Below are 42,867 nucleotides of genomic sequence, written 5' to 3'. Positions count from 1 at the left end.
TGGTCTTATCGCCGGTGGAGGGGCTCACGGTCGTTTTGTCGACGGACCCGCTGACGAAAATTGGACCCGTGATATCCGCGCTGACTTTCGCGGCTGACGCGCTTTTCGCAGGTGCGGGGGATGGAATGGGTGTCGGCGTCACGAACGAAGCCGTGGGCTGCGGGGCTGCCGAAGGGGTGGACTGGAGCGGCAAGACCGCCGCAGCCTCCGAGGGACTGAAGGTTGGTGTTGCCCAAGCCGTGCCCGCTCCTCCACCAATAGTCACGACCCCGAGAGTGATCGCCACTGTAATGAGCGCGCGCAGGCGCAGCGAAAGTCTGTTCACGTTTCCCCCCGGGGGCGTGGCATCCATGCACACGCTCCAGGCTGAACGTAGCAGTGCTCAGGCAGGACCGAAGACACAAGAAGAAGGACACGTGGGCGTCCCCAGGGGCTCTGAAGCGAGGCCGTTGCGACGGAGAGTAGTGCGATAGGCGACTCTTGTGGGCGAGACGCTGTGCCACCGCCCGGACAAGATCGTGATCGTAACCAGCACCGATTATGGGACAGTCCCTAGCGCCGTGCGAGATCGCGTGAAGCCCAGCGAAGCCGGGGAGGACTCCTACCGACTCGACGGGGCCTTTCGTGAACTGAGTGGATTGTCCTGACACGTAGGACTGAGGGTCCGAGTAGATGAGAGTGGCCCTCGCGAAGTCGCACCTTCGGAGCATGAGCGGCAGGGTGACTAGGTGGGGGGGCGTCATGCCCGTTATATCGATCGCGATATCGAGGCTCCGGTCGAGGCCTAGTTCTTTGAAGCATCGCTCCCACGCATCGATCGCCCCCTCGCTTGCATCCATCGACGTTCGTGCCCTCGTGAGCGCATAGATCTCGGCCCGTCGGCGAGGTCGTCGCTTGGAGTCCTGCGAGTTCTGGTCCCGCGGACGGATGCCTCGGAGCCGTTGGGTGTCTATTGGGCCATCGTCGATGACCTCGTAGCGAGCTCACGGGCGGAAACAGCCGGGGCGGGCATATGTGAACCGCACGGAGCGTTCACGGGCCCATGCTCCATGCGGAGGGCGTCTCGTTTCGCCGCGCTCGCCAGATGAACGAGAGCTTCGCTCAGTGGTCGGCAAGAGTAGGTCTAGGGGCGACGCGAAAACTGCCTCTCGCCGGGCAAGGCAAAACCCCCGCGGATAGAAGCTCCGCGAGGGTTTCTGGGATGACGTAATGATCATCCGTGTGGCTCCGACGGGCGTCGATCCCGTGACCTCACGATTTTCAGTCGTGCGCTCTACCAACTGAGCTACAGAGCCGAGCGGCATGTCTGCCGCTTCCGAGACGAAAGGCCTTCTCGAAAGAAGGCCCGTCGCTGTGGAGCGACCCTGACGGGACTTGAACCCGCGACCTCCGCCGTGACAGGGCGGCACGCTAACCAACTGCGCTACAGGGCCATGCGTATTAAGTTATTCCACCGGAAAGTGACCCCAACGGGATTCGAACCCGTGCTGCCGCCGTGAAAGGGCGGTGTCCTAGGCCGCTAAACGATGGGGCCGGATGAGCCTGAAACCTTGCGATTTCATCCTCGCTTGCCGACGACCGAGCCTACTTCACAATCTCGGAGATTGCCAATCGAGGGCGTGGCGTCCGCGCCGACGGCGTGTCGTGGGCCCAGGATGGGGCGCGACAGCGGGAACTCGCCCTGTTGTACGTGTGACTCGTGTTGCTACTGTTGGCCGAGTTGCGAACCGGTGAGATGAGGTATTCCCGTGACGCTCGAGCGCCCCGACGAATCAGATGACTGCGGCTGCGCGCCCACTGCGAAGGAGCAGCGGCGCCTCTGGCCGTCGTTCGACCGACGCAGCGCGCTGAAGCTCGGAGCTTTCGGGGCTGTCGCCTTCGGCGCCTTCGGGGCTGCGGCGTCGAGCTTCGGTTCCCCCGCCTTCGCCGCCGACTACCCCTCGTGGGCCGATGTCGAGGCTGCCCGCGCGAACGAGTCGGCCAAGGCGGGTGAGATCTCGCGTATTCAGGGCCTCATCCAGGGTCTGCAGTCCGAGGTGGCGCGCACGCAGGCCGAGGTCATCGCGCGTTCCGACGAGTACTACGCGGCGCAGCAGGCGTACCTCGACGCCGACTACCGCGCTCAGCAGATCCAGTCGCAGGCCGACGCGAAGGCCGCTGAGGCCGTCGACGCCGCGAACAAGGCCGGCAAGGTCGCCGCGCAGCTGTACCGCTCGGGCGGTGACGACACCTCGCTCGACCTGTTCTTCTCGGGCTCGGCCGCGACGGCCGACGATCTGCTGGCCAAGCTCGGCACGATGGACAAGCTCCTCGACCGCAACCGTTCGGTGTACGCCGCGGCCATCACGGCGCGCGACTCCGCGCAGCAGTTGAGCAATCAGGCCGGCGACGCCCGCACCGAGCGCGACCGTCTGCAGAAGATCGCCGAAGAGAAGATGGTCGCCGCTCAGCAGGCCGCCGAAGCGGCTCAGGCCGCGCTCGCCGAGCAGCAGTCGAACCAGGTCGTGCTCGAAGCCCAGCTCGCCGCCCTGCAGGACACCACGGCCAAGACCGTCGCCGACTACCAGGCCGGTGTCGAGGCCGAGCGCAAGGCGCGCGAAGAGCGAGAGCGCCGTGCCCGCGAAGAGGCCGAGGCGCGCGACCGCGCCGAGCGCGAGCGTCGCGAGCAGGAAGAGCGCGACCGCCAGAACAACAACAACAACAGCGGCGGTGGCGGCGGCGGCAGTAGCGGAGGCGGAGGCGGCGGCGGAGGTGGCGGCGGCGGCGGCGATGTCGGCGGCTCCGGGTGGGCGCGTCCCTCGTCGGCGGGCACCACATCGGGCTACGGCCCCCGCTCCAGCCAGTGCAACGGCAGCTACTGCGCCAGCTCGTGGCACCTGGGGCTCGACTTCGGCGCGGGATGCTACTCGCCGATCTACGCGGCTGCCGACGGGCGCGTCACGTACGCGGGCTACAACGGTGGCTACGGCAACTACATCCGCATCCAGCACGGCGACGGCTCGTCGACCGGTTACGCCCACATCGTCGACGGCGGCATCTACGTCTCGTACGGACAGAGCGTGGGCGCGGGTCAGCAGATCGCCGCCACCGGTCAGACGGGCAACTCGTTCGGCTGCCACCTGCACTTCGAGGTCTACCCGCCGTGGGGCGGCACGACCGACCCGGCGGGCTGGCTGCGCGATCGCGGCATCTACACCTGATCCGGTCCACCTCATCCGGTGAACGAGAAAACCCCCGGTCGATGACCGGGGGTTTTCTGCGTCAGACCGAGGTCAGAGGGTGTTGGGCGCTTCGCCCGAGCCCTGCGTCTTGGTCTGGGCGTCGTGCTCCTCGAAGCGCGTGAACGCCTCGCCCACCAGGCGCTCGGCCTCGGCGGCATCCGCCCAGTCGTCGACCTTGACCCACTTGTTGGGCTCGAGGTCCTTGTAGTGCTCGAAGAAGTGCGTGATCTCCTTCTTGGTCCAGTCGTCGATGTCGCCGACGTCCTGGATGTGGTCCCAGCGCGGGTCCTTCGCGAGCACGGCCACGACCTTGTCGTCGCCACCGGCCTCGTCGCTCATCTTGAGCACGCCCACCGGACGGACCTTGGCGAGGATGCCCGGGTGCAGGTCGCGGTCGAGCAGCAGCAGCACGTCGAGCGGGTCGCCGTCTTCGCCGAGGGTGTTCTCGAAGAAGCCGTAGTTGGCCGGGTAGCCGAACACCGTGTAGAGGATGCGGTCGAGGTACACACGGCCGGTGCCGTGGTCGACCTCGTACTTCACGCGGCTGCCGCGGGGGATCTCGATGACGGCGTCGTACGCGCCCATACTCGTGCTCCTTAGATCTGTGGATTTCCGCGCCCAGCCTATCCGGCACGCACCTCGCCGCACGGGCGTGCACGACTCCGGCGTAACGCGCGCTCTCGCGACCGGTGACGCGGCCGCGCGCGCGGGCCCGCTCGTGCGCGCGACACCGCGCGACCGCCGAGCCCGCCGCTACCGTGGAGGCATGGACCACCGCCCCGGGCTCGACCCGTCCGTCGCCGAGGTGCGCCGCGCCGTGCGTGCGGCGCTCGACACGACCGACGGCGCCGTCGTCGTCGCCCTCTCGGGTGGCGCGGACTCGCTGGCTCTCGCGGCGGCGACCGCGTTCGAGGCCGGGCGTCGTGGCATCCGGGCCGAGGCGGTCGTCATCGACCACACCCTGCAAGCGGGATCGGATGCCGTGGCGGCTCGCGCCGCCGAGGCCGCGCGCGGGCTGGGCATCGGCGCGCGCGTCGTCGCCGTCGAGGTCGCGACGGAGGGCGAGGGGCCCGAGGCCGCGGCCCGCGCGGTACGCTACGCGGCCCTCGCCCGCGCGGCGGAGCAGATCGGCGCCGACACCGTCCTGCTCGGTCACACGCTCGACGACCAGGCCGAGACGGTGCTGCTGGGGCTCGCGCGGGGCTCGGGCAGCCTGAGCCTCGCCGGCATGCCGGCGGAGCGACGCGACTCCACGGGCCCGCTGTGGGTTCGGCCTCTGCTGGGCGTGCGTCGGGGTACGACCGTCGCCGCGTGCGCCGCCGAGGGCCTCGAGCCGTGGGCGGACCCGCACAACGTCGACTCGGCGTACGCCCGCGTGCGCGTGCGGGAGCGCGTGCTGCCCGTTCTCGAAGCGGAGCTCGGCCCGGGGATCGCCGAGGCCCTGGCCCGCACCGCGGAGCAGCTGCGCGAAGACGCCGCGGCCTTCCAGGACATGATCGACGAGACGATCGAAGACATCGTCGAGCACGCCGAGGCCGGGATCTCGGTCTCGGTCGCCGCCCTCGCCGCGAACCCCGCGGCGCTGCGCAACCGCATCGTGCGCTACGTCGTCGAGAGCGAGTTCGGGGTGTCGCTGTCTCGGGCCCAGACGCTCGAGGTGGCCCGGCTGGCGACCGACTGGCGCGGGCAGGGGCCGATCGATCTGCCCGCGTGTCTCGCCCGACGCGTGGGTGCCCGCATCGAGATCGTCGCGCGGGCGGCATCCTGATTCCCCCGACGTAGACTTTCGGAATGCGCGCGGCCGACATCTCCGACGACATCAGCGAAGTCCTCCTCACCGAGGAGCAGATCCACGGCAAGCTCGCCGAGTTGGCGACGCAGGTCGCCCGCGACTACGAGGGCCGCGACGTGGTGCTGGTGGGGGTGCTCAAGGGTGCGGTCATGGTCATGGCCGACTTCGCCCGGCACCTGCCGATCCACGTCTCGATGGACTGGATGGCCGTGTCGTCGTACGGCGCCAGCACGCGCTCGAGCGGCGTCGTGCAGATCCGCAAAGACCTCGACACCGACATCACCGGCAAGCACGTGCTGATCGTCGAGGACATCATCGACTCCGGCCTCACCCTCAGCTGGCTGCTCGAGAACTTCGCTTCGCGCGGTGCCGAGTCGGTCGAGGTGCTGGCGCTGCTGCGCAAGCCCGACGCCATGAAGGTGCAGGTCGACTGCCGGTACGTGGGCTTCGACATCCCCAACGACTTCGTCATCGGGTACGGCCTCGACTACGCCGAGCGCTACCGCAACCTCCGCGACGTCGCGGTGCTCGCGCCCCACGTCTACTCCTGACCGCGTCGAGAGCGGGCGTGTACGCCCATGACGAACGCACAGGCCCGGCATAGTTCGCGGGCGTTAGCCTAATTCGACCGCATTCTGCGGAGGATCACGAAAGGGCTGGGCTCGCCCACCATGAATTTCAAGAAGATCACGCGTAATCCGATCATCTACGTTCTGCTGGTCGGTCTGCTTCTGGTCATCGGCTTCTCGCTCATCTCCAACCTCAGCGGTGCGCGTCAGGTCTCCACCCAGGAGGGTCTGCAGCTGCTCAAGGGCGGGACGGTCACCCAGGTGGTGACCAACGACCCCGATCAGCGCGTCGATCTCACGCTGTCGCAGCCCTTCGAGGGCGCCAATGACGTGCAGTTCTACTACGGGCAGGCCCGCGCGAGCGAGGTCGCCACCGCGATCGATTCCGCCGCCCCCTCCGACGGCTTCAACGACGTCGTGCCCAAGGCCAGCTGGTTCGACGGCCTGCTGGGCCTCATGCTCCCGCTCATCCTCCTCGGCCTGCTGTTCTGGTGGCTGCTCTCGAGCGCCCAGGGCGGGGGGAGCAAGGTCATGCAGTTCGGCAAGTCGCGCGCCAAGCTCGTGACCAAAGAGACGCCCACGGTCACGTTCCAAGACGTCGCCGGGTCCGACGAGGCCATCGAAGAGCTCGAAGAGATCAAAGAGTTCCTGAAGGACCCGAAGAAGTTCGAAGAGGTCGGCGCCCGCATCCCGAAGGGCGTGCTGCTGTACGGCCCTCCCGGAACCGGCAAGACCCTGCTCGCCCGCGCCGTCGCCGGTGAAGCCGGTGTGCCGTTCTACGCGATCTCGGGGTCGGACTTCGTCGAGATGTTCGTCGGTGTCGGCGCGAGCCGCGTGCGCGACCTCTTCAACCAGGCGAAAGAGAGCTCGCCCGCCATCATCTTCATCGACGAGATCGATGCCGTCGGTCGCCACCGCGGCGCCGGCATGGGCGGCGGTCACGACGAGCGCGAGCAGACGCTGAACCAGATGCTCGTCGAGATGGACGGCTTCGACCCCAAGGTCAACGTCATCGTGATCGCGGCGACCAACCGCCCCGACATCCTCGACCCCGCTCTTCTGCGTCCGGGCCGTTTCGACCGCCAGATCGGCGTCGACGCCCCCGACCTCAAGGGTCGCCAGCGCATCCTCGAGGTGCACGGCCGCGGCAAGCCGCTGTCGGACTCGGTCGACCTCGAGGTCGTCGCCCGCAAGACGCCGGGCTTCACCGGCGCCGACCTGGCGAACGTGCTCAACGAGGCCGCGCTGCTCACCGCCCGCTCCAACGCGCAGCTCATCGACAACCGCGCGCTCGACGAGGCCATCGACCGCGTCATCGCCGGTCCCCAGCGCCGCACCCGCGTCATGCGCGACAAGGAGCGGCTCATCACGGCGTACCACGAGGGCGGACACGCCCTCGCGGCGGCGGCGATGAACCACACCGACCCGGTCACGAAGGTCACGATCCTTCCCCGCGGCAAGGCGCTCGGCTACACGATGGTGCTGCCCCTCGACGACAAGTACTCCATCACCCGCAACGAGCTGCAGGACCAGCTGACGTACGCGATGGGCGGCCGCGTCGCCGAAGAGATCGTCTTCCACGACCCCACCACCGGCGCCTCGAACGACATCGAGAAGGCGACGAGCATCGCCCGCAAGATGGTCACCGAGTACGGCATGACGAACGAGGTGGGTCCGGTCAAGCTCGGCTCGTCGTCGGGCGAGGTGTTCATGGGCCGCGACATGGGTCACGGCCGTGACTTCTCGGAGCGCATCGCCGAACGCATCGACGCCCAGGTGCGGGCCCTCATCGAGCAGGCGCACAACGAGGCCTACCAGGTGATCAACGACAACCGTGCCGTGCTCGACCGCCTCGCCCTCGCTCTGCTCGAGAAAGAGACGCTCGACCACATCGAGCTCGCCGAGATCTTCACCGACGTCAAGCGACTGACGCCGCGCCCGCAGTGGCTGTCGTCGGGCGATCGTCCGGTCTCGACCCAGCCGCCGGTCGACGTGCCGCGTCGCGCGCAGCCCGCCGGTATCGCAGCCTCCACCGAGGCGCAGTCCCAGACGCAGGCTGCGACGCAGCCCCGTCCGAGCGGACAGACGCGACCGGCCACCGCCTGAGGCGCCGTGGCCGTCGATCGGGAGCGCGTCGCCGCATTAGTACGCGAGTTGCTGGAGGCGATCGGGGAAGACCCCGATCGCCCCGGCCTGCGTCAGACGCCCGCGCGAGTCGCGGAGTCGTGGGCGGAGTTCTTCGCGGGCGTGGATCAGGATGCCGGCGTCCCCCTGCAGCACACCATCTCGGTGTCGCGCGGACCGGCGCCCGACACCCTTCCCTCGGGCGCCGTCATGCTGCGCGACATCTCGTTCCGCTCGATGTGCGAACACCACCTGCTGCCCTTCCGCGGGCGCGCACACGTCGCCTACCTGCCCGGTGAAGAGGTCGTGGGCCTGGGCGCACTGCCGCGGGTCATCGACATCCTCGCGGCGCGACCGCAGGTGCAGGAGCGCCTGGGCGAGCAGGTCGCCGACGCGATCGCCCACGCGCTCGACGCGCGCGGAGTGCTCGTCGTGCTCGACGCGACGCACGAGTGCGTGACCATGCGCGGGGGACGCCAGACCGAGGCCTCGACGGTGACGATCGCCGCCCGCGGCGCCTACACCGAGCCCGCGGCCCGCGCGGAGCTGGTCGCGCTCATCGGAGCGCGAGCGTGACGCTCATCATGGGCATCGTCAACGTGACGCCCGACTCGTTCAGCGACGGCGGCCGCTACCTCGACCCCGACGCGGCCATCGCGCACGCGCGGTTCCTGCGCGACCAGGGCGCCGACCTGCTCGACGTGGGCGGGGAGTCCACGCGCCCCGGTGCCCAGCGGGTCGCGCCGCGCGTCGAGCAGCAGCGCGTGCTCCCGGTGGTGGAGGCCCTGGCATCCGAGGGCGCGTTCGTGAGCATCGACACGATGAACGCCGTCACGGCGGTCGCCGCCGTGCGCGCGGGCGCTCGGCTCGTCAACGACGTGTCGGGGGGACTCGCCGACCCCGACATGCTGGCGGCGGTCGCCGAGACCGACGCCGAGGTGGCGCTCGGACACTGGCGTGGCCCGTCGAGAGAGATGTACGCCCGTGCCGACTACGCCGACGTCGGACGCGAGGTGGCCGCCGAACTGGCCGCGCGCGTCGAGGCGGCCCTGGCCGCGGGCATCGCGCCCACGCGCATCGTGGTCGATCCGGGCATCGGCTTCGGCAAGCGCGGGGCGCAGAACTGGCAGACGCTGCGGGCTCTGCCCGAGATCGCCGGCCTCGGACACCGCGTGCTCATCGGGACCAGCCGCAAACGGTTCCTCGCCGAGGTGCTCGGCGACGAGGCCGACCTCGGCCGGCGCGACCTCGCCACGGCCGTCACCAGCGCGCTCGCGGCCCGCGACGGCGCCTGGGCCGTGCGCGTACACGATGTGCCGACCACGCGCGACGCGCTCGCCGTCGCGCGCGCGTTCACCGATGCAGGGGAGTCCTGATGGATGCCGCCGACGAGATCACACTGACGGGGGTACGCGCCTTCGGGTACCACGGCGTTTACGCCGACGAGAAGCGCGACGGTCAGGAGTTCGTCGTCGATGCGGCGCTGGCCATCCCGCTGCGGCGGGCGGCCGAGACCGATGACGTCGCCGACACGGTGCACTACGGCGAACTCGCCGAGCGCATCGTCGCCCTCGTCGAGGGCGAGCCGGTCGACCTGCTCGAGACCCTCGCCCAGCGCATCGCCGACGACGTACTCACCGACGAGCGGGTGGCATCCGTGCGCATCACGGTGCACAAGCCGCAGGCGCCGATCCCCGTGCCGTTCGGCGACGTCGCCGTGACCGTGCGGCGGAGCCGCGCGTGAACGTCCGACTGGCCCACGGCCTCGACGCCGCCCCGCGCGCGACCCCGGTCACCGCCGTCGTCGCCCTCGGCGCCAACCTGGGCGCGCGCGCCGACACGCTCGCCGCCGCCGTCGACGAGCTGCGCACCCTTGCGCTGACGGGCGAGGTGCGCGTCTCGGCGACGCTCGAGACGGTGGCGGTCACGCTCACCGGAGAAGACGCCGACGCCCCCCGGTACCTGAACGCCGTCGCCCTCGTGCAGACGCGTCTCGCCCCGACCGAGCTGCTGGCCGCGCTGCACCGCATCGAGGCGCGGCACGGACGGGTGCGCCGCGAGCGGTGGGGCGACCGCACGCTCGATCTCGACCTCATCGCGTACGGCGACGAGACGATCGACCGCGACGACCTCACCGTGCCGCACCCCCGCGCCCACGAGCGCGAGTTCGTGCTGGCGCCCTGGCTGGAGGTGGATCCGGATGCCGAGATCCCCGGCCGCGGCCGGATCGACGCTCTGCTGTCGGGGCTGCGGGGCAGCGCGTGAAGCGCACGGGGGCGGGCATCCTCGTCATCGCCGCGGTCATCGGGGCCGTCGTCGGATTCGTGACCGACACTCTGCTCACCGCGACGGGGCGTGCCACGTTCTCGCCCGCGGCGAGCCTGCCCACCATCCTGGCCCTGCTCGGCGTCGTCATCGTCGTTCTGGCCGTGCCGGTGTATCGCGCGACGCGCCGGCGCGGCGCCCGCCGGATCGACCCGTTCCGCGCGCTGCGCATCGCCATGCTGGCCAAGGCGTCGTCGCTCGTGGGGGCGGCGGCCACCGGGTTCGGTATCGGACTTCTGGCGTTCCTGCTGAGCCGTCCGGTGACGCCGTCGATAGGCTCGATGGGATCGATCATCGCGACGATCGTGTGCGGAGTCGTCCTCGTCGTGGCGGGGCTCGTGGCCGAGCAGCTCTGCACCATCCGGAAGGACGACGATGACGATACCCCCGGAGACACCCCCGCCGGTCCCGTCGGAGCCTGAGCACCCGCTCGCGGCGCCGGCGCCCGCGGAGCCGCATGAGGCGCCGGTCACCGCGACCGAGGCCGGGACCGACGTGCTCGACGAGCGCACGTACCCCCGCATTCTCGAGCCGCGCGCGGCGGGCCGACTCCCGCTCGGCGACGGCACGTGGCACCAACTGGCGCGGGCGTACGTGCGCGTGCAACTCATCTCGCAAGCAGCGGTGATCGTCGTCGTCGCGGCCGTCGCCATCGGCATCCAGGTGTTCACGCAGGTGCCGTGGCAGTGGATCCCCGCGGGGGTGATCCTGATCGTGACGACGATCGGCCTGATCATCACGCCGCGGCAAGCGCGTTCGGTCGGCTACCAGCTGCGCCGCGACGATCTGGTCTTCCGCCGCGGCATCCTGTGGCAGCGGGTCGTGGCCGTGCCCTACGGGCGCATGCAGCTCGTCGACATCACCCACGGGCCGCTCGACCGCGGCTTCGGCATCGCGCAGCTCAAACTCGTCACCGCCGCGGCCTCGACCGGTGTGACCATCCCCGGACTCACGCAAGAGGCGGCCGAGCAGCTGCGCGACACGCTCATCGCCGTCGCCGAGACCCGCCGGACGGGACTGTGAGCGACGACCGTTCCGCGGGTTCCGCGGAGTCCCCGGGCGAGCCGGAGCCCGCCGATGACGCGACGGGACCGGATGCCGAGGGTTCCGCCGCCGCGACTCCCGCCGCCGCATCGGGTGTCCCGGAGGGCGCCGCGGCCCCCGCCGGGCCGCTGCGGCGACCGGTCGTGCGCTCGCCGTACAGCGACGGCGAATGGCATCGACTTCACCCGCTGACGCCCGTGCTGCGCGGCGGACTGTCGCTGGTCGTGATCATCGGTCTGCTCGTGGCCAACCTGCGGGAGCGACTGATCGAGTGGTTCTTCCCCGCCTTCACCGACCTGCCCCCGGGGGCGCTGCCGCCCGACCCGGTCGACTTCCTGTTCGCGAACAACCTCCTGCTGATCGCCGGCGGAATCGCCCTCGTGGTGGTGCTGGTCCTGCTGGGGATCTTCCGGCTGTCGTGGCGGTTCCACACCCTGCGCATCGGCGACGACGACGTCGAGGTGCGCTCGGGCGTGCTGTTCCGCACGCACCGACGGGCGCCCCTCGACCGGGTGCAGGGCGTCAACCTCACCCGGCCGATGGTCGCGCGTCTGCTCGGCCTCGCGAAGCTCGAGGTCGTGGGAGCGGGCCTCGATGCCAACGTGAAGCTCGAGTACCTCTCGGGCAAAGACGCCGAGGCGATCCGCGGTGACATCCTGCGTCTCGCTTCCGGTCGACGCCTCGCCGAGGCGGGGGCACGCACCGCCGGGAGGTCGTCGGTGGCCCGCCAGGCCGCCGAGGCCGTGGGAGCGGGCCTGCAGGGACTCGTCGACGGAGAAGACCTTTCGGATGCCGAGCCCGAGAGCATCGTGCGGATCCCAATCGGGCGGCTCGTGGCATCCCGCGTCCTGAGCGGGTCGACGCTGGTGCTCATCGCCCTCGTCGTGGGCATCGTGGTGGCGGCCTCGGTGTCGACGCTCTGGGTGCTGTTCACCGTCGTGCCCATGTTCCTCGCCTTCGGCGCGTACTACGTGCGCTCGATCGCGCGGGGGCTGCGGTACTCGATCGCCCCCACGTCCGACGGTGTGCGCGTCACCTTCGGCCTGTTCACCACGGTGTCCGAGATCGTCCCGCCGGGCCGCGTGCACGCGATCGAGGTGCGTCAGCCCCTGCTGTGGCGCCCGTTCGGCTGGTGGAGCGTGTCGCTGAACCGGTTGTCGGGACGCGCGTCGAGCGACACCACCAGCGACCAGTTCGCCGCGGTACTGCCGATCGGAACCCGCGCCGACGTGGAGCGCGTGCTGCGCATCCTCGCCCCGAGCCTGTCGAGCGCCGAATGGACACTCGTGTTCCGCGACGGCATCCTGGGTCCGGTGGACGACGACCCCTACGTGACGACCCCCGCTCGCGCGCGGCTGCTGCGGCCCCTGTCGTGGCGCCGCAACGGCGTGCGGCTGACCGACGACGCGCTGCTGCTCCGCCGCGGCTTCGTGTGGCGCTCCCTGACCGTGATCCCGTTGGCGCGACTGCAGTCGATCGGTCTGCACCAGGGTCCGCTCGCCCGAGCGCTTCGGACGGCCACCGTGACGGGACACGTCATCGCCGGGACCGCGCAGACCGCGATCGGAGCGATCGACCGCGACGACGCCGTGCGCCTGTTCGAGCAGACCGCCCTGACGACCGTGGCGGCGGCGGCGGGCGACCGCAGTCACCGGTGGGCCGGATGAGCGCCGGGCGCGACGGTCGTCTCGGCGTCGGCATCATCGGCGCGGGCCGGGTCGGCCCCGTCATCGGCGCGGCGCTCGCCGGTGCCGGTCACGCGCTGACGGCGATCACCTCGGGATCCGACGACGACCGCGTCGAGGCCATCCTGCCGGGGCTGCCCGTGCTGAGCGCCGACGAAGTGGTGCGCCGCAGCGAGCTGGTCGTCATCGCGGTTCCGCACGAGCAGCTGCCGGGCCTGGTCGCGGGCCTCGCCGATGTCGGCGCGTGGCAACCGGGCCAGCTCGTGCTGCACACCGACCCGGCCTACGGCGCCCGGGTGCTCGACCCCGCCGCCCAGCGCGGCGCGATCCCGCTCGCCATCCACCCGGCGATCGTCTTCACCGGGGCCTCGTCGATCGATCTGCGCCAGCTCGCCCAGGCCTACGCGGCGGTCACGGCACCGGGCCCCGTTCTGCCGATCGCCCAGGCGCTGGCCGTCGAGCTCGGGTGCGAGCCGGTGGTGGTGGCCGAGGAAGACCGCACGGTCTACGCCGAGGCGATCGCGACGGCGACCGAGTTCTCGCGTTCGATCGTGCGCCAGTCGTCCGACCTGCTGACGCGCGTGGGCGTGGACAACCCCGGGGGGTACCTTTCGGCGCTCGTGCGCTCCAGCGTCGACCAGGCTCTGATCGAGGGCGCGGGACTTCGAGGGCTCGACGGCGACGATACGATCGACGGATGATCCGCACCCTTCAGGATCTGCGCACCCGACTCGGAGAAATCCGAGGCGCAGATCGACCGGCGGGCGGCCCGCGCGTCGCCCTCGTCTCGACCCTCGGCGCTCTGCACGATGGTCACGTCGATCTCATCCACGAGGCGCGCTCGAACGCCGATGTCGTCGTCGTGTCGACGTTCGTGAACCCCCTGCGCTTCCGCACCGCGGAAGAGACGGCGAGCTACCCCCGTTCCCCGGACGCCGACGCGCGCGTCCTGGCCGAGCTCGGGGTCGACGTCGTGTTCGCGCCGACCGCCGAGGAGTTCCTGCCGCGGGGCACGGCCACCACACGCGTCTCGGCGGGCGATGTCGGCCTGCGGTACGAGGGGCGCGTGCGTCCGTTCTACTTCGACGGCGTCCTGACCGTCGAGGCGAAGCTCTTCCACCTGGTCGCCCCCGACGTGGCCGTCTACGGCGAACGCGACGCGCAGCGGGTGTTCCTGGTGCGTCGCATGATCCGCGATCTGGACTTCGCGATCGACGTGGCCACCGTGCCGACGGTGCGGACCCCCGACGGGCTGCCCGTGTCGAGCCGCGTCGCGCTGCTCGACGACGCCGAGCGCCGCGCGGCCTCTCTTCTGCCGCGCGCCCTCGAAGCAGCCGCCTCGAACGCCGATCTCGGCGTGGACTCCTGCATCGCCGCGGCCCAGTCGTCGCTGATGGGCGAGCAGCGCATCACCCTCGAGTACCTCAACGTGGTCGACCCGGCCACCTTCCTGCCCGTCGACGAAGGCCACACGGGGCGCGCCCTCGCCCTCATCGCGGCGTCGGTCGCGGGACACCGCTTCATCGACAACACCGAGATCTCGCTGCGCTGACGCGGAGGCGGTGGCCGCGCGGGTCGGTTGCGCTGTCGTCGCTGGGCGACGTCTGGGCCGCGCCGCCGCGCATCGGTGCCGGGCGCTCGCCGACGTGTCTGTCGCAGGACACCGGGCGCGGGGCGCTGCGCGCCGGGCGTGGGGCGCCGTGCGCCCGTCGCTGCGCGCCGGTCGCTGCGCGCCGCGCGCCGCGCACCTACCGGCCGCCACGGCGCCGGTGATCCCGGCGAATAGACTGGAAGCGACCCCGAGGAGCATCCCTGATGACCGACGCGCCCGCGAACGACACCGCCGAACCGACCGAAGACGAGGTCTTCGAGCAGAAGGCGGTCCGCCTCGCCAAGCGCGAGCGCCTGCTCGCCGAGCGCGCCGACGCCGCCGGTGGGCCGTACCCCGTCGCGGTGCCCGTCACCACGACGATCTCGGCGTTGCGTGCACGGTTCGGCGATCTCGAGGCGGGTGCCGAGACCGGCGAGGTCGCGGGCGTCGCCGGACGTGTGGTGTTCAGCCGCAACACCGGCAAGCTCTGCTTCGCCTCGCTGCAGGCCGGAGACGGCAGCCGGATCCAGGCGATGGTCTCGCTCGCGAACGTCGGCGAGGAGTCCCTGCAGGCGTGGAAAGAGCTCATCGACCTGGGCGATCACGTGTTCGTCTCGGGTGAGGTCATCTCGAGCCGACGCGGTGAGCTGTCGATCATGGTGTCGGAGTGGACCATCGCGGCGAAGGCCGTGCTGCCGCTGCCCAACCTGCACTCCGAGCTGAACGAAGAGAGCCGCGTGCGCAGCCGGTTCCTCGATCTGATCGTCCGCGATCGGGCACGCGAGACCGTGCTCGCCCGGGCGAAGGTGAATGCGAGCCTGCGCCGCACGTTCACCGAACGCGATTTCGTCGAGGTCGAGACGCCCATGCTGCAGGTGCAGCACGGCGGCGCGAGCGCGCGTCCGTTCATCACGACCTCCAACGCCTTCGACACCGAGCTCTACCTGCGCATCGCGCCGGAGCTGTTCCTCAAGCGCGCCGTCGTGGGCGGCATCGACCGCGTGTACGAGATCAACCGCAACTTCCGCAACGAGGGCGCCGATTCCACGCACAGCCCGGAGTTCGCGATGCTCGAGGCCTACCAGGCCTACACCGACTACAACGGCATCGCCGATCTGACGCAGACCCTCATTCAGGATGCCGCCGTCGCGGTGGCCGGTTCGACCACGGTGACGTGGGCCGACGGCACCGAGTACGACCTGGGCGGAGAGTGGGACCGCATCTCGATGTACGACTCGCTGTCGCAGGCCGCCGGTCGGACCATCACCCCCCAGGCGTCGCTCGACGAACTTCGCGCCCTCGGAGCCGAGGCCGGCGTCGACGCCCCGCCGCACGAGACCCACGGCAAGTGGGTCGAGGAACTGTGGGAGCACTTCGTCAAGGGCGGGCTCACGCGCCCGACCTTCGTCATGGACTTCCCCGTCGACACGAGCCCCCTGGTGCGCGAGCACCGCTCGATCGCGGGCGTCGTGGAGAAGTGGGACCTGTACGTTCGCGGCTTCGAGCTGGCGACCGGGTACTCCGAGCTCGTCGACCCCGTGATCCAGCGGCAGCGTTTCGTCGAGCAGGCGAAGCTCGCCGCGCGCGGTGACGACGAGGCCATGCCGATCGACGAGGAGTTCCTGCGCGCGCTCGAGCACGGGATGCCCCCCACCGGCGGCATGGGCATGGGCATCGACCGCCTGCTCATGGCCATCACCGGACTCGGGATCCGCGAGACGATTCTTTTCCCGCTGGTGAAGTAGGTCGCTCGAAGATCCACTCCGGCAGGCGTCCGGCGTCGAGCATGGTCAGCACGATCGCGCTGAGGCCGTGCGCACTGTCGATCTCGACGGCGGCCTGAGCGTAGGTGCCCGCGTGCGACGAACGACCGGTGGCCCAGGCCAGCCAGGCGCAGGCCGATAACGCACCGGGACGCCGCTCGCGCGGAACCACCGACGCCACCCGTCGGCAGAGCTCCAGCGCGTGGCGGAGTCTGTCGGCGTCGGGAGCGGGACCTTCGCCCCACATCGGCCGCGCCAGGTCGACCGGGAAGGGTTCGCCGTCGCCGAAGGTCGTCTGCGCGTCGAACACGGCGTCGCCGACCGTGATGTCGCCCGCCCACTGCATGAGGGCGACGTCGCGCAGTGCGGGGCGCTCGAGGCAGAATGCGAGCGCGGCCAGCCGCGCGGGGGTGACCTCGTCGGGGCGGGTTCGGGCGGCGTCCTCGAGCAGCGCGGGAGGGTCGGCCAGGGTGGTGACGATGTCGTCGGCCGCCCCCTGGCGTGCGGCGCTGAGTCGCGCTCGGTCGCGGGGCCGGGCGAGCACCCGGTCGACGTCGTCGAGAAGGCGCGCGACCGCGCGGGCCAGTGCGGGGTCGGGGTCGGGAAGTTCCGCCGCGGAGAACTGGTCGGGCGCGACCAGCGTGTCGGGGGCGTCGGTCAGGGCGGATCCGATCTCGGCGAGGGGACGCCCGGCCGGCATCGACGGGTCGAGGTAGCTGTTCCAGGCGTTCGCGCCCACGACGAGGGCGTCGACGACCCTGAGCCCGCAGATGTCGGCGCGGGCGAGCACGGCGTCGACGAAGGTGCGGTGGGGGAGAGGGGCGCCCCCGTTCAGCGTCTCGTCGGCGTAGACGGCGAGGGCGATGGCGTCGGTGCGGGCGACCTTGCAGGCGGTGCCGATGACGGTGGAGGCGATGCTGTCGAGCTCTACCTGCCCGCGCCCGTGGGGCAGGTCGACGCGCAGAGCGCCGAGGGAGCGGCCGTGGGCGAAGGGCACCAGCACGAGACTGCGGTGGGGCGTGCACTCCAGCAGGCGGGGGACGAGCGCGAGGAAGGACGATGAGGACGAGGCTCGGACGACGGTGGTGGTCATGGGTCGAGAGTGCCGCGGAGGGAGCGGTCCGCGCGGGCCGAAATGGCTCGACGGTGGACAGTTCCCCAGGGTGCAGGGGTGGGGAGGACGGGTGCGGCGACCGTTGATCCCGGCTGCCCGGGTATTCTGGAGGCATGGATGCCACCTGGGTCGCGATGCTGTGGGCGATCCTGCCGACCCTGGTCGTGTCGGTGGTGTTCTTCTTCATCCTCCGCAACGTCATCCGCATGGATCGCACGGAGCGCAAGGTGTACGCCCGCATCGAGGCGCAGGAGCGCGCGAAGCGCGGACTCCCGCCGGTCGCCGCGAGCAGCGAGGGTTCCGCGAACTGACGGACGCGCGGTCGATGTCGGACGCCGTCGCTACGCTGGGTCCACAACCCGTCCAGGAGGACCCGTGATCAACGCCGCGTTCGAAACGAGCTGGCTCGTCATCACGCTCTTCGTGGTCGACCTGGTGGTGCGCATCGCCGCGATCATCATCGTGCCGCGCAACCGGCGCCCCACGGCCGCCATGGCCTGGCTGCTCGCGATCTACTTCATCCCTTTCGTCGGCGTCTTCCTCTTCCTGCTGATCGGCAATCCGCGGTTACCGCGAAAGCGCCGACGCAAACAGGCCGCGATCAACGAATACATCCACGACACCAGCGCCTCGCTCGAGTTCGGCACGCTCCAGCCGAACGCACCCGACTGGTTCCGCGCGCTCGTGCGGTTGAACCGCAACCTGGGTGCCATGCCTCTCGCGGGCGACAATGCCGCGACGCTCATCGCCGACTACCAGAGCAGCCTCGACGCCATGGCCGACGCCATCCGCCAGGCCCGGCGCTACGTGCACGTCGAGTTCTACATCCTGCAGTCCGACGACTCGACCGACAATTTCTTCCGCGCCCTCGAAGAGGCCGCTGCGCGCGGCGTGGTCGTGCGCGTGCTGCTCGACCACTGGGCGAACCGGGGCAAGCCGTTCTACAAGCAGACTCTGCGACGGCTCGATGCGATGGGGGCGCACTGGCACCTCATGCTGCCGGTGCAGCCGCTGCGGGGCCGCTACCAGCGTCCCGACCTGCGCAACCACCGCAAGCTGCTCGTGATCGACGGCGACGTGGCGTACATGGGGTCGCAGAACGTCACCGACTCCTCGTACAACCTGCGCAAGAACATCCGCCGCGGCCTGCACTGGGTCGACCTCATGGTGCGCGTCGAGGGACCGGTCGTGGCGAGCATCAACGCGGTGTTCCTGTCGGACTGGTACAGCGAGACCGACGAGACCCTGAGCGACGAGATCGACCTGTTCAGCGTCACCTCGGGTCCGGGCGAACTCGACTGCCAGATCGTGCCCTCGGGCCCGGGCTTCGACTTCCAGAACAACCTCAAGCTGTTCCTGGGGCTCCTCTTCGCCGCCCGCGAACGCATCATCATCGTGAGTCCCTACTTCGTGCCCGACGAGGCCCTGCTGCTCGCCATCACCACGGCCTGCCAGCGCGGGGTGCACGTCGAGCTCTTCGTCTCCGAAGAAGGCGACCAGGCGATGGTCTATCACGCGCAACGCAGCTACTACGAGGCGCTGCTGCGCGCCGGCGTCACGATCTGGATGTACCGCAAGCCGTACATCCTGCACAGCAAGAGCGTGACCATCGACGACGAGGTGGCCGTCATCGGCTCCAGCAACATGGACATGCGCTCGTTCGGTTTGAACCTCGAGGTGTCGCTCCTGGTGCGCGGCGAGGGTTTCGTGCACGACATGCGCGAGGTCGAGGGGCGGTACCGCGAACTGAGCCGTCAACTGACGATCGAGGAGTGGCGCACCCAGCCCCTGCGCTCCACGATCCTCGACAACCTCGCCCGCCTCACCTCCGCTCTGCAGTGACGCGATCGCGGCATTCGCCGCTGGCATCCAGGATCTTCGGCCATCATGAGCCGGAACGTCCCCCCGTTGGAGGTTCCATGTCTCGTCGCTCGCTGTCCCTCGCCGGAGTCATCGGTGCCGCTCTTCTCGCCGCGGGAGCGCTCACCGGCTGCGCGACCGGTGTCGCATCGTCGGCCGCGTCGGCCGATCCCTCAGTCTCGACCCCGGATGCCACGGCCACGGCGCCCACCGGCGAGATCGGTGCCGCGTGGCTCGAGGGAGGCCGCTCGATTGCGCTGGTCACCCAGGGGAGCTCGTCGTGCCCGCCCGTGGTGAGCGGTGAACCGTCGGTGGCGGACGGCACGGTGTCCGTGACGCTCGAGGAGTCGGGCCGCGACTCCTGCACGCGCGACATGGCGCCGCGCGCGACGCTGGTGGGACTGCCCGAGGGGACCGACGTCACCCGCGCGTGGACCGTCTCGGTCGACGGTGTCGCGCAGGGCGAGGTGTCGCTCAATGGGCTGCCGTCGGCGGCCCCCGCGGGCCTGACCGACTTCGCTCCCAGTGCCGGATGGGTCGACGACTCGCTCGTCGCGATCCTCACCTACGGCAGCTCGGGGTGCCCGCCCACGGTCGAGTCCGTCACCACGTCGGCGAGTGACATCGCCGTGCAGTTCGCCACGCCCCCGAGCGATCAGATCTGCACGATGGACATCGCTCCCCGCGTCACGCTCGCCGATGTGGGCGGCAACGTCCCCTCGGGCGATGCGTCCGTCGTGCTGTCGGGGGGAAATGTCGAGACGACGGGCGCGATCGCGGTCATCGGCACCCGCTGACGGCGGGGGTCACCGCTCCACTACCAGCAGGTCGCCGACCTCGCACTCGAGCACCCGGCAGATGGCCGAGAGCGTCGAATAGCGAATGGCGCGAGCGCGGTCGTTCTTCAGGACCGAGAGGTTCACGACCGAGACCCCGACGAGTTCGCTCAGACGGGTGAGCGTCATGCCGCGTGCCTCCAGGAGCTCGTCGAGGCGGCAGTGGATGCCGGTGGGGCCCTCGTCGCTCGCCGCGGGACTCATACCAGCCCCTCCGTGTCGCGCTGGAGGCGGATGCCGCGCGAGAAGACGAGCGACAGCGCCAGCACGCCGAGCCCCACGAGAGCCCACACCAGGTCGAATGACGTGCCGACCACGAAGACTTCCCCCGCCGCCGGGTTGAGTTCATCCGCGGCCATCATGCGCCCGAGTCCGGACAGGCCCGCCGAGAGGATCCCACCCACCAGCAGAGCGCAGCCGGCGACCTGCGTGGCCAGGACGAGTGCACGGTGGAACGGCCGCCGCCACAGCAGCAGCAGGAAGAAGAGCACGACGGCGCCCACCGTGATCAGCACCGTGAGGGCGCCGAACGAGGCGCCCAGCACCAACAGGGTGCGCGCACCCGTGCTGAGCCCCGTGGCCACGACCCAGGCGGACTCGTACCGCGCGGACGCGATGCCCGCACCGCCCGCGGCGGCGGAGTGCTCGACCTCGGCATCGGTGAGAAGACTGAACCCGCCGTCGCCCGTCGCGATGCCGATCGCCGCCCGAACGCCCGGAAGCGCCAGGGTGAGGCCCATCACGGCGCCCGCCGCGACGAAGAGCCAGACGATGCCGCGCTCCATGCGCGGGGAGACCCAGGAGGGATTCGACATCAGACCAGCCCCTCGGTGTCGCGCTGTAGGCGGTCGCCCACGGCGAAGACCGTGCCGACGAGGGCCACGACGAAAGCGACCCCGATGAAGCTCGGTAGATCGATCTGCGACACGGTGCCGCGGTCGTAGGTGCGCTCCGAGAGCCAGGCGACGGCGCCGTTGGCGACCATGTTGTGGAAGAACGGCACACCGGCCACGCCGGTGAGGGCGACGATGCCCGCGGTCGACACGAGGACCGTCTGCCGCCGGCTGAAGATCCGCCCGCGCAGCACCGAGGTGGTGACGAGCAGCAGCAGCGTCACCACCGTGACCACCACCACGGCGAACAGGCCCTCGGCGAGGAAGAGCGCCCACAGGGAGGGGGCGGGGAGGGACGGGGCGGTGACCACGCCGCCGGTCAGTTCGATCGGCACGGGGGCACCGGCGGGGCCGATGGGTGCCTGGGCGGCGGTGTCCACGAAGGGCATCGGCACGCGGACGTTGCGGTTGGGGATGGCCGCGACGATGTTCGCGACGCTGCGGACGACGGCCCACACGGCGATCGCGACGCCCACGACGATGAAGAAGACGTAGCCGGCGGTGTCGCTGGGGGAGAGGACACGGGAGGTCGGACGGGGGGAGGTCATGACAACTCCTTATCGATGATCGTTGTTATCGGTTGTCGATAAGGTAACGACTATCGATGTGTTGCGCAAGACCGGCCGTCGTCTCGGTATGCCCACGGCGAACATGGGTCCCCGGCATCCGGCCGCTGGTTACTCTCGATGTACGGCGCGCGGAGGCGTGCCTGTCAGCCCATTTTTGGAGGGACTGAGGATGTTCGAACGATTCACCGATCGTGCTCGTCGTGTAGTGGTGCTCGCCCAAGAAGAGGCGAAGATGCTGAACCACAACTACATCGGCACCGAGCACATCCTTCTGGGCCTCATCCACGAGGGTGAGGGCGTGGCTGCCAAGGCGCTGGAGTCGCTGGGCATTTCGCTCGACGCCGTCCGTGAGCAGGTGCAGGACATCATCGGCCAGGGGCAGCAGCAGCCGACCGGCCACATCCCCTTCACGCCGCGTGCGAAGAAGGTCCTCGAGCTGTCTCTGCGCGAAGCGCTGCAGCTCGGCCACAACTACATCGGGACCGAGCACATCCTGCTCGGTCTCATCCGCGAGGGCGAGGGTGTCGCAGCCCAGGTGCTCGTCAAGCTCGGCGCCGACCTGAACAAGGTGCGCCAGCAGGTCATCCAGCTGCTCTCGGGCTACCAGGGCAAGGAGCCCGCGGGCGTCGCCTCGGGTGCCGGCGAGCAGACCTCGACCGGCACGCAGGGCGGCTCGGCCGTGCTCGATCAGTTCGGTCGCAACCTCACGCAGGCCGCGCGCGACAACAAGCTCGACCCCGTCATCGGGCGCGAGAAAGAGATCGAGCGCGTGATGCAGATCCTGTCGCGTCGCTCGAAGAACAACCCCGTCCTCATCGGTGAGCCCGGTGTGGGTAAGACGGCGGTCGTCGAGGGCCTCGCGCAGGCCATCGTCAAGGGCGACGTGCCCGAGACGCTCAAGGACAAGCAGGTCTACTCGCTCGACCTCGGTTCGCTCATCGCCGGGTCCCGCTACCGCGGCGACTTCGAAGAGCGCCTGAAGAAGGTCACGAAAGAGATCCGCACGCGCGGCGACATCATCGTCTTCATCGACGAGATCCACACCCTCGTGGGTGCGGGTGCCGCCGAGGGCGCGATCGACGCCGCGTCGATCCTCAAGCCCCTCCTCGCCCGCGGCGAGCTCCAGACCATCGGTGCCACCACGCTCGACGAGTACCGCAAGCACTTCGAGAAGGACGCCGCTCTCGAGCGCCGCTTCCAGCCGATCCAGGTGGCCGAGCCGAGCCTGCCCCACTCGATCAACATCCTGAAGGGGCTGCGCGACCGGTACGAGGCGCACCACAAGGTGCAGATCACCGACGGCGCGATCGTCGCGGCGGCCAACCTCGCCGACCGCTACATCAGCGACCGCTTCCTGCCCGACAAGGCCATCGACCTGATCGACGAGGCCGGCGCCCGCCTGCGTCTGTCGATCCTGTCGTCGCCGCCCGAGCTGCGCGAGTTCGACGAGAAGATCGCCAAGGTCCGCGAGCAGAAGGAGCTGGCCTCCGAGGAGCAGGACTTCGAGAAGGCCGCGTCGCTGCGTGATGAGGAGAAGTCCCTCCTCGCCGAGCGCCTGCGCCTCGAGAAGCAGTGGCGCTCCGGCGACGTCGCCTCGCACGCGGTGGTCGACGAGGGTCTGATCGCCGAGGTGCTCGCCCAGGCGACCGGCATCCCGGTGTTCAAGCTCACCGAAGAAGAGTCCAGCCGGCTCATGTTCATGGAGAAGGCGTTGCACCAGCGCGTCGTCGGCCAGGAAGAGGCGATCGCGGCCCTGTCGCGCACGATCCGACGTCAGCGCGCGGGCCTCAAGGACCCCAAGCGTCCCTCGGGCTCGTTCATCTTCGCCGGCCCCACGGGTGTCGGAAAGACCGAGCTCGCCAAGGCGCTCGCCGAGTTCCTCTTCGACGACGAGGGCGCGTTGATCTCGCTCGACATGAGCGAGTTCGGTGAGAAGCACACCGTCTCGCGTCTATTCGGTGCCCCTCCCGGGTTCGTCGGATTCGAAGAGGGCGGCCAGCTCACCGAGAAGGTGCGCCGCAAGCCGTTCTCGGTCGTGCTCTTCGACGAGATCGAGAAGGCCCACCCCGACATCTTCAACTCGCTGCTGCAGATCCTCGAAGAGGGTCGCCTGACCGATGGTCAGGGTCGCGTCATCGACTTCAAGAACACCGTGATCATCATGACGACGAACCTCGGTTCGTCGGCGATCGCCGGAGGCCCGGTCGGCTTCCAGGTCGAGGGCAACGCCCAGACGTCGTACGAACGGATGAAGGGCAAGGTCGACGAAGAGCTCAAGCGCCACTTCAAGCCCGAGTTCCTCAACCGTGTCGACGACGTCATCGTCTTCCCGCAGCTGAGCAAGCCCGAGCTTCGCCAGATCGTCGGCCTGTTCGTCAAGCGCCTGGCCGACCGTCTGCTCGACCGCGACATGACGGTGGAGCTGTCGGACGACGCGAAGGACAAGCTCATCGAGATCGGCTTCGACCCGACCCTCGGTGCGCGACCGCTCCGTCGCGCCATGCAGCGCGAGGTCGAGGACCGTCTCAGCGAGAAGATCCTGCACGGCGAGCTCGAGGCGGGAGACCACGTCAAGGTCACCGTCGAGAACGGTCAGTTCGCGTTCGAGACCGCCCCCCGCGGCNATCGCATAAAAGACGAGGGCCCGGATGCCATGGCACCCGGGCCCTTCGTCGTCGCGGCGTACGCTGGGTCGATGACCTCTTCCGCGCCGTTCGTCGTCCGCCCCGCCGGTACCGCCGACGTGCGACGCATCCACGAACTGCTCGAGCCGTTCGTGCAGAAGCGCATCCTGCTCGGCAAAGACCTCGTGGTGCTCTACGGGTCGGTGCAGCAGTTCGTCGTGGCCGAGGCCGATGGCGTCGTCATCGGCTGCGGCGCCCTGCACGTCATGTGGGAAGACCTGGGTGAGGTGCGCACCCTCATCGTTCACGACGAGTGGCTGCATCACGGTGTGGGGCGGGCCATCGTCGAGATGCTCGAGGAGCGGGCGCGCGAGCTGGGCGTCAGCCGCCTGTTCTGCCTGACCTTCGAGGTCGACTTCTTCACGCGTCGGGGGTTCGCCGAGATCGGCGAGCAGGTGGTCGACCCCGACGTGTACTCGCAGCTCGTGCGCAGTCCCGACGAGGGCGTCGCGGAGTTCCTCGACCTCGCGCACGTCAAGCCCAACACCCTGGGCAACACGCGCATGCTCAAGCAGCTCTGAGCGCGCCGTGGGCGGGGACTCAGCCGTGACGCCTACCCTGGAACCATGACCGATGCCCCCCGAAGGCGGAGGCAGTCCCCGGCGGTCTATCGTCGACGTCGTCTCGCGGCAGGGCTCTTCGCCCTGATCGTGATCGGCCTCGTCGTGTGGCTCGTCGCGGCTCCGCCCTGGCGCGCCGCCCCGACGGCCGAAGAGACGCCTGCCACCGCCGAGAGTTCCCCCGACCCCGCCGTCTCGTCGGCTGCTCCGCCGGGCGCGGCGGCTCCGAGTTCCACCCCGACGCAGAGCGTGTCGTCGGGGCCGGTCGAGTGCACCGCGGCCGACATCTCGGTCGAAGCGCTGTCGGACAAGGCCGAGTACGCGCAGGGTGAGAACCCGCAGCTCTCGATCCGCCTCACCAACTCGTCGGCGAACGCCTGCACCATGAACGTCGGAACGAGCGCGCAGTCGTTCACCGTGACGAGCGGCTCCGACGTGTGGTGGCGCTCCACCGACTGCCAGTCCGAGCCGAGCGATCTCGAGGTCACCCTCGCCGCCGGCCAGACCGTCACGAGCTCGGCGCCCCTCACCTGGGACCGCACGCGTTCCTCGGTCAGCTCGTGCGAGAGCGAGCGGCCGTACGCGCCGGGCAGCGGAGCCACCTACCACCTGAGCGTGTCGATCGGCGGCATCCCGTCGGCCGGGACGGCGTCGTTCGTCCTGCAGTGACGCGCACAGCGACGAACGGAGGGGTGGATGCCATGGCATCCACCCCTCCGTCATCACCGGGTCAGCTGCGCGGGGAATCCTTGCCGAACACCTCGCCCTGCAGGGCGTCGTAGCCCTCCTTCTGCGGGTCGCCGTGCAGACCGCCGGAGAGGGCGTACTCCTCCTCGGGCGAGAGCACGAGGCGGTGACGGCCGTAGACGGCGAAGGCGACGAAGATCACCGCGTAGACCACGATGATCGCGACGATCGCCAGCAGGTAGGCCGAGTTCAGCAGTAGGCCGAAGAAGACGACGGCGGCGATGATCGCCGCGGAGTAGGCCCCGAACAGGCCCCACGGGCTCTTGTACGGACGCACCGCGTTCGGGAACTTCTTGCGGAGCACGATGAACGAGACCATCTGCAGGAAGTACGCGAGCACCGCGCCCCAGACGGCGATGTTCAGCACGATCGCGCCGGCGGGGCTGGCGTCTCCTCCCGCGGCCTGCACGATCACCAGGGCGAAGAAGCCCAGCACCGCGCCGAACACGAGGGCCACCCACGGGGTCTTGCGAGCACCGGTGAGAGAGAGCCAGCGCGGGTAGTAACCGGCGCGCGAGAGCGAGTACATGTTGCGGCCGTAGGCGAACATGATGCCCATCAGCGACGCGAGGAGCCCGACGAGGGCGAGCAGCGACAGGAGCGCCGCGGCCTGGTCGCCGACCATCGCGCGGAAGCCGTCGAGCAGGGGTTCGACGGAGGTCCCGGTCTCTTCGGCTCCGAGCACCCCGGTGTTGAGGAACAGCACGATGAGACCCGTGACGATGAGCGTCCCTCGGGCCCAGAGGCCGGCCCGCGGGATGTCGCGAGCGGGGTCGTGCGACTCTTCGGCGGCCAGCGGCAGCTCCTCGATGCCGAGGAAGAACCACATGGCGAAGGGGAGGGCCAGCAGGATCGCCCCGACGCCGTGGGGGAGGAACTCGGTCTGCCCCGCATCCGGGACGATGTTCCACAGCGAGGCCCAGTCGAACGCCCCCGTGACCAGCGACATCACGCCGAAGACCACGATGATGCCGATCGAGATGATCGACACGACGATCGCGAAGCCGAACGAGATGTTCGCGCCGGCGGCGTTGAGGGCGATGAAGAGCGCGTAGAGGATGATCCACCACACGAACGCGGGCAGGCTCACGCCGGTGAGCAACTCCAGCGCCGAGTCGGCGTATTGGCCGGAGAAGTACACGACGACCGCCGTCGTGGCGACGTACTCGATGGTCTCGGCGAGGCCCGTGGCCAGGCCGCCCCAGGGGCCCATCGCGGATCGCGCGAACGAGTACGCGCCGCCGGTGTGGGGCATGGCGGCAGCCATCTCGCCGATCGAGAACGTCAGCCCGTAGTACATGACCACGAGCACCACGAAGGCGATGAGCATGCCGCCGAAGCCGGCGTTGGCGACGCCGAAGTTCCACCCCGAGAAGTCGCCCGAGATGACGGCGGCGACCGCGAGGCCCCACAGCCCCCAGACGCCGGCCGAACGTTTCAGGGTGCGTTTCTCGAAGTACGTGGAGTCGGTCGCCGTATAGGTGGCGCCGGCGACCTTTCTGCGGGAACTGCTCGAGGTGGACATAGGGCCTCCAGACGGTAACGGGCAGGCTTCAGGAGCGCCTGCGCAGAATCATGGCCTTCTATTGGTCGACCTGTCTACCTTTGGCGTGTAAGTTCCTCGTTACGACCTCCGCACGCGAGGCCGACGAGCAGGCGAGAGGGACACCATGGCGGGCAATCTCACCACCGCAGAACTGGATGCCGCGATCGAGGCCGGCGAGATCGACACGGTCGTCGTGGCCTTCCCCGATGCGCAGGGCCGCCTCGTCGGCAAGCGCGTCGCGGCGCGTTTCTGGCGCGACGAGGTACTGCCCCACGGGGCCGAGGCCTGCAACTACCTGCTGTCGGTCGACGTCGACCTGAACACCGTCGACGGCTACGCCATGTCGAGCTGGGAGACGGGCTACGGCGACATGTTGCTGGTCCCCGACCTCGACACGCTCCGCCGCCTCCCCTGGCAGCCGGGCACGGCGCTGGTGATGGCGGATCTCGCGTGGGGGGACCGTCAGCACGTCGGGCAGTCGCCCCGCGGCATCCTGAACGCCCAACGCGCGCGTCTGGCGGAGCGGGGACTCACCGCCTACGCGGGCACGGAGCTGGAGTTCATCGTCTTCGACGACTCCTTCCGCGAAGCCTGGGGCAAGGGGTACACGGGCCTGCGCGCCTCGACCGACTACAACGTCGACTACAACCTGCTCGCCACCACGCGGCTGGAGCCGCTGCTGCGCGACATCCGCCTCGGCATGGACGGCGCGGGCATGTACTGCGAGGGCGTGAAGGGCGAGTGCAACCTCGGCCAGCAGGAGATCGCCTTCCGCTACGCCGAAGCGCTCGAGACCGCCGACAACCACACGATCTACAAGAACGGCGCGAAAGAGATCGCCGACCGCCACGGCAAGTCGCTGACGTTCATGGCCAAGTTCAACGAGCGCGAGGGCAACAGCTGCCACATCCACCTGTCGGTCCGCGGCGACGGCGGCGACGCCGTGATGGCGGGCGACGGCGCGCACGGCTTCAGCCCCCTCATGGAGCACTGGATCGCCGGCATTTTGGCGACCCTGCGCGAATTCACGTTGCTGTACGCGCCGACGATCAACTCGTACAAGCGTTTCGCACTGGGCTCGTTCGCGCCCACCGGGGTGGCCTGGGGCGTCGACAACCGCACGTGCGCGCTCCGCGTCGTCGGCCACGGCTCATCGCTGCGGGTCGAGAACCGCGTGCCCGGCGGAGACGTGAACCCCTACCTCGCCATCTCGGCGATCATCGCCGGCGGCCTGTACGGCATCGAGAACGAGCTGCCGCTGCCCGAGCCCCTCTCGGGCAACGCCTACACCTCGGGCGTCGACACGCTGCCGACGACCCTGCGGGAAGCGGCGGAGCTGTTCCGCGCGTCGACGATCGCCCGCGCCGCCTTCGGCGACGACGTCGTCGAGCACTACCTCAACCAGGCGCGCATCGAGGTCGAGGCCTTCGACGCCGCCGTGACCGATTGGGAGCGGGTGCGTGGTTTCGAGCGCCTCTGATCCGACCCGGACACCCGTCGTCGGGCTCACGACCTACCTGGAGCGAGCGAAGCAGGGCGTGTGGGACGTGCGGGCATCGTTCCTGCCGCAGCAGTACTTCGACTCCGTCACCGCCTCGGGGGCCAGCGCCGTGCTGCTGCCGCCGCAGCCGCGCCCCGAGCGGGCGGCCGCCGCCGTGCTCGACGGGCTCGACGGCCTCATCCTCACCGGGGGCCTCGACGTGCAGCCCGAGCTCTACGGCGCCGAACGTCACCCGCTCACCGACCCGGCGCGCGCAGACCGCGACGCCTGGGAACTCGCACTCCTCGCGGGGGCGCGGGAGCGCGGCATCCCCATCTTCGGCATCTGCCGGGGGCTGCAACTTCTCAACGTCGCCCTCGGCGGCACGCTCCACCAGCACCTTCCCGAGGCCCTCGGCACCGAGCGGTACCGCGTGGGCGGAGGCGTCTTCGCCGAGAACGTCGTCGAGGTGGATGCCTCGACCCGACTCGCCGGTCTCGTCGGCGCCGGAGCGCTTACCGTCCACAGCTACCACCACCAGGGCGTCGACCGGCTGGGCGCGGGCCTGCGGGTGACGGCGCGCACCGACGACGGACTCGTGCAGGCCGTCGAGGCCGAGGGCGACGACTACCTCGTGGCCGTGCAGTGGCATCCCGAGGAGAACGCCGAAGACCGGCGGCTGTTCCTCGGACTCGTCGCCGCGGCGGCGGCGTATCGCGCCGCGCGTTCCGGCGCCGACATCTCCACCTCCGAGCACCAGGGAGCTCTCGCATGAGCACGTTCACCGTCACCGACCCCTCGACCGGGTCGCCGATCACGACCCTCGAGCGCGCCGATCTCGCCGAGGTGGATGCCGCCGTCGCCGACGCCGTGCGCGCCCAGCGCGCGTGGGCAGCCCTCGCCCCCGTCGCCCGCGCCGACGCGTTGCGGTCGTTCGCCGGGGTCGTCGAGGCGCACGTCGACGAGCTCGCCGCGCTCGAGGTGAAGAACTCGGGCCACCCGATCGGCTCGGCCCGCTGGGAGGCGCAGCACGTCGCCCAGGTGCTCAACTACTACGCCGGGGCGCCGGAACGCCTGATCGGGTCGCAGATCCCGGTCGCCGGAGGGCTCGACGTGACCTACCACGAGCCCTACGGCGTGGTCGGGATCATCGTGCCGTGGAACTTCCCCATGACCATCGCCGCCTGGGGCTTCGCGCCGGCGCTCGCCGCGGGAAACGCCGTCGTGCTCAAGCCGGCCGAGCTCACCCCGCTGACGGCGATCCGGCTCGGCGAGCTGGCGCTCGAGGCCGGGCTGCCCGAGGGGCTCTTCCGCGTCGTGGTCGGCTCGGGCTCGGTCGTGGGCCAGCGCTTCGTGTCGCATCCCGACGTGCACAAGGTCGTCTTCACCGGCTCGACCGAGGTCGGCACCGAGGTGGCCGCCGGGTGCGCGCGAATGCTCAAACCGGTGACCCTCGAGCTCGGCGGCAAGAGCGCGAACCTCGTCTTCGCCGACGCCGACCTCGAGAAGGCGGCGGCCGGCGTCCCGGGCTCCGTGTTCGACAACGCGGGGCAGGACTGCTGCGCCCGCAGCCGCCTGCTCGTGCAGCGGAGCGTCTTCGACCGGTTCCTCGAGCTGCTCGAGCCCGCCGTGTCGGCCTGGAAGGTCGGCGACCCGACGCGGGAGGACACCCAGATGGGGCCGCTCATCTCGGCCTCGCACCGCTCCAGCGTGCAGGGGTTCCTCGACGGGGCCGACGTGGCGTTCCGGGGATCCGCGCCCGAGGGCGACGGCTTCTGGTTCGCTCCGGCCGTGGTGCTGGCGCAGCCCGGCGACCGCGTCGCTCGCGAGGAGGTGTTCGGTCCGGTCCTGGCCGTGCTGCCCTTCGACGACGAGGCGGATGCCATCCGACTCGCCAACGACAGCGCGTACGGCCTCGCGGGCTCGATCTGGACCGAGAGCCTGGGCCGTGGCATCCGGGTGTCCCGCGCCGTCCGCAGCGGCGTGCTGTCGGTGAACTCGCACTCCTCGGTGCGGTACTCGACGCCCTTCGGCGGCATGAAGGCATCGGGCCTCGGTCGCGAGCTGGGTCCCGATGCCGCCGAGCACTTCACCGAGGTGAAGAACGTGTTCTACGCCACCGAGTGAACCCGTCACCCTGACCCCCATTCCCCACTTGCCCCCGAACAGACAGGGGGACGCGGTACCGCTCGAAAGGAACCACCCGCAATGACCATCGACCTCACCCAGCGTCTCGGCGGCCGCGTCGCCATCGTCACGGGCGGCGCGAGCGGCATCGGCCTCGCCACCGCGCGCCGCTTCGCCGCGGAAGGCGCGCGCGTCGTGATCGCCGACCTCGACGAGACCACCGGCACCGCGGCCGCCGCCGAGGTCGGCGGCGTCTTCCGTCAGGTCAACGTGGCCGACGAGGCATCGGTCGACGCCCTCTTCGACGGCGTGGCCGCCGACCTCGGCAGCGTCGACATCGCGTTCAACAACGCCGGCATCTCGCCCGCCGACGACGACTCGATCGAGACGACAGAGCTGCCCGCATGGGACCGCGTGCAAGACGTCAACCTGAAGAGCGTCTACCTGTGCTCGCGCGCCGCCCTGCGGCACATGGTGCCCGCCGGCCGGGGGTCGATCATCAACACGGCGTCGTTCGTGGCGCTGCTCGGCTCGGCGACCTCGCAGATCTCGTACACGGCGTCGAAGGGCGGCGTGCTCGCCATGACCCGCGAGCTCGGCGTGCAGTTCGCCCGCCAGGGCATCCGCGTGAACGCCCTGTGCCCCGGACCCGTCAACACCCCGCTGCTGCAGGAGCTGTTCGCCAAAGACCCCGAGCGGGCGCAGCGTCGGCTCGTGCACGTGCCGATGGGGAGGTTCGCGGAGCCCGACGAGATGGCCGCGGCGGTGGCCTTCCTGGCATCCGACGACGCGTCGTTCATCACCGCGACGGCGTTCGTCGTCGACGGGGGAATCACCAACGCCTACGTCACGCCCCTGTGAACCGGTGACATGACAGGCTGAGACGGTGACAGACGCGCCGCTCGACGACCTGCGCCGAGCCGTGTACCGGCCGGTGCGCAGCGGCAACGCGCTCGAAGACACCACGGCGCGCATCGTGCAGACCGTTCGTCTCGGCCTGGTCGCTCCCGGGGAGTCCCTCCCGGCGGAGCGCGAGCTCGCCGCGCTGTACGGCGTGAGTCGCGACACCGTGCGCGAGGCGATCCGCGAGCTGGCCGACGCCGGGTGGCTCGAGACGCGGCGCGGACGCTACGGCGGCACGTTCGTGATCGACCCCGTGCCGCGTCCGTCGGAGCCCGCGGTGGTGGCGCCGACCGAGCTCGCCGACGTGATCGCGCTGCGCGGCGTGCTCGAGACCGGGGCGGCGTGGGCCGCCGCGGGCCGCGCGCTGTCGGCCGACGAGCGCGATGTGCTCTGGGCTCGGCACGAGGCGGCGGCCACGGCCTCCGGCGCGGACTACCGGCGCCTGGACACGCTGCTGCACCTGACGATCGCGGAGTTCGCCGGCATCCCCTCGCTCGTGCCCCTCGTCGCCGACAACCGGGCGCGCGTGAACGCCTGGCTCGACACGTTCCCCCTGCTGCCGCGCAACATCGATCACTCGACCTCGCAGCACGCGGCGATCGTGTCGGCGATCCTGGCGGGGAGACCGGATGCCGCCCACGCGGCGATGCGGGATCACCTGGCCGGGTCGGAGGCCTTGCTGCGCGGGTTCCTGGCGTAGCGAGCGGGGCTTCGGCCTCGAGTCGCCCGGCCGCGCGGTGCGGTTCCGCGACGCGTCGCCGCGGGGCCGCGGAGCCGCGGTTAGGCTCGGAGGATGGCCGGAGGCAAGAAGCGCAAGGGGAAGAAGGTCGCCGTGGACTTCAAGAACACCGCGCTGACCGATGCGTTGCAGACCCAGGACATGGCGGCGATCGCCTTCGCCCTGCGGCACGGCCCGACGGTGGTTCCGCTGATGAGTGCGGGAGACCCCGACAACCCGCTCGACGTCGGCGAGGTGTGGACGTACCGCGACCCCGACTCCGGCGAGATCGCACTGCTGCTGTTCAGCGACGCCGCCCACAAGCCCGAGACGCTGCCGCCGCACGTGGCGCTGCAGTCGCCGCAGTGGCTGCGCGCGTTCCTCGGAGCGCACCAGGATGCCATCACCTCGGTGTTCCTCGACATCGCAGGGCCGCACCCGATCCAAGCGTCGCCCGCCGATCTGATCGCCGCGCTGGACGCCTGAGACCCCAGCGCGGAGCAGCCCCATGCTCACGGGTGAAGTATCGGACTCGCGTGGGTGAAGGGCGCGTGCAAGACTCGGGGACATGGAGTTCCTGATCGCCGGTGCCGTGTGCGCCGCCGGACTTGTCATCCCCGCGGTTCTGGGCATGACGTCGCCGCACCGCCGTCGGCGGGCCGCTCCTCCGGGTCGCTGATCGACCACGCGGGTTTGTCGTTCCGGGGGATCTTTCGCGCCCTCACCCGGCCCGGTTCGGGTCGTCCGCGGGTCAGCGCAGCGTGATCCCACCGTCGCGTGACCTCGACCGCGGCGCCTGAGCGCGGCGTCGAGATCGCGGCGCCTCGACCGCGGCGTCGCGGCGTCGGTCCGTGTGGCTCAGAACCCCGGTTCGCTGTCGTCGCGCGGCATGCCGCGCACCTGCAGTTCGTTGAGCGCCTGCGCGAGCTTGCGCGACGAGGCGTCGAGCACCGTGTGATAGCCCAGGCGCTTGGCTTCGGACGCCCGTTGCGCGGCCTGCGTGACGTTGCGGATCTCGCCGGTGAGAGTCAACTCGCCGATCGCGGCGAGGCGCTTCGACACCTTGCGGTTCTTCACGGCGTTGGCCACCGCGATGGCGATGGCGAGGTCGGCCGCGGGCTCGACCAGGCGCACCCCGCCGACGGTCGAGACATACACGTCGCGGTCGGACAGGGTGAGGCCCATGCGGCTCTCGAGCACGGCGAGCACCATCGCCACGCGTGACGAGTCGACGCCGTTCACGATGCGCCGCGGGTTGGGTGCCGTCTGGCGCACGGCGAGTGCCTGGATCTCGACGGGCAGGGCGCGGCGGCCCTCCATCGCGATGGTGACGCACGTGCCCGGCTCGGGTTCGCCGTGCCCGAGGAACAGGGCGCTCGGGTCGGACACCTCGGAGATGCCGGTGCCGGTCATGTCGAAGCAGCCGACCTCGTCGGTGGGGCCGAAGCGGTTCTTGAGCGCGCGCACGAAGCGCAGCGACGTCTGTCGGTCGCCCTCGAAGTGACAGACCACGTCGACGAGGTGCTCGAGGATGCGGGGTCCGGCGATCGAGCCGTCTTTGGTGACGTGGCCGACGAGGATGATGGGCAGCCCGCGTTCTTTCGCGACACGGATGAGCGCCGACGCGACCTCGCGCACCTGCGCCGGCTGACCCGCGGCGCCGTCGCTGTGTGAGGAGGACACCGTCTGCACCGAGTCGACGATGAGCAGGCCGGGCTCGACTTGGTCGATGTGCCCGAGGATCGTGGCCAGGTCGGTCTCGGCGGCGAGGAACAGCTCTTCGTGGAGCGCGCCGGTGCGCTCGGCGCGCAGGCGCACCTGGGCGGCGGATTCTTCACCGCTGGCGTAGAGCACGCGGCGCCCCGCGCGGGCGCTTTGCGCGGCGACCTCGAGCAGCAGCGTCGACTTACCGACGCCGGGTTCTCCGCTGAGCAGGATCGCCGCACCCGGAACGATGCCGCCGCCCAGAACGCGGTCGAACTCGCCGACGCCGCTGGTGCGCCGGGGGGCGTCTTGCGTGTCGATCTCGGTGATGCGCCGCGCCATCCGGGCCGCGCCCGGAGCGACCGGAGCGATCGATCGGACGATGCCCGTCTGCTCGGCGGCCTCGACCACGGTGCCCCACGACTGGCACTCCCCGCATCGGCCGACCCACTTGACCGTCGTCCACCCGCACTCGGTGCAGCGGTACGGAGCGGGGGCTGCAGCGGGACGTCGGGATGCCATGGCATCAGGCTACGCGGGGCCTCCGACATCGCCGGCGCCGGGCCGCGGCATCCGGGATCTGCTGTCGGGCGGCCGCTCGCCTAAACGCCGTTCCTGTGCATAAACGCGGTGGGGGAGCGTTTATGCGCAGGAACAGCGTTTATGGGTGAGTCGTCGCGCCGCGCCGGGCTTGAGGTGTAGCGCGGCCGGGTGCGACCGGACGGGGGTGCGACCTGGCGGGGCGTGGGCTCGGCTGGGCGAGGGTGTGGCGGGGGCGGGTGTGGCCCGACCGGGCGCGGCGGCGGGCTGGGTCAGGGCGGCATCCGTACCCCGCTGCCGGCGGCCCCCACGCACAAACGCCATTCCCGCGCGTAAACGCGGTGAGAGAGCGTTTATGCGCAGGGATAGCGTTTATGCGCGAACCGCCGCGCCGCGCCGGACCCGGCGCCCCGCGCCCGGCCCCGCCCCGCAGAGCCCCGCGTCAGTCGCGCAGCGACTCCGCCACCGTCGTCAACGCGTCGGCCGAGCGGCGCAGAAGCCCGAGCTCGGCGTCGGAGAACGGCGTGCCGGCGAGGGGCACCGCGCCGCGGGCCGAGACGATCGACGGCACCGACAGGGCCATGCCGTCGATGCCGTGGAAGTCCTGCAGCACGGTGCTCACGGGGAGGATGGCGTGCTCGTCGCGCAGGATCGCCTCGACGATGCGCGCGCTCGACAAGCCGATCGCGTAGTTCGTCGCCCCCTTGCCCTTGATGACCTTGTACGCGGCATCGCGGACGTCGACGGCGATGGCATCCAACTCTTCCGTGGTGAAGCGGCCCCCTCCGGGCAGCTCGAACTCGGTGATGGGGACGGATCCGATCGTGGCGGTCGACCACAACGGGAACTCGGTGTCGCCGTGCTCGCCGACGATCCACGCGTGCACGCTCGCGGTGCTGACCCCCGCCCGCTGGGCGAGCTGCCACCGCAGACGCGAGGTGTCGAGCACCGTGCCCGAGGCGAAGATGCGGCGCGTCGGCAGGCCGGTCGCCTGCTGCGCGAGCACCGTGAGCACGTCGCAGGGGTTCGTGACGATGACGTAGACGGCGTTCGGTGCGACCTCGAGCAGCTTCGGCATCATCTCGCGGATGATCCCGGCGTTCGTGGCGGCGAGCTCGGTGCGGGTCTGACCCGGATTCTGCTTCGCGCCGGCCGTGATGACGACGACGTGCGACCCCTCGGCCACCGACACGTCGCTGCCGCCGGTGATGTCGCTGGTGCCGGTGAACTGCGTGCCGTGGGCGAGGTCGAGCACCTCGGCCTCGACCTTCTCGGTGGCGATGTCGTAGAGCGCGACGTGCCGCGCCGATCCGCGGATGAGGGCCGCGTACGCCACGCTCGCCCCCACGCTTCCCGCGCCCACAACCGTCAGCTTGGAGTTCTCGATCACGCTCATGCTCCGATCCTGGCAGCGGTCGCGAACCGGTTCCAGGGGGGTGCTTCGACGGTGGACGAACGGATGCCGGGGGGCTCGGCGGTGCGGGCGGTGGCGGCGCGGGCCGGGCCGAAGTCCTGAGATGCGGTGCGCGGTGGGCACCGCATCGCCGTAGCGGGCGTCGGCGGCCCGGTTTCTCAGGAGTTCGGCTCGGGGCCGACGCCGAGGGCCCGTCGACCCGCTCGGATTCGCGGCATCCCGTCGAGTGTCGTAAGCTGTTCGGCGGTGACGTGTCCGAGCGGCCGAAGGTGCAACACTCGAAATGTTGTGTAGGTTCACCCCTACCGTGGGTTCAAATCCCACCGTCACCGCCACCACGAAGGCCCCGAATCCTCACGGATCCGGGGCCTTCGTCATTCCTGCGCGACGTCGCGGTGACCCCGGCGACGTGTCGAGCGCGGCGCAGAACCGACGCCCCATCCCCGCCCGGTCAGCCCACCCGCGGCTGCTGCTGGGTGATGCAGTGGATGCCGCCGCCGCGGGCGAAGATCGCACGCGCGTCGACCGTGACCACCCGCCGCCCCGGGTAGGCGTCGGCCATGATCTCGCTGGCGCGTGCGTCGGCGGCCTCGTCGCCGAAGCCGCACAGCACGACGCCGTCGTTGGTGACGAGGTGGTTGATGTAGCTCCAGTCGACCCACCCGTGGCCGTCGCGCAGCGTCGTCGGCGCGGGCACTCCGGTGATCGCGACCGTGCGGCCGAGTCGCGCGAAGGCGGTCTCGAGCTCGCCGCGGATGAGGCGTGAGACCTCGAAGTCGGGGTGCGCGGCATCGGTCTGCTCGTGCAGCAGCACGTGCTCGGGCGAGGCGAACGTGGCGACGATGTCGACGTGGCCGTTGGTGCCCAGGTCGTCGTAGTCGCGGGTGAGGCCGCGCGAGAGCCAGATGGCCTCGGTCGCTCCGAGGGTGCGGGCCATCTCGGCCTCGACGCGGGCGCGGTCGGCGTGGGGGTTGCGGCGGGGGTCGAGCTGCACGGTCTCGGTGAGCAGCACGGTGCCGGTGCCGTCGACGTGCAGTCCGCCGCCCTCGGCCACGAGCAGCGAGTCGATCCGTTCGGCGTTCAGATGCTCGGCGACGACGCGGGCGATGCCGGCCGAGGTCTGCCACTCGGCCCAGTCGGGGGCGCCCCACCCGTTGAAGATCCAGTCGACGGCGCCGAGGACCCCCGGGCGGTCGGGGTCGACGACGAACGTCGGTCCGATGTCGCGCATCCAGAACTCGTCGAGCGGGGCCTCGACGATCTCGATCGACGAGTCGAGCATGCGGCGGGCGCGGGCCATCTCGGTGGGGTCGACGACCATGCTCACCGGTTCGAACTGCGCGACGGCGTGGGCGACGTCAGTCCAGGCGCGGTAACCCTCTTCGCGCGTCTCGGCGCCCTCGCCGAGCGTGATGCCCTCGCGGGGGAACGCCATCCACGTGCGCTCGTGCGGGGCGGATTCTGCGGGCATGCGCCACATGTCGTGCTCCTTGGCCGGTCGGTCGGTCGTGTCGGGTCGCGCGGGTCGCGCGGAGGGGTCGGTCAGAAACCGGTGGTCAGCACGCGATCCAGCGCGTCGACGAAGACGTCGACCGAGGCGCGCGTGATGACCAGCGGCGGCTTGATCTTGAGGACGTTCTGGAAGTCGCCGGTGGGCTGCATGATGACGCCGAGCTCGAGCAGGCGATCGCAGATGGCGGCGGTTTCGGCCGAGGCGGGCTCGAGGGTCTCGCGGTCGCGCACGAACTCCACACCCAGGTACAGCCCCGAGCCGTGCACGGTGCCGATGATCGGATGCGCCTGCGCGAGTTCTTCGAGACGGCCCTTGAGGTGCGCGCCGACGACGCGCGCGTTCTCTTGCAGGCCTTCCCTCTCGATGACGTCGAGCACGGCCAGGCCGATCGCCGACGAGACGGGGGAGCCGCCGGTGGACGAGAAGAAGTACCCCTGCGTGCGGTAGCGGTCGGCGATCTCTCGGCGCGTGATGACCGCCCCGAGCGGGTGCCCGCCGCCGATCGACTTCGCCACCGCGACGATGTCGGGCACGGCGCCCTGCTGCTGGAAGCCCCAGAACCACTCGCCCAGGCGGCCGAAGCCCACCTGCACCTCGTCGGCGATCGCGAGGCCGCCGTGGCGACGGATCGCGGCGTAGACGTCGGTGAGGTACCCCTCGGGCAGGGCCACGCCGCCGGCGTTGCCGAAGTACGTCTCGGCGATGAATCCCGCGGGCGCGCGACCGGATGCCGCGAGCTCGTCGATGACGGCGACGGCCTCGGGGGCGTAGTTCTCGGCATCCGTCCCCCGGTGCCGGCCGCGGTACGAGTTGGCCGCGTCGACGGTGTGCACCCACGCGGGGCGCGTGTCGAGGGCGAAGGGGTTGTCGGCGACCGAGGTCGACACGGCATCGCTGGCGTAGGTCCAGCCGTGGTACGCCTCGCGCATCGCGACGATGTCGGGGCGGCCGGTCGCCGCCATCGCGAGGCGGAGGGCGAGGTCGGTGGCCTCGGAGCCGGAGTTGACGAGGAACACCGTGTCGAATCCGTCGGGCAGCGTCGCCGCCAGGCGGTCGGCGTAGTCGGTGATCGCGCGGTAGTGGAAGCGCGAGTTGGTGTTGAGCAGGCGCATCTGCCGCGAGCCCGCTTCGACGACGTGCGGGTGGGCGTGGCCCACCGACGCGACGTTGTTCACCATGTCGAGGTACACGCGTCCGTCGACGTCGATGAGGTGTTCGCGCCAGCCGCGCTCGATGCGCGGGGGAGCGGAGTAGTAGTGCTCCTGCACCTCGGCGAGCACCTCGTGCCGTCGGGCGAGCACGTCGTCGTCGGCCGGGATCGCGGTGGGGATGCCGAGGGCCTCGCCGGGGTCGCCGGCGACGTTCCGCCAAGCCGCGGCCAGCGAGGGCGAGACGCGCGCGGGCGGCACGACGCCGTCGGCTGCACGCCGGACGACGAGGCGGGTGCGCGCGGGCAGGATCCCGGATGCCGAGTCCCCGGGCATGCCGCTGACGATCACCGTCTCGTCGCCCGAGGCCCAGGTGAGGGTGTCGCCGTCGACGGAGATCTCACCGGGGGCGAGCAGGGTCGACTCGGCGAGCCAGAGCGTGACGCCCGTCGGGATGGTCGCCGTCGTCGACGGCAGGGGGTCGACGGTGCCGGTGAGCTGCGCGCGCCCGGCGGGCACGGTGACCATCGCGGCGCCGGCGTCGAGGGTGTCGAGGGCCGCGGCATCCAGGGTCGACGGATCGAGCCAGGCTCCCGCGTCGTTCAGGGGCGATTCGGTCGTGGCATCGATTTCCACCCGCGGCGAGGCGAAGGGCAGCAGGGTCCGACCCGTCCAGCCGCGCGCGTCGAGCGCGGGGCGACCGAGGGCGGCGCGCGTCGCGGCGGTGATCACCGGGAGGGGGACCGATGCCGCCTGCACGAGGATGCGGAACTCGCGGTCGAGTCCGTCGGTGGCGTAGGCGTTCTCTTCGTCGAGGCGCACCTGGGCGCGGCCGCTGAGCACGAGCACGGCGCCGCGCAGGATGACGAGCGGCCAGAGTGCGGTGATCTCGTCGTCGGTGAGATCGCGCAGCTCGTCGAACGCGCGGATGGCGGGAAGCGCCGACTCGGGGGAGGCGCCGTCGTGGTGCAGCACCGACGACACGGTCGTCGCGATCTCGCCCACGCGCCACGACGTGCACACGTCGCCGAAGTCGATGACCGCGTCGGGCACGACCGTGCCGTCGGCGCGCAGCACGTTGTCGTCGGTGACGTCGAAGTGCCCGGCCTGCATCGGCAGGGCGTCGGCCACCGGGGCCAGCGCCGCACGAGCGGCGTCGGAGGCCCGCTGTACGACGCCCCGCACCTCGGTGTCGGGTTCGAGGGGGAGCAGCGTGTCGATGACGCGACCGGCGTGCCGCAGGTCCCACTGCAGCACCCGGCCGCTGGCGGGGTGGGTGAAGTCGGCGAGCGAGCGGCTCACGGCGCCCGAGAGCGTGCCCAGCGCCGCGACGACGGTGGGGGAGAGGTACCCGGAGCCGTTCAGGGTGCGGCCCGAGATGTTCTCGATCACGCGGGCATGGATGCGGCCCTGCGACGACTCCCACCAGGCGGACATGACGCCGCGCGGACCCTCGACGATCCGGGGGATGCGCACGTGCGGGCTGCGCTCGGCCACGAGGGAGGCCGCGGCGTCCTGCATGTCGATCTCGGCCTCGCTGAAGACGGGGTTGCTGAGCTTCAGCACGCCCAGTGGATCGCTCTCGCCCCGTGGGAACACGCGGAAGTTCTGATCCTGCTGGCTGCCGAGGGCATGCACGTCGATCTCGACGCCGAAGACGTCGGCGAACAGACGGCGCACCTCGTCGTCGGACAGTGTGGGGGTGGGCAGATCGACCTGCGAGAAGTAGTCGAAGACGGCGGTCGTGTCGGTGGTCATGTCGATTCCTCGAGACTCGGGGATGTCAGAGAGAGGCGTGCGGGGTGGTCGCGACGGCGCCGGCCACGGCGCCCGCCGCGTCGCGGGCGACGACGACGACGAGCGGACCGGATGGGGCGACCCATTCGCTCACGGCCTCACCGTAGGCGCCGGGAGCCACCTCGGTCGAGCCGCTCACGCGGTCGCCCTCGCGGCTCGTCTCGACGCGGATGCCGTCGACGTAGGCGACCACGTCGGCGGCGGGGCCACCGCTCACGATCGCGGTGAAGCGCACGAGCGTACCGTCGAGCGAGACCTCGTCGACGCGCAGCGAGAGCGTGCCCTGCGCGGCCGGCTTCGGGTCGGCGAACACGGTCTCGTCGGGCAGGGCGGGCGTGCGCGGCGGTGCGGTGCGCCGCTGACCGAGATCGGCGATCGCCGAGCCGAGCTGCACGAGCCGGGTGTCGCTGTACGCGGGCCCGGCGATCGTCAGGCCGACCGGCATCCCCGTGTCGGACATGGTGCCCATCGGCACCGTGACGGTCGGGATGCCGAGGTGGCGGGGCACGAGGTTGCCGTTCGAGACCCAGACGCCGTTGCGCCACGCGATGTCGGCCGAGGCGGGGTTCACGTCGGCGTCGGCGGGACCGACGTCGGACTGCGTGGGAAAGATCACGGCGTCGAAGCCCTCGGCCTCGAGCCAGTCCTCGAAGTCGACGCGGCGGGTGTGCTCGAGGCCCCGGAGGCCCTGCTCGAGGCTCGCGACGTCCCGCCAGTCGGGCTCCCACTTGCCGGCGCGCTGCACGTAGTCGGCGATGTCGTACGAGATGTCGAAGTGCCAGATGCCGTAGCGGTCGTGCAGGGCGCCGGGCGGCGGGGGGAAGATGAGCGCGGCGTCGGCGTCGGCGAGGCGGTGCAGCTCGGGGTCGCCGTTCTGACGCAGGAACGTGTCCATCGCCCAGACCGCCAGGTCGCCGACCTCGTCGTCGAGGAACTCGCGGGTGACGAACCCGCGGTCGAGGAAGTCCTCGTCTCGGTCGTGCAGCTTCTCGTAGCGGTCGACGACGGGGAAGTCGGTCTCGACGACCTCGGCGCCGGCGGCTTCGAGGTCGGCGCGCAGGGACTCCCACAGCCGAATGACGCTCGCGCGCGTGGCGATGGGGATCGCGTTGTCGGGGTCGCCGTTGATGTACATGCGGGGCACGGCGAAGCGCAGACCCGCGAGCGGCGGGGTCTCGAGCTCGGCGAACGAGGCGGGGCGCACCTCGGAGGGACTCGGGAGTGCGATCCAGGGCTGCGTGCGCCACAGGTCGCCCTCGGTCACGGCGTCGTCGGCGATCACGGCATCCAGGACGTGACGCAGGTCGGCCATCGAGCGGGTGTGCGGCACGACGACGTCCATGGTGGGCACGAGCGGCCAGTTGCCGCGCACCGAGATGACGCCGCGCGAGGGGGTGTAGGCGACGAGGGCGTTGTGCGAGGCCGGCGCGCGGCCCGACGACCACGTCTCCTCGCCCAGGCCGAAGGCGGCGAAACTGGCCGCGGTGGCCGTGCCCGAGCCGTTCGACGAGCCGGAGCCGAACGCCGAGGTGAGGTACTCGCCGTTGTAGGGCGACTCCGCGCGGCCGTAGACGCCGCGCTGCATGCCCCCGGCAGCCATCGGCGGCATGGTGGTCAGGCCGAGGAACACCGCGCCCGCGGCCCGGAGGCGCTCGATGGCGAAGGCGTCGTCTTGGGCGATGAGGTTCCGGAAGGCGGGGGATCCGGATGCCACGGGCAGGCCTTCGACCCGGTAGCTGTCCTTCGCGGTGAAGGGGATGCCGTCGAGGCGGCCGCGCTGCTCGCCACGGGCACGGCGGGCGTCTGCGGCGCGCGCCTCGCCGAAGACGCGCGGGTTGAGCACGGGGACGGCGTTGAGGCGGATGCCCGAGCGGTCGTAGGCGCCGATGCGGTTGAGGTAGCGGGCGACGAGCTCGACACTCGTGACGACGCCGGTGTCGAGGGCGGCGTGCAGTCGGTCGATGTCCGCTTCGACGACGGTGAAGGCCTCGGTGGTCATGGCGGTAAACATACACCGTTTGTTTTATGGGAACCAGGCTTTTCCGACACCCCGATGCGTAGGCTCGGGACGAACCCCGGAGGCCACCATCGCTCGACCCACGACCCCGCTGCTGAACCGCGATCTCATCGCGCGCACGGCGCTCGCGCTCGTCGACCGTCACGGCCCCGACGGGGCCAGCGTGCGCCGGGTCGCCGCCCGTCTCGGGGTGAACCCCGCCTCGCTGTACAACCACGTGCCCAACCGCGCGGCCATGGTCGAAGACGTGCGGGCGCTGGTGTCGGAGCACATCGACTTCGCGCCGCTGCGCGACCTCCCCTGGGAAGAGGGCCTGCGCGCCTGGGCGCGGTCGTACCGCCGCGCGTTCGCCCGTCACGCCCGGGCGATCCCCCTGCTCATGACCGAGCGGGCGTCGGCGCCGGTGCTGTTGGCCGGGTACGAGCACTTCGCCGTCGCCGCCGAGGCGGTCGGGTGGCCGCAGCGCGACCTGCTCCCCCTGCTCACGGTCTTCGAGTCGTTCATCCTCGGCAGCGTGCTCGACATGTCGGGCCCGAGCGTGGTGTTCGATCCCACCGGGCAGGAAGGGACGGTGCCGCGCTTC

General features: G+C 70.6%; 36 protein-coding genes, 4 tRNA genes and 2 pseudogenes (1 of these 42 cut by a window edge). 28 read left to right on the top strand and 14 right to left on the bottom strand.

Annotation, left to right across the window (positions count from 1 at the left end):
* Positions 1-1,222: 1,222 nt before the first annotated feature.
* The 3 genes from IFU40_RS16590 to IFU40_RS16580 all read right to left on the bottom strand — a co-directional run bounded on the left by IFU40_RS16590 (position 1,223) and on the right by IFU40_RS16580 (position 1,534).
* Positions 1,223-1,295: transfer RNA gene (locus IFU40_RS16590), tRNA-Phe, on the bottom strand.
* A 64-nt stretch (positions 1,296-1,359) separates the two neighbouring features.
* Positions 1,360-1,433 (bottom strand) — tRNA-Asp (locus IFU40_RS16585).
* 28 nt (positions 1,434-1,461) lie between these two features.
* Positions 1,462-1,534 (bottom strand) — tRNA-Glu (locus IFU40_RS16580).
* Positions 1,535-1,748: 214 nt separating this feature from the next.
* On the opposite strand from IFU40_RS16580, the gene IFU40_RS16575 reads away from it, so the two are divergent.
* Positions 1,749-3,200: a peptidoglycan DD-metalloendopeptidase family protein gene (locus IFU40_RS16575; RefSeq protein WP_191927019.1), complete on the top strand. Its 1,452-nt coding sequence runs from the start codon at positions 1,749-1,751 to the stop codon at positions 3,198-3,200.
* 72 nt (positions 3,201-3,272) lie between these two features.
* Here IFU40_RS16575 and IFU40_RS16570 read toward each other — a convergent pair whose 3' ends face one another.
* Positions 3,273-3,806, bottom strand: a complete 534-nt coding sequence (locus IFU40_RS16570; protein WP_055833321.1) for an inorganic diphosphatase — start codon at positions 3,804-3,806, stop codon at positions 3,273-3,275.
* 181 nt (positions 3,807-3,987) lie between these two features.
* Here IFU40_RS16570 and tilS point away from each other — a divergent pair, with 181 nt between their 5' ends.
* The 13 genes from tilS (at position 3,988) to lysS (ending at position 16,096) form a co-directional block, all read left to right on the top strand.
* Positions 3,988-4,989, top strand: a complete 1,002-nt coding sequence (gene tilS / locus IFU40_RS16565) for a tRNA lysidine(34) synthetase TilS (RefSeq protein WP_191927018.1) — start codon at positions 3,988-3,990, stop codon at positions 4,987-4,989.
* 23 nt (positions 4,990-5,012) lie between these two features.
* The gene (hpt, locus tag IFU40_RS16560) at positions 5,013-5,564 is read left to right on the top strand and encodes a hypoxanthine phosphoribosyltransferase (RefSeq protein ID WP_055833327.1); all 552 of its coding nucleotides are present in this window, start codon (positions 5,013-5,015) and stop codon (positions 5,562-5,564) included.
* A gap of 120 nt (positions 5,565-5,684) precedes the next feature.
* Positions 5,685-7,688 (top strand): ATP-dependent zinc metalloprotease FtsH, encoded by a 2,004-nt coding sequence (gene ftsH, locus IFU40_RS16555; RefSeq protein ID WP_070408663.1) that lies wholly within the window; start codon positions 5,685-5,687, stop codon positions 7,686-7,688.
* 6 nt (positions 7,689-7,694) lie between these two features.
* Entirely contained in the window at positions 7,695-8,282 is a 588-nt protein-coding gene (gene folE / locus IFU40_RS16550; RefSeq protein WP_191927017.1) for a GTP cyclohydrolase I FolE, read from the top strand.
* The gene (folP, locus tag IFU40_RS16545; RefSeq protein WP_191927016.1) at positions 8,279-9,082 is read left to right on the top strand and encodes a dihydropteroate synthase; all 804 of its coding nucleotides are present in this window, start codon (positions 8,279-8,281) and stop codon (positions 9,080-9,082) included. The genes folE and folP overlap by 4 nt, the downstream gene beginning before the upstream one ends.
* Positions 9,082-9,450, top strand: a complete 369-nt coding sequence (folB, locus tag IFU40_RS16540) for a dihydroneopterin aldolase (RefSeq protein WP_191927015.1) — start codon at positions 9,082-9,084, stop codon at positions 9,448-9,450. Before folP ends, folB begins: the two co-directional genes overlap by 1 nt.
* A complete protein-coding gene (gene folK, locus IFU40_RS16535) occupies positions 9,447-9,971 on the top strand; it encodes a 2-amino-4-hydroxy-6-hydroxymethyldihydropteridine diphosphokinase (RefSeq protein WP_191927014.1) in 525 nt (174 codons plus the stop codon). Before folB ends, folK begins: the two co-directional genes overlap by 4 nt.
* Positions 9,968-10,453 (top strand): DUF3180 family protein, encoded by a 486-nt coding sequence (locus IFU40_RS16530; protein WP_055833345.1) that lies wholly within the window; start codon positions 9,968-9,970, stop codon positions 10,451-10,453. Before folK ends, IFU40_RS16530 begins: the two co-directional genes overlap by 4 nt.
* Positions 10,407-11,054, top strand: a complete 648-nt coding sequence (locus IFU40_RS16525) for a PH domain-containing protein (protein WP_191927013.1) — start codon at positions 10,407-10,409, stop codon at positions 11,052-11,054. The genes IFU40_RS16530 and IFU40_RS16525 overlap by 47 nt, the downstream gene beginning before the upstream one ends.
* Positions 11,051-12,742, top strand: a complete 1,692-nt coding sequence (locus IFU40_RS16520) for a PH domain-containing protein (RefSeq protein WP_342343550.1) — start codon at positions 11,051-11,053, stop codon at positions 12,740-12,742. Before IFU40_RS16525 ends, IFU40_RS16520 begins: the two co-directional genes overlap by 4 nt.
* Positions 12,739-13,461, top strand: coding sequence for a DUF2520 domain-containing protein (locus IFU40_RS16515; protein WP_191927012.1), 723 nt, complete (start codon positions 12,739-12,741; stop codon positions 13,459-13,461). The genes IFU40_RS16520 and IFU40_RS16515 overlap by 4 nt, the downstream gene beginning before the upstream one ends.
* On the top strand, positions 13,458-14,312 hold the full coding sequence (gene panC, locus IFU40_RS16510; protein WP_191927011.1) for a pantoate--beta-alanine ligase: 855 nt from the start codon (positions 13,458-13,460) through the stop codon (positions 14,310-14,312). Before IFU40_RS16515 ends, panC begins: the two co-directional genes overlap by 4 nt.
* Positions 14,313-14,575: 263 nt before the next feature.
* Positions 14,576-16,096 (top strand): lysine--tRNA ligase, encoded by a 1,521-nt coding sequence (gene lysS, locus IFU40_RS16505; protein WP_191927010.1) that lies wholly within the window; start codon positions 14,576-14,578, stop codon positions 16,094-16,096.
* Here lysS and IFU40_RS16500 read toward each other — a convergent pair.
* Positions 16,047-17,207, bottom strand: a complete 1,161-nt coding sequence (locus IFU40_RS16500; protein WP_191927009.1) for a DUF4192 family protein — start codon at positions 17,205-17,207, stop codon at positions 16,047-16,049. The two genes, lysS and IFU40_RS16500, sit on opposite strands and share 50 nt — an antisense overlap.
* Before the next feature lie 134 nt (positions 17,208-17,341).
* Between IFU40_RS16500 and IFU40_RS16495 the strand changes: the two genes are divergently transcribed.
* The 3 genes from IFU40_RS16495 to IFU40_RS16485 all read left to right on the top strand — a co-directional run bounded on the left by IFU40_RS16495 (position 17,342) and on the right by IFU40_RS16485 (position 19,885).
* Positions 17,342-17,539, top strand: coding sequence for a hypothetical protein (locus IFU40_RS16495; protein WP_055833357.1), 198 nt, complete (start codon positions 17,342-17,344; stop codon positions 17,537-17,539).
* Positions 17,540-17,603: 64 nt separating this feature from the next.
* Positions 17,604-19,070, top strand: a complete 1,467-nt coding sequence (cls, locus tag IFU40_RS16490; RefSeq protein WP_191916782.1) for a cardiolipin synthase — start codon at positions 17,604-17,606, stop codon at positions 19,068-19,070.
* Positions 19,071-19,147: 77 nt separating this feature from the next.
* On the top strand, positions 19,148-19,885 hold the full coding sequence (locus IFU40_RS16485; protein ID WP_191927008.1) for a hypothetical protein: 738 nt from the start codon (positions 19,148-19,150) through the stop codon (positions 19,883-19,885).
* A 9-nt stretch (positions 19,886-19,894) separates the two neighbouring features.
* Here the strand turns inward: IFU40_RS16485 and IFU40_RS16480 are convergent, their stop codons facing one another.
* From IFU40_RS16480 to IFU40_RS16470, 3 genes are read right to left on the bottom strand one after another with little or no spacing between them, the layout of a single operon-like run.
* Positions 19,895-20,128: a helix-turn-helix domain-containing protein gene (locus tag IFU40_RS16480; RefSeq protein ID WP_070408658.1), complete on the bottom strand. Its 234-nt coding sequence runs from the start codon at positions 20,126-20,128 to the stop codon at positions 19,895-19,897.
* Entirely contained in the window at positions 20,125-20,739 is a 615-nt protein-coding gene (locus IFU40_RS16475) for a hypothetical protein (protein WP_156458687.1), read from the bottom strand. The genes IFU40_RS16480 and IFU40_RS16475 overlap by 4 nt, the downstream gene beginning before the upstream one ends.
* Positions 20,739-21,365: a hypothetical protein gene (locus IFU40_RS16470; RefSeq protein ID WP_191927007.1), complete on the bottom strand. Its 627-nt coding sequence runs from the start codon at positions 21,363-21,365 to the stop codon at positions 20,739-20,741. The genes IFU40_RS16475 and IFU40_RS16470 overlap by 1 nt, the downstream gene beginning before the upstream one ends.
* Before the next feature lie 190 nt (positions 21,366-21,555).
* Here IFU40_RS16470 and IFU40_RS16465 point away from each other — a divergent pair.
* The 3 genes and pseudogenes from IFU40_RS16465 to IFU40_RS16460 all read left to right on the top strand — a co-directional run.
* Positions 21,556-24,009 (top strand): annotated as a pseudogene (locus tag IFU40_RS16465) (ATP-dependent Clp protease ATP-binding subunit); the annotation flags it as partial.
* A 30-nt stretch (positions 24,010-24,039) separates the two neighbouring features.
* Entirely contained in the window at positions 24,040-24,591 is a 552-nt protein-coding gene (locus IFU40_RS17325) for an amino-acid N-acetyltransferase (protein ID WP_446724828.1), read from the top strand.
* 45 nt (positions 24,592-24,636) lie between these two features.
* Positions 24,637-25,299: a hypothetical protein gene (locus tag IFU40_RS16460; protein WP_191927005.1), complete on the top strand. Its 663-nt coding sequence runs from the start codon at positions 24,637-24,639 to the stop codon at positions 25,297-25,299.
* Positions 25,300-25,360: 61 nt separating this feature from the next.
* Here the strand turns inward: IFU40_RS16460 and IFU40_RS16455 are convergent, their stop codons facing one another.
* Positions 25,361-26,902: an amino acid permease gene (locus tag IFU40_RS16455; RefSeq protein WP_070408656.1), complete on the bottom strand. Its 1,542-nt coding sequence runs from the start codon at positions 26,900-26,902 to the stop codon at positions 25,361-25,363.
* A gap of 145 nt (positions 26,903-27,047) precedes the next feature.
* Here IFU40_RS16455 and IFU40_RS16450 point away from each other — a divergent pair, with 145 nt between their 5' ends.
* The 6 genes from IFU40_RS16450 to IFU40_RS16425 all read left to right on the top strand — a co-directional run bounded on the left by IFU40_RS16450 (position 27,048) and on the right by IFU40_RS16425 (position 32,637).
* Positions 27,048-28,403, top strand: a complete 1,356-nt coding sequence (locus tag IFU40_RS16450; RefSeq protein WP_191927004.1) for a glutamine synthetase family protein — start codon at positions 27,048-27,050, stop codon at positions 28,401-28,403.
* Positions 28,384-29,178, top strand: coding sequence for a gamma-glutamyl-gamma-aminobutyrate hydrolase family protein (locus IFU40_RS16445; RefSeq protein ID WP_191927003.1), 795 nt, complete (start codon positions 28,384-28,386; stop codon positions 29,176-29,178). Before IFU40_RS16450 ends, IFU40_RS16445 begins: the two co-directional genes overlap by 20 nt.
* The gene (locus IFU40_RS16440; RefSeq protein ID WP_191927002.1) at positions 29,175-30,530 is read left to right on the top strand and encodes an aldehyde dehydrogenase family protein; all 1,356 of its coding nucleotides are present in this window, start codon (positions 29,175-29,177) and stop codon (positions 30,528-30,530) included. The genes IFU40_RS16445 and IFU40_RS16440 overlap by 4 nt, the downstream gene beginning before the upstream one ends.
* Before the next feature lie 81 nt (positions 30,531-30,611).
* Entirely contained in the window at positions 30,612-31,391 is a 780-nt protein-coding gene (locus tag IFU40_RS16435) for a 3-oxoacyl-ACP reductase (protein ID WP_191927001.1), read from the top strand.
* A gap of 25 nt (positions 31,392-31,416) precedes the next feature.
* Complete coding sequence (locus tag IFU40_RS16430; protein ID WP_191927000.1) at positions 31,417-32,133, top strand: GntR family transcriptional regulator; 717 nt, start codon at positions 31,417-31,419, stop codon at positions 32,131-32,133.
* A gap of 93 nt (positions 32,134-32,226) precedes the next feature.
* The gene (locus IFU40_RS16425) at positions 32,227-32,637 is read left to right on the top strand and encodes a hypothetical protein (protein ID WP_055833399.1); all 411 of its coding nucleotides are present in this window, start codon (positions 32,227-32,229) and stop codon (positions 32,635-32,637) included.
* Between the two features lie 372 nt (positions 32,638-33,009).
* On the opposite strand, the gene radA is transcribed toward IFU40_RS16425, so the two are convergent.
* Together radA and IFU40_RS16415 are read right to left on the bottom strand one after the other, a co-directional pair.
* Positions 33,010-34,377: a DNA repair protein RadA gene (radA, locus tag IFU40_RS16420; RefSeq protein WP_070408652.1), complete on the bottom strand. Its 1,368-nt coding sequence runs from the start codon at positions 34,375-34,377 to the stop codon at positions 33,010-33,012.
* 460 nt (positions 34,378-34,837) lie between these two features.
* On the bottom strand, positions 34,838-35,791 hold the full coding sequence (locus IFU40_RS16415) for an L-lactate dehydrogenase (RefSeq protein ID WP_070408651.1): 954 nt from the start codon (positions 35,789-35,791) through the stop codon (positions 34,838-34,840).
* Positions 35,792-36,054: 263 nt separating this feature from the next.
* Between IFU40_RS16415 and IFU40_RS16410 the strand changes: the two genes are divergently transcribed.
* Positions 36,055-36,144 (top strand) — tRNA-Ser (locus tag IFU40_RS16410).
* A gap of 116 nt (positions 36,145-36,260) precedes the next feature.
* On the opposite strand, the gene IFU40_RS16405 is transcribed toward IFU40_RS16410, so the two are convergent.
* The 3 genes and pseudogenes from IFU40_RS16405 to IFU40_RS16395 form a co-directional block, all read right to left on the bottom strand.
* Entirely contained in the window at positions 36,261-37,289 is a 1,029-nt protein-coding gene (locus IFU40_RS16405; RefSeq protein ID WP_249404292.1) for an agmatine deiminase family protein, read from the bottom strand.
* 62 nt (positions 37,290-37,351) lie between these two features.
* Positions 37,352-40,228 carry an aminotransferase gene (locus IFU40_RS16400; protein WP_191926999.1) on the bottom strand — a complete coding sequence of 959 codons (2,877 nt, stop codon included), beginning with the start codon at positions 40,226-40,228 and terminating at the stop codon, positions 37,352-37,354.
* 364 nt (positions 40,229-40,592) lie between these two features.
* A pseudogene (locus IFU40_RS16395) lies at positions 40,593-42,266 on the bottom strand (amidase); the annotation flags it as partial.
* Between IFU40_RS16395 and IFU40_RS16390 the strand changes: the two are divergent.
* Positions 42,229-42,867 carry the 5' portion of a TetR/AcrR family transcriptional regulator gene (locus tag IFU40_RS16390; RefSeq protein ID WP_342343549.1) on the top strand. It continues 108 nt past the right edge of the window, so the window shows 639 of its 747 coding nt (coding positions 1-639); the start codon lies at positions 42,229-42,231; its stop codon lies beyond the right edge, outside the window. The pseudogene IFU40_RS16395 and the gene IFU40_RS16390 sit on opposite strands and share 38 nt — an antisense overlap.

The sequence above is a fragment of the Microbacterium sp. CFBP 13617 genome (assembly GCF_014839445.1).
Lineage (GTDB): Bacteria > Actinomycetota > Actinomycetes > Actinomycetales > Microbacteriaceae > Microbacterium.
The sequence above is the reverse complement of the archived record's forward strand: the minus strand, read 5'-3'. Positions and strand labels throughout refer to the sequence as shown.

Bases quoted from the DNA above. Each gene is read 5' to 3' on its own strand.
- IFU40_RS16570 (WP_055833321.1), bottom strand. From the start codon at position 3,806: ATGGGCGCGTACGACGCCGTCATCGAGATCCCCCGCGGCAGCCGCGTG.
- tilS (WP_191927018.1), top strand. From the start codon at position 3,988: ATGGACCACCGCCCCGGGCTCGACCCGTCCGTCGCCGAGGTGCGCCGC.
- hpt (WP_055833327.1), top strand. From the start codon at position 5,013: ATGCGCGCGGCCGACATCTCCGACGACATCAGCGAAGTCCTCCTCACC.
- ftsH (WP_070408663.1), top strand. From the start codon at position 5,685: ATGAATTTCAAGAAGATCACGCGTAATCCGATCATCTACGTTCTGCTG.
- folB (WP_191927015.1), top strand. From the start codon at position 9,082: ATGGATGCCGCCGACGAGATCACACTGACGGGGGTACGCGCCTTCGGG.
- IFU40_RS16525 (WP_191927013.1), top strand. From the start codon at position 10,407: ATGACGATACCCCCGGAGACACCCCCGCCGGTCCCGTCGGAGCCTGAG.
- IFU40_RS16515 (WP_191927012.1), top strand. From the start codon at position 12,739: ATGAGCGCCGGGCGCGACGGTCGTCTCGGCGTCGGCATCATCGGCGCG.
- panC (WP_191927011.1), top strand. From the start codon at position 13,458: ATGATCCGCACCCTTCAGGATCTGCGCACCCGACTCGGAGAAATCCGA.
- lysS (WP_191927010.1), top strand. From the start codon at position 14,576: ATGACCGACGCGCCCGCGAACGACACCGCCGAACCGACCGAAGACGAG.
- IFU40_RS16500 (WP_191927009.1), bottom strand. From the start codon at position 17,207: ATGACCACCACCGTCGTCCGAGCCTCGTCCTCATCGTCCTTCCTCGCG.
- IFU40_RS16495 (WP_055833357.1), top strand. From the start codon at position 17,342: ATGGATGCCACCTGGGTCGCGATGCTGTGGGCGATCCTGCCGACCCTG.
- IFU40_RS16485 (WP_191927008.1), top strand. From the start codon at position 19,148: ATGTCTCGTCGCTCGCTGTCCCTCGCCGGAGTCATCGGTGCCGCTCTT.
- IFU40_RS16480 (WP_070408658.1), bottom strand. From the start codon at position 20,128: ATGAGTCCCGCGGCGAGCGACGAGGGCCCCACCGGCATCCACTGCCGC.
- IFU40_RS16475 (WP_156458687.1), bottom strand. From the start codon at position 20,739: ATGTCGAATCCCTCCTGGGTCTCCCCGCGCATGGAGCGCGGCATCGTC.
- IFU40_RS16470 (WP_191927007.1), bottom strand. From the start codon at position 21,365: ATGACCTCCCCCCGTCCGACCTCCCGTGTCCTCTCCCCCAGCGACACC.
- IFU40_RS17325 (WP_446724828.1), top strand. From the start codon at position 24,040: ATGGCACCCGGGCCCTTCGTCGTCGCGGCGTACGCTGGGTCGATGACC.
- IFU40_RS16460 (WP_191927005.1), top strand. From the start codon at position 24,637: ATGACCGATGCCCCCCGAAGGCGGAGGCAGTCCCCGGCGGTCTATCGT.
- IFU40_RS16455 (WP_070408656.1), bottom strand. From the start codon at position 26,902: ATGTCCACCTCGAGCAGTTCCCGCAGAAAGGTCGCCGGCGCCACCTAT.
- IFU40_RS16450 (WP_191927004.1), top strand. From the start codon at position 27,048: ATGGCGGGCAATCTCACCACCGCAGAACTGGATGCCGCGATCGAGGCC.
- IFU40_RS16440 (WP_191927002.1), top strand. From the start codon at position 29,175: ATGAGCACGTTCACCGTCACCGACCCCTCGACCGGGTCGCCGATCACG.
- IFU40_RS16435 (WP_191927001.1), top strand. From the start codon at position 30,612: ATGACCATCGACCTCACCCAGCGTCTCGGCGGCCGCGTCGCCATCGTC.
- IFU40_RS16425 (WP_055833399.1), top strand. From the start codon at position 32,227: ATGGCCGGAGGCAAGAAGCGCAAGGGGAAGAAGGTCGCCGTGGACTTC.
- radA (WP_070408652.1), bottom strand. From the start codon at position 34,377: ATGGCATCCCGACGTCCCGCTGCAGCCCCCGCTCCGTACCGCTGCACC.
- IFU40_RS16415 (WP_070408651.1), bottom strand. From the start codon at position 35,791: ATGAGCGTGATCGAGAACTCCAAGCTGACGGTTGTGGGCGCGGGAAGC.
- IFU40_RS16405 (WP_249404292.1), bottom strand. From the start codon at position 37,289: ATGTGGCGCATGCCCGCAGAATCCGCCCCGCACGAGCGCACGTGGATG.
- IFU40_RS16400 (WP_191926999.1), bottom strand. From the start codon at position 40,228: ATGACCACCGACACGACCGCCGTCTTCGACTACTTCTCGCAGGTCGAT.